The 43,219-nt window shown below is 56.0% G+C and carries 42 protein-coding genes and 4 tRNA genes; 22 read left to right on the forward strand and 24 right to left on the reverse strand.

The window, feature by feature from the left end:
• Positions 1-43 precede the first annotated feature (43 nt).
• From hflX to nnr, 7 genes are all read right to left on the reverse strand, one after another.
• Positions 44-1,324, reverse strand: a complete 1,281-nt coding sequence (hflX, locus tag IM271_RS11435) for a ribosome rescue GTPase HflX (RefSeq protein WP_023331851.1) — start codon at positions 1,322-1,324, stop codon at positions 44-46.
• 73 nt (positions 1,325-1,397) lie between these two features.
• On the reverse strand, positions 1,398-1,709 hold the full coding sequence (gene hfq, locus IM271_RS11440) for an RNA chaperone Hfq (RefSeq protein ID WP_013095287.1): 312 nt from the start codon (positions 1,707-1,709) through the stop codon (positions 1,398-1,400).
• An 85-nt stretch (positions 1,710-1,794) separates the two neighbouring features.
• Entirely contained in the window at positions 1,795-2,745 is a 951-nt protein-coding gene (gene miaA, locus IM271_RS11445; protein WP_028015253.1) for a tRNA (adenosine(37)-N6)-dimethylallyltransferase MiaA, read from the reverse strand.
• Entirely contained in the window at positions 2,738-4,582 is a 1,845-nt protein-coding gene (mutL, locus tag IM271_RS11450) for a DNA mismatch repair endonuclease MutL (protein WP_063437223.1), read from the reverse strand. Before mutL ends, miaA begins: the two co-directional genes overlap by 8 nt.
• A 9-nt stretch (positions 4,583-4,591) precedes the next feature.
• Positions 4,592-5,926 carry an N-acetylmuramoyl-L-alanine amidase AmiB gene (gene amiB / locus IM271_RS11455; protein WP_028015251.1) on the reverse strand — a complete coding sequence of 445 codons (1,335 nt, stop codon included), beginning with the start codon at positions 5,924-5,926 and terminating at the stop codon, positions 4,592-4,594.
• A gap of 16 nt (positions 5,927-5,942) precedes the next feature.
• Positions 5,943-6,404: a tRNA (adenosine(37)-N6)-threonylcarbamoyltransferase complex ATPase subunit type 1 TsaE gene (gene tsaE, locus IM271_RS11460; RefSeq protein ID WP_193052620.1), complete on the reverse strand. Its 462-nt coding sequence runs from the start codon at positions 6,402-6,404 to the stop codon at positions 5,943-5,945.
• Positions 6,397-7,920 (reverse strand): bifunctional ADP-dependent NAD(P)H-hydrate dehydratase/NAD(P)H-hydrate epimerase, encoded by a 1,524-nt coding sequence (nnr, locus tag IM271_RS11465; RefSeq protein ID WP_048961000.1) that lies wholly within the window; start codon positions 7,918-7,920, stop codon positions 6,397-6,399. Before nnr ends, tsaE begins: the two co-directional genes overlap by 8 nt.
• Here nnr and queG point away from each other — a divergent pair.
• Positions 7,919-9,058, forward strand: coding sequence for a tRNA epoxyqueuosine(34) reductase QueG (gene queG / locus IM271_RS11470; protein ID WP_193052621.1), 1,140 nt, complete (start codon positions 7,919-7,921; stop codon positions 9,056-9,058). The two genes, nnr and queG, sit on opposite strands and share 2 nt — an antisense overlap.
• A gap of 270 nt (positions 9,059-9,328) precedes the next feature.
• Here the strand turns inward: queG and IM271_RS11475 are convergent.
• From IM271_RS11475 to orn, 4 genes are all read right to left on the reverse strand, one after another.
• Positions 9,329-9,404 (reverse strand) — tRNA-Gly (locus IM271_RS11475).
• Between the two features lie 36 nt (positions 9,405-9,440).
• A tRNA-Gly gene (locus IM271_RS11480) sits at positions 9,441-9,516 on the reverse strand.
• A 36-nt stretch (positions 9,517-9,552) separates the two neighbouring features.
• A tRNA-Gly gene (locus IM271_RS11485) sits at positions 9,553-9,628 on the reverse strand.
• A gap of 196 nt (positions 9,629-9,824) precedes the next feature.
• The gene (gene orn / locus IM271_RS11490) at positions 9,825-10,370 is read right to left on the reverse strand and encodes an oligoribonuclease (protein ID WP_193052622.1); all 546 of its coding nucleotides are present in this window, start codon (positions 10,368-10,370) and stop codon (positions 9,825-9,827) included.
• A 107-nt stretch (positions 10,371-10,477) separates the two neighbouring features.
• On the opposite strand from orn, the gene rsgA reads away from it, so the two are divergent.
• From rsgA to mscM, 3 genes are all read left to right on the forward strand, one after another.
• The gene (gene rsgA / locus IM271_RS11495; RefSeq protein WP_032644955.1) at positions 10,478-11,530 is read left to right on the forward strand and encodes a small ribosomal subunit biogenesis GTPase RsgA; all 1,053 of its coding nucleotides are present in this window, start codon (positions 10,478-10,480) and stop codon (positions 11,528-11,530) included.
• Positions 11,531-11,627: 97 nt separating this feature from the next.
• Positions 11,628-12,596 carry an archaetidylserine decarboxylase gene (gene asd, locus IM271_RS11500; protein WP_193052623.1) on the forward strand — a complete coding sequence of 323 codons (969 nt, stop codon included), beginning with the start codon at positions 11,628-11,630 and terminating at the stop codon, positions 12,594-12,596.
• A 19-nt stretch (positions 12,597-12,615) separates the two neighbouring features.
• Positions 12,616-15,939, forward strand: coding sequence for a miniconductance mechanosensitive channel MscM (gene mscM, locus IM271_RS11505; RefSeq protein WP_193052624.1), 3,324 nt, complete (start codon positions 12,616-12,618; stop codon positions 15,937-15,939).
• Between the two features lie 37 nt (positions 15,940-15,976).
• Here mscM and yjeM read toward each other — a convergent pair whose 3' ends face one another.
• On the reverse strand, positions 15,977-17,476 hold the full coding sequence (gene yjeM / locus IM271_RS11510) for a glutamate/gamma-aminobutyrate family transporter YjeM (RefSeq protein WP_045261278.1): 1,500 nt from the start codon (positions 17,474-17,476) through the stop codon (positions 15,977-15,979).
• Positions 17,477-17,674: 198 nt separating this feature from the next.
• Entirely contained in the window at positions 17,675-18,652 is a 978-nt protein-coding gene (gene epmA, locus IM271_RS11515) for an elongation factor P--(R)-beta-lysine ligase (RefSeq protein ID WP_100170962.1), read from the reverse strand.
• 310 nt (positions 18,653-18,962) lie between these two features.
• Here epmA and frdA point away from each other — a divergent pair, with 310 nt between their 5' ends.
• Genes frdA through frdD form a run of 4 tightly spaced genes read left to right on the forward strand, consistent with a single transcriptional unit; the run spans position 18,963 to position 22,256 of the window.
• On the forward strand, positions 18,963-20,753 hold the full coding sequence (gene frdA, locus IM271_RS11520) for a fumarate reductase (quinol) flavoprotein subunit (protein ID WP_028015241.1): 1,791 nt from the start codon (positions 18,963-18,965) through the stop codon (positions 20,751-20,753).
• On the forward strand, positions 20,746-21,480 hold the full coding sequence (locus IM271_RS11525) for a succinate dehydrogenase/fumarate reductase iron-sulfur subunit (protein ID WP_045261280.1): 735 nt from the start codon (positions 20,746-20,748) through the stop codon (positions 21,478-21,480). Before frdA ends, IM271_RS11525 begins: the two co-directional genes overlap by 8 nt.
• 10 nt (positions 21,481-21,490) lie before the next feature.
• On the forward strand, positions 21,491-21,886 hold the full coding sequence (gene frdC / locus IM271_RS11530) for a fumarate reductase subunit FrdC (RefSeq protein ID WP_028015239.1): 396 nt from the start codon (positions 21,491-21,493) through the stop codon (positions 21,884-21,886).
• Positions 21,887-21,896: 10 nt separating this feature from the next.
• Positions 21,897-22,256 (forward strand): fumarate reductase subunit FrdD, encoded by a 360-nt coding sequence (gene frdD / locus IM271_RS11535; protein ID WP_000609653.1) that lies wholly within the window; start codon positions 21,897-21,899, stop codon positions 22,254-22,256.
• Positions 22,257-22,285: 29 nt separating this feature from the next.
• On the opposite strand, the gene ampR is transcribed toward frdD, so the two are convergent.
• The gene (gene ampR, locus IM271_RS11540; RefSeq protein WP_047366965.1) at positions 22,286-23,161 is read right to left on the reverse strand and encodes a LysR family transcriptional regulator AmpR; all 876 of its coding nucleotides are present in this window, start codon (positions 23,159-23,161) and stop codon (positions 22,286-22,288) included.
• Between the two features lie 132 nt (positions 23,162-23,293).
• On the opposite strand from ampR, the gene blaACT reads away from it, so the two are divergent.
• Both blaACT and IM271_RS11550 read left to right on the forward strand, forming a co-directional pair.
• A complete protein-coding gene (blaACT, locus tag IM271_RS11545; protein WP_193052625.1) occupies positions 23,294-24,439 on the forward strand; it encodes an ACT family cephalosporin-hydrolyzing class C beta-lactamase in 1,146 nt (381 codons plus the stop codon).
• Positions 24,440-24,545: 106 nt separating this feature from the next.
• Positions 24,546-25,076 (forward strand): lipocalin family protein, encoded by a 531-nt coding sequence (locus tag IM271_RS11550; RefSeq protein WP_028015236.1) that lies wholly within the window; start codon positions 24,546-24,548, stop codon positions 25,074-25,076.
• Here the strand turns inward: IM271_RS11550 and sugE are convergent.
• Complete coding sequence (gene sugE / locus IM271_RS11555) at positions 25,073-25,390, reverse strand: quaternary ammonium compound efflux SMR transporter SugE (protein WP_006178944.1); 318 nt, start codon at positions 25,388-25,390, stop codon at positions 25,073-25,075. The two genes, IM271_RS11550 and sugE, sit on opposite strands and share 4 nt — an antisense overlap.
• A gap of 259 nt (positions 25,391-25,649) precedes the next feature.
• Between sugE and IM271_RS11560 the strand changes: the two genes are divergently transcribed.
• Positions 25,650-26,249: a LuxR C-terminal-related transcriptional regulator gene (locus IM271_RS11560; RefSeq protein WP_041911497.1), complete on the forward strand. Its 600-nt coding sequence runs from the start codon at positions 25,650-25,652 to the stop codon at positions 26,247-26,249.
• A 40-nt stretch (positions 26,250-26,289) separates the two neighbouring features.
• Here the strand turns inward: IM271_RS11560 and ecnB are convergent, their stop codons facing one another.
• From ecnB to efp, 3 genes are all read right to left on the reverse strand, one after another.
• On the reverse strand, positions 26,290-26,436 hold the full coding sequence (gene ecnB, locus IM271_RS11565; protein ID WP_003855942.1) for a lipoprotein toxin entericidin B: 147 nt from the start codon (positions 26,434-26,436) through the stop codon (positions 26,290-26,292).
• A gap of 108 nt (positions 26,437-26,544) precedes the next feature.
• Entirely contained in the window at positions 26,545-26,676 is a 132-nt protein-coding gene (locus IM271_RS11570) for an entericidin A/B family lipoprotein (protein WP_028015234.1), read from the reverse strand.
• Between the two features lie 58 nt (positions 26,677-26,734).
• Entirely contained in the window at positions 26,735-27,301 is a 567-nt protein-coding gene (gene efp / locus IM271_RS11575) for an elongation factor P (RefSeq protein WP_003855940.1), read from the reverse strand.
• Positions 27,302-27,341: 40 nt separating this feature from the next.
• Here efp and epmB point away from each other — a divergent pair, with 40 nt between their 5' ends.
• Entirely contained in the window at positions 27,342-28,370 is a 1,029-nt protein-coding gene (gene epmB / locus IM271_RS11580; RefSeq protein WP_126326199.1) for an EF-P beta-lysylation protein EpmB, read from the forward strand.
• 64 nt (positions 28,371-28,434) lie between these two features.
• Here epmB and IM271_RS11585 read toward each other — a convergent pair whose 3' ends face one another.
• A complete protein-coding gene (locus IM271_RS11585) occupies positions 28,435-28,788 on the reverse strand; it encodes a DUF4156 domain-containing protein (RefSeq protein WP_182033477.1) in 354 nt (117 codons plus the stop codon).
• A 234-nt stretch (positions 28,789-29,022) separates the two neighbouring features.
• On the opposite strand from IM271_RS11585, the gene IM271_RS11590 reads away from it, so the two are divergent.
• The 3 genes from IM271_RS11590 to iadA are packed head-to-tail and all read left to right on the forward strand — an operon-like array spanning position 29,023 to position 31,304.
• Positions 29,023-29,688, forward strand: coding sequence for a nucleoside recognition domain-containing protein (locus tag IM271_RS11590; protein WP_045261285.1), 666 nt, complete (start codon positions 29,023-29,025; stop codon positions 29,686-29,688).
• Positions 29,669-30,130: a YjiG family protein gene (locus IM271_RS11595; RefSeq protein ID WP_028015231.1), complete on the forward strand. Its 462-nt coding sequence runs from the start codon at positions 29,669-29,671 to the stop codon at positions 30,128-30,130. The genes IM271_RS11590 and IM271_RS11595 overlap by 20 nt, the downstream gene beginning before the upstream one ends.
• Before the next feature lie 10 nt (positions 30,131-30,140).
• Positions 30,141-31,304 (forward strand): beta-aspartyl-peptidase, encoded by a 1,164-nt coding sequence (iadA, locus tag IM271_RS11600; RefSeq protein WP_193052626.1) that lies wholly within the window; start codon positions 30,141-30,143, stop codon positions 31,302-31,304.
• Between the two features lie 64 nt (positions 31,305-31,368).
• On the opposite strand, the gene groL is transcribed toward iadA, so the two are convergent.
• Together groL and IM271_RS11610 are read right to left on the reverse strand one after the other, a co-directional pair.
• Entirely contained in the window at positions 31,369-33,012 is a 1,644-nt protein-coding gene (gene groL / locus IM271_RS11605) for a chaperonin GroEL (RefSeq protein ID WP_023310114.1), read from the reverse strand.
• A gap of 31 nt (positions 33,013-33,043) precedes the next feature.
• A complete protein-coding gene (locus IM271_RS11610) occupies positions 33,044-33,337 on the reverse strand; it encodes a co-chaperone GroES (RefSeq protein WP_003855929.1) in 294 nt (97 codons plus the stop codon).
• Between the two features lie 178 nt (positions 33,338-33,515).
• Here IM271_RS11610 and yjeH point away from each other — a divergent pair, with 178 nt between their 5' ends.
• Positions 33,516-34,754, forward strand: coding sequence for an L-methionine/branched-chain amino acid transporter (yjeH, locus tag IM271_RS11615; protein ID WP_193052627.1), 1,239 nt, complete (start codon positions 33,516-33,518; stop codon positions 34,752-34,754).
• Between the two features lie 31 nt (positions 34,755-34,785).
• Here the strand turns inward: yjeH and IM271_RS11620 are convergent, their stop codons facing one another.
• Positions 34,786-35,250 (reverse strand): FxsA family protein, encoded by a 465-nt coding sequence (locus IM271_RS11620; RefSeq protein WP_028015228.1) that lies wholly within the window; start codon positions 35,248-35,250, stop codon positions 34,786-34,788.
• Positions 35,251-35,585: 335 nt separating this feature from the next.
• On the opposite strand from IM271_RS11620, the gene aspA reads away from it, so the two are divergent.
• From aspA to IM271_RS11645, 5 genes are all read left to right on the forward strand, one after another.
• Positions 35,586-37,022 (forward strand): aspartate ammonia-lyase, encoded by a 1,437-nt coding sequence (gene aspA, locus IM271_RS11625; protein WP_003855923.1) that lies wholly within the window; start codon positions 35,586-35,588, stop codon positions 37,020-37,022.
• Between the two features lie 116 nt (positions 37,023-37,138).
• Positions 37,139-38,440 (forward strand): anaerobic C4-dicarboxylate transporter, encoded by a 1,302-nt coding sequence (locus tag IM271_RS11630; protein WP_008502949.1) that lies wholly within the window; start codon positions 37,139-37,141, stop codon positions 38,438-38,440.
• A gap of 113 nt (positions 38,441-38,553) precedes the next feature.
• Positions 38,554-38,877 carry a divalent cation tolerance protein CutA gene (gene cutA, locus IM271_RS11635; RefSeq protein WP_028015227.1) on the forward strand — a complete coding sequence of 108 codons (324 nt, stop codon included), beginning with the start codon at positions 38,554-38,556 and terminating at the stop codon, positions 38,875-38,877.
• Positions 38,853-40,562 carry a protein-disulfide reductase DsbD gene (locus IM271_RS11640; protein ID WP_193052628.1) on the forward strand — a complete coding sequence of 570 codons (1,710 nt, stop codon included), beginning with the start codon at positions 38,853-38,855 and terminating at the stop codon, positions 40,560-40,562. Before cutA ends, IM271_RS11640 begins: the two co-directional genes overlap by 25 nt.
• Positions 40,563-40,611: 49 nt before the next feature.
• The gene (locus IM271_RS11645; protein ID WP_028015225.1) at positions 40,612-41,187 is read left to right on the forward strand and encodes a transcriptional regulator; all 576 of its coding nucleotides are present in this window, start codon (positions 40,612-40,614) and stop codon (positions 41,185-41,187) included.
• On the opposite strand, the gene IM271_RS11650 is transcribed toward IM271_RS11645, so the two are convergent.
• Together IM271_RS11650 and IM271_RS11655 are read right to left on the reverse strand one after the other, a co-directional pair.
• Positions 41,184-41,774, reverse strand: coding sequence for a LysE family translocator (locus IM271_RS11650; RefSeq protein ID WP_048999812.1), 591 nt, complete (start codon positions 41,772-41,774; stop codon positions 41,184-41,186). The genes IM271_RS11645 and IM271_RS11650 overlap by 4 nt on opposite strands.
• Positions 41,775-41,811: 37 nt before the next feature.
• Complete coding sequence (locus tag IM271_RS11655; RefSeq protein WP_028015223.1) at positions 41,812-42,657, reverse strand: AraC family transcriptional regulator; 846 nt, start codon at positions 42,655-42,657, stop codon at positions 41,812-41,814.
• A 168-nt stretch (positions 42,658-42,825) separates the two neighbouring features.
• On the opposite strand from IM271_RS11655, the gene IM271_RS11660 reads away from it, so the two are divergent.
• Positions 42,826-42,901: transfer RNA gene (locus IM271_RS11660), tRNA-Phe, on the forward strand.
• The last annotated feature ends 318 nt before the right edge of the window (positions 42,902-43,219 follow it).

Genomic DNA, 43,219 nt, shown 5'->3' on the forward strand with positions numbered 1-43,219 from the left:
ATTTGTTATGCAAGGGCGAATTTTTCAGGCTTCCCCTTTCTGATCAGACGATATAGTCCGCCAGCGCAGGTTCTTGTTTACAGAGGCGACGCCAGTCAACGATCGGCATACGCACCTGCATCCCCACGCTGCCGTCATCCTCCATCCACTCTTTTTCTATCGCCTGAAGCTGATAAAACCGGCTGCGCAGCCTGCCTTCCTGTGGCGGCAGTCGCAGCGTGTGCTGAGCTACCTCACCGGAAAGACGTTCTGTCAAAGCCTGGAAAAGCAGTGGCACACCGATTCCGGCCTGAGCAGAAAGCCAGACCCGAATCGGTTTGTTCTCTTCATCACGGTCGATACGCGGTTCGAAATCCTCCAGCATATCGATCTTATTCATCACCAACAGGGTGGGAATTTCGTGGGCGTCAATTTCTTCCAGCACCACGTTCACCGCGTCGATGTTCTCCTGCACGCGTACGTCAGCCGCATCAATCACGTGCAGCAGCAGGGTCGCCTGACGCGTCTCCTGCAACGTCGCCTTAAACGCCGCCACCAGATCGTGCGGCAGATGGCGGATAAACCCTACGGTATCCGCCAGCACTGTTTCACCCACGTCTGCAACGTCAATGCGGCGCAGCGTCGGGTCCAGGGTCGCAAACAGCTGGTCTGCGGCATACACCTGGGCCTCGGTTATCTGGTTAAACAGGGTGGATTTACCGGCGTTGGTATAGCCCACCAGCGACACCGTGGGGATGTCGGCTTTGGTTCGCGCCCGACGCCCCTGTTCACGCTGTTTCTCGACACGTTCCAGACGTGAGAGGATCTGGGTAATACGGCCACGCAGCAAACGGCGGTCGGTTTCGAGCTGGGTTTCACCCGGACCGCGCAAACCAATCCCGCCTTTTTGTCTTTCAAGGTGGGTCCAGCCACGCACCAGACGCGTCGCCAGATGGCGCAACTGCGCCAGCTCAACCTGCAGTTTCCCCTCGTGGGTACGGGCACGCTGAGCAAAAATGTCTAAAATCAATCCCGTGCGATCGATAACACGGCATTCGCAGAGAGCTTCCAGGTTGCGCTCCTGGGCTGGAGACAGCGCATGATCAAACAACACGACTGACGCGCCGGTTGCTTTTACGGCATCCGCAATTTCTACTGCTTTACCTTCACCAACAAAATACTTTGGGTGCGGCGCTTTACGGCTACCGGTAATCACCTGCATTGCTTCGACACCGGCGGAAGAGACCAGAGATTCAAACTCCTGGAGGTCTTCCATATCTTTGTCTTGCGAAAAATAGATGTGTACCAGCACCGCCTGCTCACCGGCATCATAACGGTCAAACAAGCGTAAACCTCTCTAAAAAGATCAGCGGGGAACGCAGGATCCCTGGCTCCCCGTGTGGATAACAGCTAAAACCTTATTCGGTCTCGTCGCTGTCCTGCGCAGGAGCAGAAGAACCCTGCGCGTTGCTGCCATGATGGTAGTTACTGCCTGTGCCGCCGCCAGCGTTATTGCTGTGATGAGAGACCGGACGGGACGGAACAACAGTAGAGATAGCATGCTTGTAGACCATCTGGCTGACCGTGTTTTTCAACAGGATCACGAACTGATCGAAAGACTCAATCTGACCTTGCAGCTTAATACCATTCACCAAATAAATAGAAACTGGAACACGTTCCCGACGCAATGCGTTCAGGAACGGATCTTGTAAAGATTGCCCCTTAGCCATTCTATCTTTTCCTTATATGCTTGTTTTGTACTTAGAACCTTGCGATTCTGAAAAATTGCGCACGATACGTCTCAATTGTACACATTCAGTGGGCGATATCACCAACAACCTCAATCACATCGTTTAACGCCTGTTGCGGTTTTTCACTGTCTAACCAGTGAACCCCCTCCCAACCGCGCAACCAGGTGATCTGGCGCTTCGCTAACTGTCTCGTGGCGCAAACACCTCGATAAACCATTTCATCGTATGAAATCTCACCTTCAAGATACGACCACATCTGGCGGTATCCCACACAACGAACGGAAGGCATATCCGTATGCAAATCTCCACGGGCAAATAGCGCCCGCACTTCTGCTTCAAAATCTGAAGCCAACATCTGATGAAAACGCTGCTCAATTCGTTGATGGAGCAGTTCACGGCTCGCCGGGGCGATGGCGAACTGATGCACCTGATAGGGCAGAGCGTCTCCTGACGTTTGCGTCAGTTCCGTTAAAGTTTTACCCGAAATGAAAAAAACTTCCAGTGCCCGGGAAAGCCTTTGCGGATCGTTTGGATGGATTCGCGCCGCCGCAACCGGGTCAATCTCTGCCAGTTGCTTATGCAATGCGTCCCACCCCTGCTCTGCCGCCTGCTGCTCAATCTTTGCTCTGATTTCAGGATCTGCAGAAGGTAAGGGTGACAAACCTTCGAGCAGCGCCTTGAAGTAGAGCATGGTTCCGCCAACCAACAGCGGTATACGCCCCGCCGCCGTTATCTCGGCCATCTCAGCCAGGGCGTCCCGGCGGAAATCCGCTGCGGAGTAAGCCTCTGCCGGGTCGAGAATATCCAGCAAACGGTGCGGTGCCGCACGCAGTTCGTCTGCGCCGGGCTTCGCCGTGCCGATGTCCATCCCTCGATAGATGAGGGCGGAATCAACGCTAATCAACTCTACAGGCAAAACTTTACGTAACTCAATGGCTAACGCTGTTTTGCCAGAGGCCGTTGGGCCCATTAAAAAAATTGCCTTTGGCAGGCTCGCCTTGCTTACGTCAGTCATGTTTCAGGGCGGTCATCGCCGTTTTTAAATCAACAGGTTGTAATAACCCACCCGGCGGCGCTTTCACCAGCTGTGGGCAGAGGCGTTCCACCTCCGCCAGCACGGTAATCGCCTGCGCCATACTCCACGGTGAATGTTCGCTGGCCAGATGGCGGGCGATCCACTGCGCGGTGTTGGCAGCCTCCAAAGATGTTTGCTGCGCCAGGTAGCCTATCAGTTCAGGAATCAAGTTTTGTAAATTTTGTTGGCGTAAGGGTAAAGGCACTGCGCGAATTGTCACATGTTGTGGTTCGAGCACAATTTCAATGCCCATTTGCGCCAACTGGGCCTCTGCACGCTGCAATACCCTTGTTTCTTCAGCGGATATTTTCAGGCGAACCGGGATCAATAACGGCTGCGCACAGGCCGCATTTTCCCCCGGCGTCAGTTGCGCCTGCTTGAGCCAGCGTTCGGCAACCGGCAGCGCCAGAAGCAGCAATTTGCCGTCGCGCTCAAGCAGGGCCATATCCGGTGCGATAATCGTCAACACCCGGCCAAAACTCTGGCTATGGCCTTCAAGTGAAGGTGTCGCCACCGAAACGTGCTCTTTGCGCTCGACTGCGGGCGTTTCCAGCAGTTTACGGTACAGCGCCCCCTGCTGCTTCTGATAGCCGGGCTGAGCGTTCGGGTAGTTCACGCCCGTCGGACGCGGCGCGGCTCCTGCAGAGGAGAAACGCGGGGCGTCTGGTTCACGCGCGACGGCAGGCTCCGCAAAATGGTTGCGGCCTGCCGCGACACGGTTTTCCGGAATGGGGCGCGGTGCGGAGTCTTCTTTTTCCAGCGGCAGCGTGGGTTCAAGCTGCTGTTGCAGCACGCTCAGCACGCCCTGGTAGATAAAATCATGCACCAGACGCGACTGATGGAAACGCACTTCATGCTTGGCAGGATGGACGTTGACATCCACCTGATGCGGGTCGATCTCCAGATAAAGCACAAAGGCCGGTTGCTGATCGGCCCCGAGCTTGTCTTCGCAGGCCTGGCGAATGGCGTGGTTAATGAGGCGGTCGCGCATCATGCGGCCGTTCACGTAGCAATACTGAATTTCAGAATACGCCGCGCTACTGGCGTTCGGATCGGCCACCCAGCCGCGTAAAGCCAGATCGCCGTGCTGCCACTCGATAGCCAACGCCTGCTCCAGGAACGGCGTCCCGCAGATAGCGCCTAACCGTCGCTCTTTCTGACCACCTTCAGCCACCGCGCGGTACTGGCGCATCACCTTGCCGTTATGGCTGAGGTTGATGGTGACGTCGAAACGGGCGAGCGCAATTCGGCGGATGATCTCGTCGATATGACCGAACTCGGTTTTTTCGGTACGCATAAACTTGCGGCGGGCGGGAGTATTGTAGAACAGGTCCAGAACTTCCAGCGTAGTACCGACAGGGTGCGCCGCGGGTTTGACCGTGACGTCCATATCCCGCCCTTCAGCGTAGGCCTGCCAGGCTTCCTGCTGTTCAGCGGTGCGGGAGGTCAGCGTTAAACGAGAAACCGAGCTGATACTGGCCAGCGCTTCGCCGCGAAAACCGAGGCTGATAATCGCTTCCAGGTCATCCAGAGAGGCAATTTTACTGGTGGCATGACGCGCCAGCGCCAGCGCCAGCTCCTCTTTTTTGATGCCGCAGCCGTTGTCGCGAATGCGGATAAGCTTTGCGCCGCCGCGTTCGATATCAATATCAATGCGGGTGGCGCCCGCATCGAGGCTATTTTCAACCAGCTCCTTCACCACCGACGCAGGGCGTTCCACCACCTCACCGGCGGCGATTTGGTTCGCGAGCTGCGGCGGCAGAACCTGAATCGGCATGAATTCTCCTTAATTTGTGGCGGTCAACCCACCCGGCTGCGCGGCGCTGGCCGTCTGGGCTGCTCCGCCCTGTGGCGCGGACTGCAGAGGATGCGCCTCAAAATATTTACGTAAACCGTTATAAATCGCTTCGGCAATTTGCTGCTGATAGCTGTCGCTGCCCAGCAGGCGCTCTTCACTGTTATTGCTGATAAAGCCCGTCTCTACCAGAATTGACGGAATATCCGGCGAGCGCAGAACGCCCAGGCTCGCATGTTCAGGGCGGCGCTTATGCAATGCCCCGATGCCCTGCAACTGGTTCAATACGTTAGTGGCGACATCATACCCGACGCGCTGAGAATGACCGAACTGTAAATCCAGCACCGCCTGGCTGAGGTATGGGTCAGACTGGCTGTTTGCCAGCACATCACCCGCGCCGCCTAACAGTTCAGACTGTTTCTCATGCTCTTCCAGCCAGTTGGCCATTTCGCTGTTTGCCCGGCGGTTCGACAGGACCCATACCGAGGCACCCGTCGCGTTTCGGTTCGGCGCGGCATCCGCGTGAATGGAGACCAGGAAATTGGCGTTTTGCTTACGCGCCACGTCTGAGCGGCCCATCACAGAGATAAAATAGTCGCCGTCGCGGGTTAGTACGCCTTTAAACATCGGATCATCGTTTAACAGCGTCCGCAGCTTGCGGGCCACCGCAATAGTGACATTTTTCTCTCGCGTGCCGCCCGGGCCAATCGCTCCAGGATCCTGTCCACCGTGCCCGGCATCAATGGCGATAATCACTTTGTCACCGCTGACCGTACGCCGTGCGCTGACCGCCGGACGCGTTACCGTGTTACTGCTGGTTGCCGCGGTGATGCGATCGTTCTGCGATTTAAACGGATTACGCGCAGGTTCCGATGGGCGAGGCGTATACACCGGCTCTTCCACGCGTTTCGCGACAACCGGTGGCGGCGGAGGCGGCGGAACATCGGCATTGATGGTGAAGACCACCGTATAGTTCGCCCCGTTTTGCTGCTTCACCGCCTTCGTTTTGCCCTTTTCGGTCAGGTCGACCACCAGGCGCAGCGACTGGCTGTCCTGAGGGGTACCCGAGCGGATACTTTTCACCAGGTTGTTACCGCTGAACCGCAGCGGTAGCCCCTGGATCACGCCTGTCTGTTTGATATCCAGCGCCACGCTGTGGCTGTCTGGCTGTGAAAACGCGTATTCAGGGTCGCCCATAAAGCTGAACGTAATCCGGGCCTGGCTTTCGCCGTTTGACACCTGAATATCCGAAAGGCTTGCCGCCCCGGCCTGCGCGCACAGCAGCACCGTCGCAGCCAACACCCAACCTTTAACGCGACTAATCATCCCGTCATCCCTACTCTTAACCGGCGAGACGCGCCAGTAAGGAACACCCTGATGAGGAAACCGCACTGATGCGAGCCTCACGCCCTTGAGCCTGGTAATCTAAGTGAATTTCGACATCCGGGTCAGGCAGCACACCCGCACCTTGTTGCGGCCACTCCACCAGGCAGATGGCGTCGTTGGCAAAATAATCACGGATCCCCATAAATTCCAGCTCCTCAGGATCCGCAAGGCGGTATAAATCAAAGTGGTACACCATAAGATTGTCGAGGGTGTACGGCTCGACCAGCGTGTAGGTAGGGCTTTTCACGTTCCCGTTATGCCCTAACGCCTGCAAAAAACCCCGGCTGAAGGTGGTTTTACCCGCACCTAAATCGCCATACAGATAAATGACGGTTGCCCCCTGACAGGCCTGCGCCATGCGCTTGCCGAGATCTAAAGTGGCTTGTTCATCAGGTAAAGGAATCGCTCGATTAGTCATTTTCTACGTCAATCACATCCGGGTTAACAACACGCCGCAGCGTGCAAAAGAGATCGGTGGCCAGCATACCGCGTGTCCCCTCCCGCGCAGCAAGCCTGTCAGCTGCCGCGCCGTGGGCCACGCAGCCCGCACAGGCTGCATCATAAAGGGGAAGTTTCTGTCCAAGCAATGCGCCGATGATGCCTGAAAGCACATCGCCCATACCGCCGCTAGCCATGCCCGCATTTCCGGCATCAATAATGCCCTGCGTCTCGTCACTGGCGACAACGGTGCCTGCCCCTTTCAAAACGGCAACACCTCCGTAACGTTTTACCAGACGCTGAGCAGAAAGTAAGCGATCGCTTTCAATTTCTGCCACGCTGCAGTTAAGCAGGCGCGCGGCTTCGCCGGGGTGTGGCGTCAGAATGCGATTGTGACGCTTATCCGGATTTATTGCCAGAAGGTTAAGCGCGTCGGCATCCCACAGCATCGGTTTACGAAAATTCTCGACCTTTTGCAGGGCCTGTTTACCCCATGTCTGTTGTCCAAGCCCGGGACCAATAACCACTACATCCGCCCATTCGAGGCTTTCTTCCAGCGTCTGGGGCGTAAGCTCATGGACCATCAGTTCCGGTCGGGCTGTGATGATTGGCGCAATATTTTCAATGCGAGTGAGTACTCGCACTAACCCGGCACCGCTGCGAAGTGCCGCCTCACCGGTCATGCGAACCGCTCCTGCCGTACCGCGATCGCCACCAATAATCACCAGCCTGCCGTTGTCGCCCTTGTGAGACGTTGGGCGGCGCGGCGGAAGCCACTCTTTTAGCTGCGAGGAATCAAAGCGCGACAGGAGCGTTTCCTGTCCAACGAGCCAGCTCTCCAGCCCCAGCGCGTTATGGTGCAATACGCCGACCACATCCCGCGCTTTTCCGGTTAACAGGCCCGGCTTTAGGGCGATAAAGGTCACGGTGTGCGCAGCCTGAATAACGGCGCCAGGCGTCGCGCCGGTCTGCGCGATCAGGCCCGACGGAATATCCAACGCTACTACCGGCGCAGAGTACCCGTTAGCGTGTTCAATAAGCGCGGCAATGTTTTCGCGAGGCGCGCTGCGTAGCCCGGTCCCCAGCAGACCATCAACAATCAGATCAACATCTTCCGGCCAGACAATATCAGGAGCATGAATCACGCCGCCTGCGTTCAGCCATGCCTCCCGCGCCGCGCAGGCCTCTTCCGGCAGGGGCTTATCACTCTCCAGCGCCAGCAGGGTAACGCGGAGACCGGCTGCAACGGCAAGACGCGCAACGACGTAACCGTCGCCGCCGTTATTGCCGTGCCCGCACAAAATCAGCCAGTGAGTGGACTGCGGGTACGCGCTGCGGGCAACGTTAAACGCCGCCTCTCCCGCGCGCTGCATCAGTTCATAAAGGGTAATGCCGAGACTGTCTGCGGCCTCTTTTTCGGCGCGCCGGAGGTCATCCGCATGCCAGATGGAATGTGGTATACTTGCGGGGTTTTTCTTCACCGTATGGTCCGTCATGTCACAGCCCCTCGATCTCAATGAATTAGCGCAAAAAATAAAACAGTGGGGTGCTGAGCTTGGCTTCCAGAAGGTAGGCATTGCCGATACCGACCTCTCTGCCAGCGAGCCAAAACTGCAGGCCTGGCTGGACAAACAATACCACGGCGAAATGGAGTGGATGGCGCGTCACGGCATGATGCGCGCCCGTCCACATGAACTTTTACCGGGTACACTACGCGTCATCAGCGTGCGCATGAACTACCTGCCTGCCAACGCGGCCTTTGCGCGCACGCTAAAAAATCCCTCCCTGGGTTACGTCAGCCGGTACGCTCTGGGGCGTGATTACCATAAGCTTCTGCGTAACCGCTTAAAAAAACTCGGGGAAACCATTCAGCAGCACTGTGATTCGCTGAATTTTAGACCCTTTGTCGATTCCGCGCCTGTTCTTGAGCGCCCGATCGCCGAAAAAGCCGGGCTTGGCTGGACAGGTAAGCACTCACTTATCCTGAGCCGCGACGCCGGCTCGTTCTTCTTCCTCGGTGAGCTGCTGATTGATTTACCCCTGCCGGTAGATGGCCCGGTGGAGGAAGGCTGTGGCCGCTGCGTGGCCTGCATGACCATCTGCCCGACGGGCGCCATCGTTGAGCCTTACACCGTTGATGCCCGCCGCTGCATCTCCTATCTCACGATAGAGCTTGAAGGGGCGATCCCGGAAGAATTCCGACCGCTTATCGGCAACCGGATCTACGGCTGCGACGACTGCCAGCTGATTTGCCCGTGGAACCGCTATTCACAGCTGACGGACGAAGAGGACTTCAGCCCGCGTAAAGCGCTGCATGCGCCACAGCTTATTGAGCTGTTCACCTGGACCGAAGCCTGGTTCCTGAAGGTGACGGAAGGTTCCGCTATTCGCCGTATCGGCCACCTGCGCTGGCTGCGAAACGTGGCCGTCGCGCTGGGCAATGCCCCGTGGGATGAAGCGAATATTCAGGCGCTCGAAAGCCGTAGAGGTGAGCACCCACTTCTTGATGAACACATAGAATGGGCGATTGCGCAGCAAATCGAGAAGCGAAATGCCTGCGTGGTCGAGGTGCAGCTTCTTAAGAAACAGCGGCTGGTTAGGGTGATTGAAAAAGGGCTTACGCGGGATGCGTGATATATTCACAGCCTGTGAATAAAAATAAAAACTCAAGCGCCATCTGGACTTGAGAAGAGGTCAAGTGATCTCAATAACATTTTGAAATGAAATTTTATCCAATTAATACAGCGGCTTGGGAAGATATTATTCACCCTGCTAACTTTCTGTACGGTTTGGGTAAAGCGCGAATTCTGTGGATAACTCTGTTTACAAGAGTATTTCAGATGCAATAGAAAACGTCCCCAGCGCGTCTTTTCGCTGTGGATATTTTAGAGATGAAGAAGAATTTGGAGCGGGAAACGAGACTCGAACTCGCGACCCCGACCTTGGCAAGGTCGTGCTCTACCAACTGAGCTATTCCCGCTTGGGTGGTCCGTGCTTTAGAAGCACTTTCAAATTTTGGAGCGGGAAACGAGACTCGAACTCGCGACCCCGACCTTGGCAAGGTCGTGCTCTACCAACTGAGCTATTCCCGCTTGGGCAGTCTGTGCTGTGGAAGCACCTTCAAATTTTGGAGCGGGAAACGAGACTCGAACTCGCGACCCCGACCTTGGCAAGGTCGTGCTCTACCAACTGAGCTATTCCCGCAAATCTGTACTGCTTTTGTTGCTGTCGTAACGTGTAATTCTCTGTCGTTACGGGAGGCGCATTATACGAGAAATCCTTTTAGCTGCAACCCCCCTTAAAGTGATTTTTTCGAAATTCAGTTCAAGTGCTTATTTAATCGGCAAGCTGAACAATTTAACGACAAAAACCCGGCCACGCAAGGTGCCGGATCTCAAAATCACAGCTTAATAAAGTTTTCGCGGTAGTACGCGAGTTCCGCCACAGACTCGCGGATATCGTCCATCGCCTGGTGCGTACCCTGTTTTTTAAAGCCGTCCAGAATTTCAGGTTTCCAGCGGCGCGCCAGCTCTTTCAGGGTGCTCACGTCCAGATAGCGGTAATGGAAGTAAGACTCCAGCTCCGGCATGTACCTGAAGAGGAAACGGCGATCCTGACCGATGCTGTTCCCGCAGATCGGCGATTTACCCGCTGGTACCCACTGCTTCAGAAATTCGAGCGTCGCCAGTTCCGCCTCGCGATCGCCCAGCGTGCTCGCCTTCACGCGCTCGACAAGACCGCTGCCGGTGTGGGTACGCACGTTCCACTCATCCATCAGCGCAAGCTGGTCGTCGGACTGATGCACCGCAATCGTTGGCCCTTCGGCAAGGATATTCAGGTTGGCATCGGTCACCAGAGTTGCAATCTCAATAATGCGATCGCGCTCGGGATCCAGCCCGGTCATTTCGAGATCGATCCAAATCAGGTTGTTTTCATCCGCGCTCATGTTATTTTCCACCCTTCTCGCATAACCGGCAGTAGCAGGTTAACTAGTATTAATTAGAGTGTATCATAGAGGTTTTGCCCCTTACGGGCGACCAGGAGCCAGTGCGATTGAGTAAAAATAAACTCTCCAAAGGGCAGCAGCGCCGCGTGAATGCCAATCATCAGCGCCGTCTTAAAACCACTTCGGAGAAGGTCGATTACGACGACAACCTGTTTGGCGAACCAACGGAAGGCGTAGTTATCAGCCGTTTCGGTATGCACGCCGACGTGGAATCCGCCGATGGCGAAATCCACCGCTGTAACATTCGCCGGACCATTCGTTCTCTGGTGACCGGCGACCGCGTCGTCTGGCGACCGGGCAAAGAGGCGGCAGAGGGCGTTACGGTAAAAGGTATCGTTGAAGCGGTCCATGAGCGCACGTCCGTGTTAACCCGTCCCGATTTTTACGACGGGGTGAAGCCGATTGCCGCCAACATTAACCAGATTGTCATCGTATCGGCGATTTTGCCCGAACTTTCGCTCAATATTATCGACCGATACCTTGTCGCCTGTGAAACGCTGCAGGTTGAACCGATTATCGTGCTGAACAAAATCGATCTGCTGGATGACGAAGGCATGGCTTTCGTTAATGAGCAGATGGATATCTACCGCAAGATTGGCTACCGCGTTCTGATGGTGTCCAGCTACACCAAAGACGGACTGAAACCGCTGGAAGAGGCGCTTACAGATCGCATCAGCATCTTTGCGGGTCAGTCCGGCGTGGGGAAATCGAGCCTGCTAAACAACCTTCTCGGCCTCCAGCAGGAGATCCTCACTAACGATGTGTCTGACGTCTCGGGCCTCGGCCAGCACACCACCACCGCCTCACGTCTCTATCATTTCCCTCACGGCGGCGATGTGATCGACTCACCGGGCGTGCGTGAATTCGGTTTATGGCATCTTGAGCCGGAACAAATCTTTAATGGATTTGTCGAATTCCATGATTATTTAGGCGCTTGCAAATACCGCGACTGCAAACACGATAACGATCCAGGCTGCGCTATCCGCGAAGCGGTTGAGAAAGGTGAAATCGCGGAGACCCGCTTCGAGAATTACCACCGCATTCTTGAGAGCATGGATCAGGTAAAAACGCGTAAAAACTTTTCTGATTCTGATAACTGACAACTAAGCTAAGCATCGCTAAAATCGTCCCCTTTTTTCAGGTTCCGGCGGCTTACTGCCGGATCAGGAACGACAAAACAATGGCCTGGAGGCTACCTTGTTAAACGCATTTAAACTTTCGCTTCAATACATTCTGCCAAAACTGTGGCTCACTCGCCTGGCGGGCTGGGGCGCAAGCAAACGCGCGGGCTGGCTGACCAAACTGGTCATCGACCTTTTCGTTAAGTATTACAAGGTCGACATGAAAGAAGCGCAGAAGCCGGACACCGCCAGCTACCGCACGTTCAACGAGTTTTTCGTGCGCCCGCTGCGCGACGAAGTGCGCCCGCTAAACACCGACCCTAACGTCCTGGTGATGCCAGCAGACGGCGTGATCAGCCAGTTGGGTAACATCGAAGACGACAAAATTCTGCAGGCGAAGGGCCACAACTACAGCCTGGAAGCGCTGCTGGCGGGCAATTACCTGATGGCGGACCTGTTCCGCAACGGCACCTTTGCCACCACCTATCTGTCACCGCGCGACTACCACCGCGTACACATGCCGTGTAACGGTATCCTGCGTGAGATGATCTACGTGCCGGGCGATCTATTCTCCGTGAACCACCTGACCGCGCAAAACGTACCGAACCTGTTTGCCCGTAACGAACGCGTCATCTGCCTGTTCGATACTGAATTCGGCCCTATGGCGCAGATTCTGGTTGGCGCGACCATTGTCGGCAGCATCGAAACCGTCTGGGCTGGCACCATTACCCCGCCGCGTGAAGGCGTGATCAAGCGCTGGACGTGGCCTGCCGGTGAAGAAGAAGGTTCTGTCGCCCTGCTGAAAGGCCAGGAGATGGGTCGCTTCAAGCTGGGCTCTACCGTCATCAACCTGTTTGCGCCGGGCAAAGTGAAGCTGGCTGAGCAGCTCCAAAGCCTGTCGGTCACCAAACTGGGTCAGCCGCTGGCGGTCTCTACCGAAACCTTCGTGACGCCGGATGCAGAACCTGCTCCGCTGCCGCAAGAAGAGATCGACGCCGAGCACGACGCCAGCCCGCTGGTTGACGACAAAAAAGACGAAGGCTAACAACAGAAGGATCGCTGACGTGCGCCCGATTATCGTTCTACTGATGGCCTGGTGCCTCAGCATGGGGGCGTACGCAGCGACAGCCCCCGACGCCAAACAGATAACCCAGGAGCTGGAGCAGGCGAAAGCGGCTAAACCCGCTCAGCCAGAGACCGTTGAGTCGCTCCAGTCCGCACTGAACGCGCTTGAAGAGCGGAAAGGCTCGCTTGAGCGCGCTCAGCAGTATCAGCAGGTTATCGACAACTTCCCTAAACTCTCGCAAACGCTGCGCGCGCAGCTCGCTAATCTGCGCGATGAGCCGCGCGAAGTGCCGGAAGGCATGACCACCGACGCCCTGAACCAGGAAATCCTGCAGGTCAGCAGCCAGCTCCTGGAAAAGAGCCGCCAGGCTCAGCAGGAGCAGGAGCGAGCGCGTGAAATTGCCGACTCCCTCAGCCAGCTTCCGCAGCAGCAAACCGACGCCCGCCGCCAGCTTAACGACGTTGAGCGCCGCGTGGGTACGCAAAGCGGCAACACGCCGCAGGCTCAGGCGCAAAATCTGGGTCTGCAGGCTGAATCTGCCCGTCTGAAGGCCCTTGTGGATGAGCTGGAGCTGGCGCAGCTTTCCGCCAACAACCGCCAGGAGCTGGCGCGGATGCGCTCTGAACTCGCTCAGAAGCAGAGCGAGCAGCTGGATGCGTACCTTCAGGCCCTGCGTAATTTGCTCAACAGCCAGCGCCAGCGCGAAGCCGAGCGAGCGCTTGAAAGCACCGAGCTGCTGGCGGAAAACAGCGCCAATCTGCCGGAAGGTATCGTCGATCAGTTTAAGGTCAACCGCGAGCTTTCTGCCGCCCTGAATCAGCAGGCGCAGCGTATGGATCTGGTTGCCTCCCAGCAGCGTCAGGCGACGAATCAAACCCTGCAGGTGCGCCAGGCGCTCAACACCCTGCGCGAGCAGTCCCAGTGGCTCGGGTCATCAAACCTGCTGGGCGAAGCGTTACGCGCCCAGGTCGCGCGCCTGCCGGAAATGCCGAAACCGCAGCAGCTGGATACCGAGATGGCCCAGCTGCGCGTGCAGCGACTGCACTTTGAAGATCTTCTCAATAAGCAGCCGCAAATACGCCAGATCCGTCAGGCTGACGGACAACCTCTGACCAGCGAGCAAAACCGTATTCTGGAAGCCCAGCTGCGCACCCAGCGCGAACTGCTGAACTCCCTGCTGCAGGGCGGGGATACGCTGATTCTGGAACTGACTAAGCTCAAGGTCTCTAACAGCCAGCTGGAAGACGCGCTGAAAGAGGTGAACGAGGCTACGCACCGTTATCTCTTCTGGACATCCGACGTACGTCCAATGACCTTCTCGTGGCCAATTGAGATCGTTCAGGATCTGCGCCGCCTGATTTCCCTCGACACCTTTAGCCAGCTCGGACAGGCCAGCGTGATGATGCTGACCAGTAAAGAGACGATTTTCCCGCTGCTGGGCGCGTTGGTTCTGGTGGGCTTCAGCATTTATTCGCGCAGACATTTCACCCGCTTCCTGGAGCGTTCCAGCGCGCGGGTGGGGAAAGTCACTCAGGATCACTTCTGGCTAACGCTGCGCACCGTGTTCTGGTCGATTCTCGTCGCGTCTCCGCTACCGGTGCTGTGGATGACGCTTGGCTATGGCCTGCGGGAAGCCTGGCCCTATCCGCTCGCGGTCGCCATTGGCGATGGTGTCACCGCCACGGTACCGTTGCTGTGGGTGGTGATGATTTGCGCGACGTTCGCGCGGCCTAACGGCCTGTTCATCGCCCACTTTGGCTGGCCTCGTAACCGCGTGGCGCGCGCCATGCGCTATTACCTGATGAGCATCGGGCTGATTGTGCCGCTGATTATGGCGCTGATCATGTTTGATAATCTCAACGACCGGGAATTCTCAGGCTCGCTGGGGCGCCTCTGCTTTATGCTGATCTGCGGCGCGCTGGCCATCGTCACGCTCAGCCTGAAACGCGCGGGGATACCGCTCTATCTGGATAAATCCGGCAGCGGCGACAACATGTTCAACCGGCTGCTCTGGAACCTGCTGCTGAGCGCTCCTCTGATTGCGATGCTGGCAGCGGCGGTAGGTTACCTGGCAACCTCGCAGGCGCTGCTGGCGCGACTGGAAACGTCGGTGGCGATCTGGTTCCTGCTGCTGGTGGTGTATCACGTGATCCGGCGCGGGATGCTGATCCAGCGCCGCCGTCTGGCCTTTGACCGCGCCAAGCATCGCCGGGCAGAGATCCTCGCTCAGCGTGCCCGTGGCGAGGAAGAGCCAACCCATGTCAACAGCACGGAAGGCACGATGGATGCGGACGAGGTCGAACTGGATCTGGATGCCATCAGTACCCAGTCTCTGCGCCTGGTGCGCTCCCTCCTGATGCTGATTGCCCTTCTGTCGGTGATCTTCCTGTGGTCGGAAATTCACTCCGCGTTTGGCTTCCTGGAGAACATCTCTCTGTGGGACGTGACGTCCACGGTGCAGGGCGTTGAAAGCCTGGAGCCGATCACCTTAGGCGCGGTGCTGATTGCCATTCTGGTGCTGATCATCACTACCCAACTGGTGCGTAACTTCCCGGCGTTGCTGGAGCTGGCGCTGCTGCAGCATCTGGATTTAACCCCCGGCACGGGATACGCCATTACGACCATTACGAAATACCTGATACTGCTGTTTGGCGGAATGGTCGGGTTCTCAATGATTGGTATTGAGTGGTCTAAACTGCAGTGGCTGGTGGCCGCGCTGACGTTTGGCCTTGGCTTTGGCATGCAGGAGATTTTCGCTAACTTTGTATCCGGCCTGATCATCCTGTTTGAAAAGCCGATTCGCATTGGCGATACGGTGACGATCCGCGATCTGACCGGGAGCGTAACGAAGATCAACACCCGCGCCACCACGATCAGCGACTGGGACCGTAAAGAGATCATCGTGCCGAACAAGGCATTTATTACCGAGCAGTTTATCAACTGGTCCCTGTCGGACTCCGTTACGCGCGTGGTGCTGACGGTACCGGCGCCGTCGGATGCCAACAGTGAAGAGGTCACGCAGATCCTCTACACCGCCGCTGAACGCTGTACGCTGGTGCTTGATAACCCTGCGCCGGAAGTATTCCTGGTTGATTTACAGCAAGGGATCCAGATTTTCGAACTGCGTATCTACGCCGCCGAAATGGGACACCGCATGCCGCTGCGCCATGAGATCCACCAGTTGATTCTGGCGGGCTTCCGCGAGCATGGTATTGATATGCCGTTCCCACCGTTCCAGATGCGTCTGGAAAGCATGGACGGACGCAAGATGGGTAAAACGCTCACGTCGGCGGGAAGATCGCGCCCGGCGGGAAGTCTGTAATCGTTCTCCCCTCCCTTTCGGGAGGGGCATTTTACCGCTACGCCACTTCCGTGACGTACGCCATTGAGCGCCGGCGGTAATTCTCATAAATTCCCATCGCCAGTAGCGAGAAGAAGACTGGCCCACCGACCATCCACAGCGCGCTGTTCCAGTCGTTCGCCTCAACCACGGGCTGAATAACGGTAAAGATGTTGGCAAACGCCACGACCAGCACCACCACCGTGGTCGCCAGCAGCGTTGCCGCGCGGGTTTTGAAGATCACAAACGGACGCTCAAGATCCCGCTTCGCCTTAAAGAACGGGAACGCCAGCGTCAGGAACAGGTACGGCAGCGTCATCGACACGTTCGCCATCAGGGTCAGCTTGTTATAGAACGCAGACGCGGTATCACCGCCAAATGACACCAGCAGAATGAACACGCACACCAGCAGACACTGCATCCACATGGCGTTGGCAGGCATGCCTGCGGTATTGAGCTGCGTCATGCGTGCCGGCCACAGCGCTTTTGGCGTACCCTGGATGATTGCTTTCAGCGGCGAATAGATTAGCGTGAAGAACGCGCCGGTATAGGCAAGGAACATCGACAGGCCGGTAATGCGCGCAAACCAGATCCCCAGGGTGGCCGATGCTTCCGGCGTCAGGTGCATGGCGTTACCCAGTGTCATTCCCAGGCTTTTCATCAGCACGTAGGTGATGTTCCCGAGGTTAGTGGTATTGTTACTCAACACTTGCTGCCAGTTAGTGCTAACGCCCCAGAGGAAAATCGCCAGCGAATAGCCGATGGAGATGACGATGGCGGCAAAAATAATCCCTTTGGCAAAGTTTTTTTCCGGGTTCTCGGTCTTATCGACCAGCCCACCTACCGCTTCAATACCGCCGTAGGCAAAAATGGCAAATACCACGAAGGAGAGCATGGCCAGCCCGGACTGATAGCCCGGATTAGGCGATGAAACGAAGTTCACCTCCTGCGCGAAGTGTCCGCCGTTCAGGCACAGAATGGCGATACTCACCAGCAGCAGCACCAGGTTCAGGCACATCACGGAAATACCGCCAACGGCAGTGATACGGGCAATTTTGTTGATGCCTTTTGACGCCACCAGCGTCACCACCACCATCCAGCACACCGCCAGAATCCCGACCACCTGCGTGGAGCTCAGCCCGGCTAAAGACCAGACCTGCGTTTTATCCGCGCCGAAAAGAAACGTGGAGAACGGCACCCAGACTTTGGCCGCCGTGCTGACCATCCAGACGACGTAGGAGGAGAACCACATAAACGTGCCGATAAACGCATAGCGCGGGCCGATGCTGTTGTTCATCCATGAATAGATACCGCCCTCTTCTTTCCGGTAAGCCGAGCCCATCTCCGCCATCATCAGCGCAAACGGGATAAAGAAGAACAGAGCAGAAACGATATAAAACGGCGTCGCGCTGTAGCCCATCAGATAGAAAGCCGACGGGCTGTTGGCAAAGCCAAAAACTGACGTAAAAATCATCAGGATGAGCCCGGTGAGGGTCATCTTTTTGAGTGACTGGGACATATAACCATCCGAAGAGGAATTAAACTGCGCGGATGGTAGCAGATGACCAGACTAATATTGTGGCTATACGAGGCAATTTAAGAAAAAGACCCGTGTACAGAGAAAATGGCAGTTTTTAATGTTGCGGAGAAGAAATGGAAAGGAAAATTGCCACAGATACTATACGCCGGGTAAGCGACAGCGCCACCCGGCCATGCTTTAGGCGCGATCGACCGTAAAGGCAATCACATCGCCCAGCTGCTCGGCGCCCAGCGCCAGCATCACCAGACGATCCACGCCCAGCGCCACGCCGGAGCAATCCGGCAGGCCTGCTTTTAACGCTTCCAGCAAGTTAACATCAATCGGCTGCTGCGGCAGACCGCGTGCGGCGCGCTTACGGTTATCCTGCTCGAAACGCTGCTGCTGTTCGCGCGCGTCGGTCAGCTCGTGGAAGCCGTTCGCCAGCTCGATGCCTTTGTAGTAAACCTCAAAACGCTCTGCTACGCGGTGATCTTCGGTGCTGATCTGCGCCAGAGACGCCTGGCTTGCCGGGAAGTGATAGACAAACGTCGGGCGATCTTTGCCAATCTGCGGTTCCACGCCGAAGGTGAACAGCAGCTGCAGCAGCGTGTCGCGATCCTCTTCGGTATCCGCCACGTTGCTCAGATCCAGTTTTGCCGCCACTTCACGCAGCTGGGCTTTGTCCGCCGACAGCGGATCGATTTCCAGATGGCGCTGGAAGGCCTGCTGATAGGAGAGCGTTTCGGCTTCTGAGCAGTCCAGTACCTGCTGCAGCAGATCGTCCACCTCATTCATCAGGCGGTACATATCATAGTGCGGGCGGTACCACTCCAGCATGGTGAATTCCGGGTTGTGGTGACGCCCCATCTCTTCATTACGGAAGCTGCGGCACAGCTGATACACCGGACCACACCCCGCCGCCAGCAGGCGCTTCATGTGGTATTCCGGGCTGGTCATCAGATACAGATTCATGCCCTGGGAGTGGCCTGGGCCAACAAAACGGGTTTCAAACGGGATCAGATGAATATCCGTTACCGTTGCCTGACTCATGCACGGGGTTTCCACCTCCAGGACGCCGCGGTCGGCAAAGAAACGGCGGATCTCCGTCATAATTGCGGCGCGTTTTAACAGATTTGGGATGGATGCGCTCGGCTGCCAGGTGGCCGTTTCGCTCATGAGTTTTTCTCCGATTTCAGACAAGGGCACGAAGTCTACTCGTTAGCAGTGGCAGAGACAAATTTTGCGCAGTAAAAACGCGTATTTCATTTATGTGGATTATTTTGTGATGCAATTCATCAATCACGATGATAAATCACCGCACAGAACAGCAAAAAAATCGAACACGTCAAATTTCCCTCACAACTACGCGGTTATACTGTTATACCCATAAAGGAGCAGTGGAATCGCTTCCGCAATCGCCCGTTCGGGCAGGTGAACTTCCTTTAGTTCATCGCATTGCGGGAAAACAAAAATCTGGAGGAATGTCGTGCAAACTTTTCAAGCCGATCTTGCCGTAATAGGCGCTGGCGGGGCTGGATTACGCGCTGCAATTGCTGCGGCACAAGCCAACCCGAACGCTAAAATCGCATTGATTTCAAAAGTCTATCCGATGCGTAGCCACACGGTGGCAGCAGAAGGAGGATCCGCCGCCGTCGCGCAGGATCATGACAGCTTCGAATACCATTTCCACGACACGGTTGCAGGGGGCGACTGGCTTTGCGAACAGGATGTCGTTGACTACTTCGTGCACCATTGCCCAACGGAGATGACCCAGCTCGAGCAGTGGGGATGTCCGTGGAGCCGCCGCCCGGACGGCAGCGTTAACGTCCGCCGCTTCGGTGGCATGAAGATCGAACGCACCTGGTTTGCCGCCGATAAGACCGGCTTCCACATGCTGCACACCCTCTTCCAGACCTCCCTTCAGTTCCCACAAATTCAGCGCTTCGATGAACATTTTGTCCTCGACATTCTGGTCGACGACGGTCATGCACGTGGCCTGGTGGCGATGAATATGATGGAAGGCACGCTCGTCCAGATCCGCGCCAATGCGGTGGTGATGGCAACGGGCGGTGCGGGACGCGTCTATCGCTACAACACCAACGGCGGCATCGTCACCGGCGACGGGATGGGCATGGCGCTGAGCCACGGCGTGCCGCTGCGCGATATGGAGTTTGTGCAGTATCACCCAACCGGCCTGCCGGGCTCCGGCATTTTGATGACGGAAGGCTGCCGCGGTGAAGGCGGTATTCTGGTCAACAAAAACGGCTACCGTTATCTGCAGGATTACGGCATGGGCCCGGAAACCCCGCTCGGCGAGCCGAAGAACAAATACATGGAGCTCGGCCCGCGCGACAAAGTTTCTCAGGCCTTCTGGCACGAGTGGCGCAAGGGCAACACCATCTCAACGCCGCGCGGCGACGTGGTCTATCTCGACCTGCGTCACCTGGGCGAGAAGAAACTGCTGGAGCGTCTGCCGTTTATCTGCGAACTGGCAAAAGCCTACGTGGGCGTCGACCCGGTGAAAGAGCCGATACCGGTACGCCCAACCGCGCACTACACCATGGGCGGGATTGAAACCGACCAGCAGTGTGAAACCCGCATTAAAGGGCTGTTCGCCGTGGGCGAGTGTTCCTCCGTCGGCCTGCACGGCGCAAACCGTCTGGGCTCTAACTCGCTGGCAGAGCTGGTCGTCTTTGGCCGCATGGCGGGCGAGCGCGCCATGGAGCGTGCGGCGACCGCAGGCGAAGCAAACGGTGCGGCGCTGGATGCGCAGGTCACAGACGTTGAAAAACGCCTGAAGGATCTGGTGAACCAGGAAGGCAACGAGAACTGGTCGAAGATCCGCGACGAGATGGGCCTGTCGATGGAAGAAGGCTGCGGTATCTACCGTACGCCGGAACTGATGCAGAAGACCGTCGACAAGCTGGCGGAGCTTCAGGAGCGCTTCAAGCGCGTGCGCATCACCGATACCTCCAGCGTCTTCAACACCGACCTGCTCTATACCATCGAGCTTGGCCACGGCCTGAACGTCGCGGAATGTATGGCGCACTCTGCGCTGGCGCGTAAAGAGTCTCGCGGCGCCCACCAGCGTCTGGACGAAGGCTGCACCGAACGTGACGACGTCAATTTCCTGAAACACACTCTCGCCTGGCGCGATGCGGATGGCACCACGCGTCTGGACTACAGCGACGTGAAAATCACCACGCTGCCACCAGCGAAACGCGTGTATGGCGCAGAAGCAGAAGCCGCCGAGAAGAAGGAGAAGGCGAATGGCTGAGATGCAAAAATTGAAAGTTGAAGTGGTGCGCTACAACCCGGAAGTGGATACCGCCCCCCACAGCGCTTTCTACGAAGTGCCTTATGACGAGCAAACCTCCCTCCTGGATGCGCTCGGCTATATCAAAGACAACCTGGCGCCGGACCTGAGCTACCGCTGGTCCTGCCGCATGGCGATCTGCGGCTCCTGCGGCATGATGGTCAACAAGGTACCGAAGCTGGCGTGTAAAACCTTCCTGCGTGATTACACCAGGGGCATTAAGGTTGAAGCGCTGGGCAACTTCCCGATTGAGCGCGATCTGGTGGTCGATATGACCCACTTTATCGAAAGCCTGGAAGCGATTAAGCCGTACATCATCGGCAACCCGCGCACGCCGGACCAGGGTCCGAACACCCAGACGCCGGCGCAGATGGCGAAATACCATCAATTCTCCGGCTGCATCAACTGCGGCCTGTGCTACGCCGCCTGTCCTCAGTTTGGCCTGAATCCGGAGTTCATCGGCCCGGCCGCCATTACCCTGGCGCACCGCTATAACGAAGACAGCCGCGACCACGGCAAAAAAGAACGTATGGCGCAGCTAAACGGCCAGAACGGCGTCTGGACCTGTACGTTTGTGGGCTACTGCTCCGAAGTCTGTCCGAAGCACGTCGACCCGGCCGCCGCAATTCAGCAGGGTAAAGTGGAAAGCTCGAAAGACTTTCTTATCGCTACCCTGAAACCACGCTAAGGAGTGCATGATGACGACTAAACGCAAAGCCTACGTGCGGCCTGTGCCGTCCACCTGGTGGAAAAACCTGCCGTTTTATCGCTTCTATATGCTGCGTGAAGGCACGGCGGTACCGGCGGTCTGGTTCAGCCTTGAGTTAATGTATGGCGTTTTTGCCCTTAAACACGGGCCGGAAACCTGGGCGAACTTTGTCGGTTTCCTGCAAAACCCAATCATCGTGGTTCTGAACCTGATCGCGCTCGCGGCGGCGCTACTTCATACCAAAACCTGGTTTGAACTGGCGCCAAAAGCGGCAAACATCATCATTAAAGACGAAAAAATGGGGCCGGAGCCAGTCATTAAAGGGCTATGGGCAGTGACGATCCTGGTCACGGTTGTCATTCTGTTTGTCGCACTGTTCTGGTAAGGAGACTACTGTGATCAATCCAAATCCAAAACGTTCAGACGAGCCGGTCTTCTGGGGCCTGTTTGGCGCAGGCGGCATGTGGAGTGCCATCATCGCCCCGGTGATCATCCTGCTGGTCGGCATTATGCTGCCGCTGGGGCTGTTTCCGGGCGATGCGCTGAGCTACGAGCGCGTGCTGGCGTTTGCGAGCAGCTTTATTGGCCGCGTGTTCATCTTCCTGATGATCGTCCTGCCACTGTGGTGCGGCCTGCACCGCATTCACCATGCGATGCATGACCTGAAAATCCATGTGCCGAGCGGTAAATGGGTGTTCTACGGGCTGGCAACCATCCTGACCGTGGTGACGCTGATTGCCGTTGTCACTATCTGACGCTTCTGGCCCGCCATCCGGCGGGCCTTTTATTTCTGCATCTTTGCCACCAGCCACTGGGCAAATTCACGCATTGCGGACGTTTCAGCCCGCGACTGCAGTCTCGTTAACCAATAACTGCCCAGATCAATTTGCGTTGTAAACGGCTGCACGATGCGCTCGCTGTTCAGCAAATGGGTAAACATATCGACAGGCGCAATGGCAATGCCCATACCTGCCTGTGCGGCTTCCAGCATGGTGACAGACGAATCAAACACCATTACCCGGTGCGTTGGCGACGGAGGATGCTCGCCTGCCGCCTGCATCCACGCCGACCATTCGTCGCGTCGGTAAGAACGCAGCAGGGTAAACTTCAGGATGTCGGCCGGAGACTGGAGCACGGCGGCGATTTCGGGCGAGCAAAGCGGCGCCAGCGGCGCAGGGCACAGGAATTGCGCCTCGGTGCCGTGCCACGCCCCTCCGCCGTAGCGGATCGTATAATCAAGCCCTTCAGCAGCCGGATCGACGCGGTTGTTATGGGTGGAAAGGTGAAGATCGATATGCGGATAACAGCGGCGAAAGTCCGCGAGATGAGAGAACAGGATACCCGTGGCGAAAGTCCCTACTACGCCAATTTTTAGCTTCTCCTGAGCGCGCTGGCTGGCAAAGCGATCCAGCATTCCGGCGATACGATCGAATGAATCATTCAGCACCGGCAGCAGATTTTCACCCTCCGTGGTCAGCATCAGGCCGCGCGAGACGCGGACAAACAGCTGGCAATTCAGATGCTGCTCCAGCGCCTTAACGTGCTGGCTGATGGCGGAATGGGTGACGTTCAGCTCTATCGCTGCATGCGTAAAACTGAGGTGCCGGGCGGCCGCTTCGAAGGCGCGAAGCGAATTAAGCGGAAGATAGCTGCGGGTCATTGTTCCATCCGTTAGAAAAATTAACAGCTCATGCTAAATTTAACCGTTTGTCAGCCATAGTCAAATCTAACAGACTACAGCGGTCTGCCGGGCCCGGACACTCCCTTGACCTGCTATTATGGAAGATAATTGATGATGAAAAAATTCCTTTGCTGCGCCCTGCTGCTCAGCACATCCTGCTCTGTACTCGCCGCGCCGATGTCGGAAAAACAGCTGGCTGACGTGGTAGAACGCAACGTTACGCCCCTGATGAAAGCGCAGGGTATTCCAGGCATGGCGGTGGCCGTGATTTATCAGGGCCAGCCACACTACTTTACCTTTGGAAAGGCCGATATCGCGGCGAACAAACCCGTCACCCCGCAAACCCTGTTCGAGCTGGGCTCTATAAGTAAAACCTTCACCGGCGTGCTGGGGGGCGATGCTATTGCCCGCGGCGAAATTTCGCTGGGCGATCCGGTAACCAAATATTGGCCTGATCTGACCGGCAAGCAGTGGCAAGGGATTCGCATGCTGGATCTGGCAACCTACACCGCCGGTGGCCTGCCTTTACAGGTGCCCGATGAGGTCACAGATAACGCTTCCCTGCTGCGCTTCTATCAAAACTGGCAGCCTCAGTGGAAGCCGGGCACAACGCGTCTTTACGCCAACTCCAGCATCGGTCTTTTTGGCGCGCTGGCGGTCAAACCTTCCGGCATGAGCTATGAGCAGGCCATGACGACGCGGGTCCTTAAGCCGCTCAAGCTGGATCATACCTGGATTAACGTTCCGAAAGCGGAGGAGACGCATTACGCCTGGGGATATCGTGACGGTAAAGCGGTCCACGTTTCACCGGGCATGCTGGACGCAGAGGCATATGGCGTGAAAACCAACGTGCAGGATATGGCGAGCTGGGTGATGGCCAATATGGCCCCTGACGCACTGCAGGATACGTCCCTGAAGCAAGGCATTACGCTGGCGCAGTCTCGCTACTGGCGCGTGGGTGCCATGTATCAGGGGTTAGGTTGGGAGATGCTTAACTGGCCGGTCGATGCCAAAACCGTCGTCGGAGGCAGTGATAACAAGGTGGCGCTGGCACCGTTGCCTGCGAGAGAAGTGAGTCCACCCGTTCCCCCGGTTAAGGCCTCATGGGTGCACAAAACGGGCTCAACCGGCGGGTTTGGCAGCTACGTGGCCTTTATTCCTGAAAAGCAGCTCGGCATTGTGATGCTGGCGAATAAAAGCTATCCGAATCCGGCGCGAGTTGAGGCGGCATACCGTATCCTCGACGCGCTGCAGTAAAACATTGCCGGGTAGCGCTGCGCTTACCCGGCGAAACACACCGCACAAAAACCACATTTTCCTTGCCGTCATCTACACTTAACAAAAAAACAGTAAGGAAACTCCTATGCGCATTTTGCCTGTTATCGCCGCGGTGACAGCCGCGTTTTTAGTGGTGGCCTGCAGTTCCCCTACCCCACCTCCTGGCGTTACCGTCGTCACGCCTTTTGATGCACAACGCTTCCTTGGAACATGGTATGAAATCGCGCGCCTCGACCATCGGTTTGAGCAGGGCTTAGAGAAGGTTACTGCTAATTACAGCCCAATGGATGATGGCGGTATTCAGGTGATCAACCGGGGCTATAATCCCGATCGTGAGATGTGGCAGCAGTCGGTCGGGAAAGCCTATTTCACTGGCGACCCGCGACGGGCCGCGCTCAAAGTCTCTTTCTTCGGCCCGTTTTATGGCGGCTATAACGTGATAGCGCTCGACAGAGAGTACCGTCATGCGCTGGTCTGCGGGCCGGATCGCGACTATCTGTGGATACTTTCCCGCACGCCAACTATTTCGTCAGAAATGAAACAGCAGATGCTGGACGTCGCGACCCGACAGGGGTTTGATGTGTCGAAACTTATTTGGGTAAAACAGCCCCGTTAATGGGTACTAAGCTTCAGCCCAATGATACCGGCAACAATCAGAGCGAGGCTGGCAATGCGCGCCAGGCTCGCTGACTCTCCCAGCAGCAGAATGCCGGTAATCGCCGCGCCTACGGCACCGATCCCCGTCCAGACGGCATAGGCCGTTCCCACGGGCAGAGAACGCATTGCCCACGATAGCAGAACAATGCTCACGATCATCGCCGTAACGGTAATAACGCTGGGCGTCAGGCGGGTAAATCCGTGGGTGTACTTGAGACCAATCGCCCATACCACTTCGAGCAGACCAGCAATAAAGAGAATAATCCAGGACATCTCGGGCTCCTTAACTTAAAAACAGTTGGGGCCGTCCCCGATGAAGGAAGCGCTTACGGGTCGTCCCGCAAGGCAGATAACACCCCATATTTTGGTTAGCGTGTGATTTTTTTTCAATCATTTTCTGATGAACGCGTTAAGCCCAGAAATAGCCGCAGTATGGCACGGAGTTCAGGCATTTATAGCTCATCGGACTTCTCTATGATGATGTGCTTTCTGATGGCAGGAAGCCAAACCACTAGCCGACTGCGAATAAAATATGTTCAAGATTCTTTTGATTGACCGTTGTCACTTCACCCGCACCGGGTTTGAAGCATGGCTCAATCATTCCGGTTTGTTCCCGGGGCACTACGTTGTGACCGGGCTGAACAATCTATTCCTCGCCAGGGAGCACATTCTGCAATGGAAACCTGAGCTGGTCATCGCTGACCTGCATGGTTTCAGGCAGGATATTCACCATTTCCAGCAACTCTCTTCTTTGCTGAATGCTAGCGAAAAATTACCTTTTATTATGCTGCAATCGGGAGAGGACAAGGACCTGGCGACCTGGCTCGGGAACTTCCCGGTCTGGTCTTCGCTAATGAAAAATGCCCCTCTTGAGGAAATCGCGACGGTTATCAATGACGCGTTAATTTCGCGCGCAAGCACGTACCGCCCGACGGTGGCCGCCCCCTTGCTGACACGACAGGAGGAGAAAGTGTTGACGTTATGGATGGACGGCGCGAGCAACCAAAAGATAGCCGCTCACCTGAGCATTAACGGAAAAACGGTTTATACCTATAAACGCAATATCCGCATGAAGCTGCATATGGATACACGCTTTTCACCGTTTTTATCCCTGCAGGAAGCAGAGAATTGACGGTACGGTGAAACTCACGTGCCGTACCGTCCATGCTTCATTAGTTCTGAGCTTTAGTTGCTGCACCAGAAATCGCGTTACCACCGTCGGAGATATCTTCCCCTACGCCGCGGGTGGTATTACATGCAGTCAACACGGAGGAAAGCACGAGGACAGAAAAGATCGCTGCAATTGTTTTCTTAACCATAATATCTTCCTTTTATAGCCAAAGTTGTTTTGTGTATAGCAACTTAAGAATAGACAAGATCCCGCCGATTGACGGAAAAGGAAGCAATTTTAGGAAAATTAGACGGACTTAGCTGGCTGCGTGAGAAATGATATGACCGAGGTCCTGGATATCTTCCCCCATGCCACGGGCGGTGTTACAGCCGGAAAGCAGTACGCTGGAGAGCGCTAACAGAAGCAGAATTTTAACGGTACGTTTCATCATCCCTGCCTGCAAAAATCAGGCGCAGCGGGCGCTGCGCCTTGAATCATGACGTAAATTACTTCACGCGGGATACGTATTCGCCGGAGCGAGTATCCACTTTGATCACTTCACCGATCTGTACGAACAGCGGTACTTTCACCACTGCGCCAGTGGAGAGCGTTGCTGGCTTGCCGCCAGTACCCGCGGTGTCACCTTTCAGACCTGGATCGGTTTCAACGATTTCCAGCTCAACAAAGTTTGGTGGGGTAACGGCGATAGGCTGGCCGTTCCACAGGGTCACGATGCACTCAGCCTGATCCAGCAGCCACTTCGCGTTATCGCCAATCGCTTTCGCATCAGCAGACAGCTGCTCGAAGGTTTCGTTGTTCATGAAGTGCCAGAACTCACCGTCGTTGTACAGGTAAGTCAGGTTCATATCGACAACATCAGCGCCTTCAGCGGAGTCAGTAGATTTGAAGGTTTTCTCAACACGGGTGCCGGTCAGCAGGCGGCGCAGCTTAACGCGTGCGAATGCCTGACCTTTACCTGGTTTAACGAATTCGCTGGCTTCAACCGCGTACGGTTCGCCGTCCATCATGATTTTAAGACCAGCACGAAAATCGTTGCTATAGTACGTTGCCATAAGGCCCTCTAAATTTGTTAACTGGTAGCTAAGCCACAAAATGGCGCATATTGTAACCCTAAACACCCCATCCAGAGAAGATTGGTTATCGCAACTTGCCGATGTAATCACCAGTCCTGATGAATTGCTGCGTCTTTTAGACCTCGATCAGCATCCGGAGTTGCTTGCTGGCCGTGAGGCAAAGCGACTTTTCGCCCTGCGTGTTCCCCGCGCGTTTGTTGCGCGCATGGAAAAAGGCAACCCTGACGATCCTTTATTAAAACAAACCCTTACGTCGCAGGATGAGTTTATTACAGCGCCGGGCTACAGCACCGATCCGCTGGAAGAGCAAAACAGCGTGGTGCCGGGTTTACTGCACAAATATCTCAATCGCGCCCTGCTGCTGGTAAAGGGCGGCTGTGCGGTAAATTGTCGTTACTGCTTCCGTCGGCACTTCCCGTATGCCGAAAACCAGGGAAATAAGCGCAACTGGCAGGTTGCGCTGGACTATATCGCCGCCCATCCAGAGCTGGATGAGATTATTTTTTCCGGCGGTGACCCGCTGATGGCAAAAGATCATGAACTGGACTGGCTTTTGACGCAGCTTGAAGCCATCCCGCACATTAAGCGTCTGCGCATTCACAGCCGTTTACCGATCGTCATTCCGGCACGTATCACTGACGGCCTGGTTGCACGCCTGGAGCAGTCACGTCTACAGGTGCTGCTGGTAAACCATATCAACCACGCGAACGAGATCGACGATGAATTTCGCGCGGCGATGGCGCGTCTGCGTAAGGCGGGCGTGACGCTGCTCAACCAGAGCGTATTGTTGCGCGGCGTGAACGACAGCGCCCGGGTGCTGGCCGATCTCAGCAATGCCTTGTTTGACGCAGGCGTGATGCCCTATTACCTGCACGTGCTGGATCGCGTGCAGGGCGCGGCGCATTTCATGGTGACGGATGAGGAAGCCCGACAGATTATGCGCGAGCTGTTAACGCTGGTTTCAGGTTATATGGTGCCGAAGCTGGCACGCGAGATTGGCGGAGAGCCGAGTAAGACGCCGCTGGATTTGCAACTGCGGCAGCGCTAAAAGGCAGGTGGCGCTACGCTTACCTGCCCTACGAGGTGGGGCGCAGCGCCATCAGCAAGTAAACTCAGTTCGGGCACTTATAGACCTGGCCGCTCATCTGGCTGGCCGTTGGCACGAAGCTGGAGAGCATTCCTTGCGTCGGGCTGCTCACGCCGTAAATCACGTTCCCCCCCATTGCAGCAGCCTGGTTACGCAGGGCATTCGCCGCGCCGCGCATAGAGCCACCTTCTTCACCGTGCTGACCCGACATCCAGTTACTTTGTTCACCGGTGGCCGTGCCTAACAGCTGGCATTCGCTGCCTGGCTTATCTTCCACAAAGCGAACGCCCTGGCCCGCTGCCGACAGTTCATTGCTGGAGCTACAACCCACCAGCAGCAACGCTGCTCCTACGATCCCTGCACAGACTTTTACGCGCATGTTATTCCTCGTTTTCAATAAGCTGGACAGTAATTGTCCGTGTGTAAATCTTATACCTAAAAGATGACTAAAAGAAAAATCCCCGCGCATTTCTGCGAGCCGGATTCCGTACATCACTCCTCCGACATCTTAAATGAATTCTGATAATGCCCTTTGGGATATCGTGTTTTAGCCCTCGATCGTTTTTAGTGTTGCGACGTACAACTTTTGTACGCGATTAAAACAGGGGGTTTCATGAGTGCATCATCCTCAGGAGAGGAAAAGGTAACATGGGTGGGCTATCTGGCGTTTGTGCTCACCATCGTATTTTTCTCAGGCTTTTTCGCCAAAAGTACCGAATGGTGGCGCGTGCTGGATTTTACCGTCCTAAACGGCAGCTTCGGTCCGGTGAACGGCGCGCTAACGTTTCGCGGTGAGGGCGGCACGGGGGCGAAAGACGGTTTCTTGTTTGCCCTTGAACTGGCGCCTTCGGTCATTTTATCGCTCGGGATCATTGCCGTCACCGAGGGGCTGGGCGGGCTGCGTGCCGCGCAACAGCTGATGACGCCCATTTTGCGCCCGCTGCTTGGCGTACCGGGCGTCTGCTCTCTGGCCCTCATCGCCAACCTGCAAAATACCGATGCCGCAGCAGGGATGACCAAAGAGTTGACCGACGAAGGGGCTATTACCGATCGCGAGCGCGCCATTTTCGCCACCTTCCAGACCAGCGGTAGCGCCATCATTACCAACTATTTTTCTTCCGGCGCCGCACTCTTCACGTTTATTACCGTCCCGGTAATCACGCCGCTGGCCGTCATACTGATGTTTAAATTTGTTGGCGCGAACCTCCTGCGTCTGTGGATCGCTCACATGGAAGATCGTCGTATTCAGGAGGAAAAAAATGATCGCCCAGCCGCGTAAAAATATCATGGACATGTTTATCGATGGCGCCCGCCGAGGCTTTACCATCGCCACCACCAGCCTGCTGCCGAACGTGGTTATGGCGTTTGTCATCATTCAGGCGCTCAAGGTGACCGGCCTGCTGGATATTGTTGGTAATATTTGCGAGCCAATTATGGCCCTGTGGGGGCTTCCGGGCGCGGCGGCAACGGTCCTGCTGGCCTCGGTGATGAGTATGGGGGGCGGCGTGGGGGTTTGCGCCAGCCTGGTGGCTGCCGGCACGCTCAACGGCCACGATGCCACCGTTCTGCTGCCCGCCATCTATCTGATGGGCAATCCGGTGCAAAACACCGGCCGCTGCCTGGGCACCGCAGGCGTTAACCCGAAGTATTATCCACACATCATTACCGTCTGCGTCATTAACGCCCTGCTCTCAATGTGGGTAATGCAGCTACTCTTCTGAGGAGATAAAAATGGATTTTTCAGTGCTGGAACCCCATCTTTTCCGCAATGTGCACCTTTACGCGCCGGAGGATCGGGGACGTTGCGATCTGCTCATCGCCGGGGGAAAAATCGTCGCGATTGAAAAAACGGATCGCGCAGCAATGCGGCTTAACTGTCCTGAAACCGATCTCGCCGGGGCGGTGGTTTGCCCGGGCTTTATCGATCAGCACGTACACCTGATCGGCGGCGGCGGTGAAGCCGGTCCGCACACCCGGACGCCGGAGGTACGGTTGTCCGCGCTGGTGGCGGCGGGCATCACCTCCGTTGTTGGGCTGCTGGGTACCGACGGCGTGACCCGCCATCCCGAATCTCTGCTGGCAAAAACGCGGGCGCTTGAGCATGAAGGGATCAGCGCGTGGATGCTGACAGGCGCATACGGGCTGCCTTCTCCGACGATTACCGGCAGCATCGAAAAGGATGTGGCGCTGATTGATAAAATCATCGGCGTGAAATGCGCGATTTCCGACCATCGCTCTTCCGCACCAGCGGATGACCAGCTCGCGAATATGGCCGCCCAGTCGCGCGTCGGCGGGCTGCTGGGCGCTAAAGCGGGCATATCCGTGTTTCACCTCGGCAACAGCCCGAAGCTGCTGGAGCCGCTGCTTAACATCCTGAAAAACGCCGACGTGCCCCGCAAGAAGCTGCTGCCAACCCACGTTAACCGCGACCAGGCGCTGTTCCTCGCCGCGCTGGATTATGCCCGTGATGGGGGCTATATCGACATCACCACCAGCATCAGTGAGCCCATTGATGCCGCCACCGCCATCGCGACGGCCCGTGAAGCGCAGGTACCGTTTAACCGGCTTACGCTCAGTTCGGACGGTAACGGCAGCCAACCGAATTTTGACGCGAACGGTAATCTGGTGGGCATTGGCGTAGCCGGGTTCGAATCTCTGCCTCAGACGCTGCAGCAACTGGTCAGCCGGTATCACCTGCCGCTGGAGGAGGCGCTTCTGCCGTTTACGCGTAACGTAGCGGAGTTTCTCGGGCTGGAGCATAAGGGGCGGCTCGCGCCCGGATGCGATGCCGATTTCCTGGTGCTGACGGATGACCTGAAGATCCGCGAGGTCTGGGCGAAAGGCCGCCAGATGGTGTGCGAAGGCGTAGCATGCGTGAAGGGAACATTTGAGTAGCGGCAATAAAAAACCCCGGACATTTCTGCCCGGGGTTCGTTCTGAGAGGTTCAGAACAACATGATTACATCATGCCGCCCATTCCACCCATGCCGCCCATACCAGCAGCACCTAAGTCAGGCGCGTCGCCTTTTGGCAGGTCGGTTACCATGCACTCGGTCGTGATCATCAGGCCAGCTACAGATGCCGCGTACTGCAGAGCTGAACGGGTCACTTTAGTTGGGTCCAGGATACCGAAGTCGATCATGTTGCCGTATTCTTCAGTTGCCGCGTTGTAACCGTAGTTACCTTCACCCGCTTTCACGTTGTTCGCAACCACAGACGGCTCTTCACCGGCGTTGGAAACGATCTGACGCAGAGGAGCTTCCATTGCGCGCAGCGCAACTTTGATACCCACGTTCTGGTCTTCGTTCTGAGCGGTCAGGCCAGCCAGCTTAGCGGCTACACGTACCAGCGCGACACCACCACCAGCAACTACGCCTTCTTCTACCGCAGCACGGGTCGCGTGCAGGGCATCGTCAACGCGTGCTTTCTTCTCTTTCATTTCAACTTCGGTTGCAGCACCAACTTTGATTACCGCAACGCCGCCAGCCAGTTTCGCTACGCGCTCCTGCAGTTTTTCACGGTCGTAATCGGAAGTGGCTTCTTCGATCTGCTTACGGATCTGACCAACACGGCCCTGAATAGCGGCTTCTTCACCCACACCGTCGATGATGGTGGTGGTGTCTTTGTTGATCACAACGCGTTTCGCCTGGCCCAGGTCTTCCAGGGTCGCTTTTTCCAGCTCCATACCGATCTCTTCGGAGATCACGGTACCACCGGTCAGGGTAGCGATATCCTGCAGCATTGCTTTACGGCGATCGCCGAAGCCAGGTGCTTTAACCGCAGCCACTTTCACGATGCCGCGCATGGTGTTAACCACCAGGGTCGCCAGCGCTTCGCCTTCAACATCTTCAGCGATGATAACCAGCGGCTTGCCTGCTTTCGCAACGGCTTCCAGCACTGGCAGCATTTCGCGGATGTTGGAGATTTTCTTGTCAGCCAGCAGGATGAACGGGCTTTCCAGCTCAACAGCGCCAGTTTCTGGCTTGTTGATGAAGTATGGGGACAGGTAACCGCGGTCGAACTGCATACCTTCAACCACGTCCAGTTCGTCTTCCAGACCGGTACCGTCTTCAACGGTGATCACGCCTTCTTTACCGACTTTATCCATCGCTTCAGCGATCAGTTTACCTACGGTTTCGTCGGAGTTAGCGGAGATAGTACCAACCTGAGCAATGGCTTTAGAGTCAGAGCACGGTACGGACAGCGCTTTCAGTTCTTCAACAGCGGATGCGACAGCTTTGTCGATACCACGTTTCAGATCCATTGGGTTCATGCCCGCAGCAACGGCTTTCAGGCCTTCAGTGATGATAGCCTGCGCCAGTACGGTCGCGGTGGTGGTACCGTCGCCTGCAGCGTCGTTCGCTTTAGAGGCAACTTCTTTCACCATCTGCGCGCCCATGTTTTCGAACTTGTCTTCCAGCTCGATTTCACGTGCAACGGAAACACCATCTTTGGTGATGGTTGGCGCGCCGAAGGATTTATCCAGCACTACGTTACGGCCTTTCGGGCCCAGGGTCACTTTAACTGCATCTGCCAGTACGTTTACGCCGCGGAGCATTTTTACACGAGCGTCGTTACCGAATTTTACGTCTTTAGCTGCCATGTTCTTATTTCCTCAAATTCTCGTGCGTAAATTACGCTTCAACAATTGCCAGAATGTCGCTCTCGGACATGATCAACACTTCTTCATTGTCGATCTTCTCGGATTTCACGCCGTAGCCATCGTTGAAAATTACGATGTCACCAACTTTAACGTCCAGCGGCTGCACAGTTCCGTTTTCCAGGATGCGGCCCTTACCGACAGCGATGATTTCGCCACGCGTTGATTTGGCTGCTGCAGAACCGGTCAGAACGATGCCGCCAGCAGACTTGGTTTCAACTTCTTTACGTTTGACGATCACACGATCATGTAACGGACGAATACTCATTGATAGCTCTCCTTTGAGAAAGTCATTATCAGTTATGGATGACGCCGGCCCGCATGCGGTTTTCCGACTAGTGCCCTGAGAGATGGGGATAGCTTTTTACCCCTTCAAGGGGGAATCGAAAAAAAATTTGCGAAAGTGTTACCATCCACTCTCTTTTGATGGTGGCAGGGCAAGGTAAATGAGTGGACTCAGGCAGGAGCTGGGGCTGGCGCAGGGCGTTGGCCTGCTTTCAACCTCCTTGTTAGGTACCGGCGTGTTTGCCGTACCGGCACTGGCGGCGCTGGTCGCCGGAAATAACAGTCTTTGGGCATGGCCGGTGCTGATCCTGCTGGTGTTCCCGGTGGCGATTGTGTTTGCCATACTCGGGCGGCACTTCCCCAGCGCGGGCGGCGTAGCGCATTTTGTCGGCATGGCGTTTGGTCCGCGCATGGAGCGCGTAACCGGCTGGCTGTTTTTGTCGGTAATACCCGTTGGCCTTCCGGCAGCCCTGCATATCGCCACCGGCTTTGGACAGGCGCTGTTTGGCTGGCACGACGAACAACTGCTGCTGGCTGAGCTGGGTACGCTGGCGATTGTCTGGTGGGTGGGCTCGCGCGGGGCCAGTTCAAGCGCGAATCTGCAAACGCTGGTTGCAGCGTTGATCGTCGTGCTGATCGTCGCCATCTGGTTTGCGGGTAACATTACCGTAGCGGATATCCCCTTCCCTGCGATAAACGATATCGACCATTCACAGCTTTTCGCTGCGTTATCCGTCATGTTCTGGTGTTTTGTTGGCCTTGAAGCGTTCGCTCACCTGGCATCCGAGTTTAAACAGCCCGAGCGTGATTTTCCCCGCGCTCTGATGATTGGTTTACTGCTGGCGGGCACCGTATATTGGGCCTGTACCGTACTGGTGCTGCACTTCAACGCGTTCGGCGAAGATAAAGCCGCCGCCGCATCGCTACCGGGTATCGTGGTTAAACTTTTCGGCGTGAAGGCGCTATGGGTGGCCTGCGTGATTGGCTATCTCGCCTGCTTTGCCAGCCTCAACATTTATATCCAGAGCTTCGCCCGTCTGGTGTGGTCACAGGCGCGCTACAAACCTGAGAGCCGCCTCGCGCGGTTGTCTAAACGTCAACTCCCTATGAATGCACTGAATGCCGTGCTGGGCTGCTGCGTCCTGAGCTCGCTGGGTATTTATCTTCTCGACATCAACCTCGATGCTCTAATTATCTACGCCAACGGTATTTTCATCATGATCTACCTGCTGTGCATGCTGTCAGGCTGTCGTCTGCTGAAAGGTCGCTATAAAGCACTGGCAGTCGTCGGGGGCGTGCTGTGCCTGCTGTTGCTGGCGATGGTGGGATGGAAGAGTGCGTACGCCATCGTCATGCTGGCGGGGCTGTGGGCATTTTTACCGAAGCGGAAAAATCCGTAGGCCCGGTAAGCGAAGCCACCGGGCAAAAAAATTATCGATCGTCTTTATGGTCTAAACGGTCGCGCTGTTCATCCTTGCGCTGATACTCCCCTTCGAAGGTATCGCCTGGCCCTGTGCTGAACCCGCCGCCCGGCATGCGGCTGAAGCGCAGGTGCGGCAGCAGCTTCATGGTCAGGTGCTTCTGCACCGGCGGCAACAGCAACAGCAGGCCGAGGAAGTCGGTGAAGAACCCCGGCAGGATCAGCAGCAGGCCAGCAATAATCAGCGACACGCTTTTGATCATCTCTTCTGCCGGGCTTTCACCTGCAGCCATCTTCTGCTGCATTATCAGGAAATTTTTGAAACCCTGATTACGCACCAGCGACATGCCGATGACGGAGGTGAAGATCACCAGAATCAGCGTCAGCAGGACGCCCAGCACGTGAGCTACCTGAATGAAAATAGAAATCTCAATGTAAACATAGAGAAAGAAAGCAATAAACGGTATCCAGCGCACTGGCATCTCCTGTGTGGCAGGTGCCATCTGGCCCCTGTCTGAATGTGTTCGCGTCACGCGTCTGTAAGAGATGGAGACGGTTAGCCAAAATTCAATCGGTTTGCACGGATATTTTTTTCGGAAATATTAAAGCGGTGACACATTTCACAGATTAATAATTATCATGGAATCGGGTCGATAATAAGTGATCCAGCTTACGGCAATTCGCTATCATCAGCATATGATCTCGAACATCTGGCCGATTGAGGGAATAATCGTCGGTCAGAAAATATTCAAAACCACATATATGTTGTGTGTTTAGTACAATCCATCGGCAGCTTGAAAAGAAGGTTCACATGTTAAACAACATTCGTATCGAAGAAGACTTGTTGGGTACCAGGGAAGTTCCAGCGGATGCCTACTATGGTGTTCACACTCTGAGAGCGATTGAAAACTTCTACATCAGCAACAGCAAAATCAGCGATATCCCTGAGTTTGTCCGTGGCATGGTGATGGTGAAGAAAGCCGCAGCGCTGGCGAACAAAGAGCTGCAAACCATTCCTAAAAGCGCGGCAAATGCGATTATCGCTGCCTGCGATGAAGTGCTGAACAACGGCAAATGCATGGACCAGTTCCCGGTTGACGTCTATCAGGGCGGCGCGGGTACCTCCGTCAACATGAATACCAACGAAGTACTGGCAAACATCGGCCTTGAGCTGATGGGCCACCAGAAAGGTGAATACCAGTACCTCAACCCGAACGACCACGTTAACAAATGCCAGTCCACCAACGACGCCTACCCAACCGGCTTCCGTATCGCGGTGTATGCCTCCGTGGTCAAACTGGTCGACGCGATCAACCAGCTGGGCGATGGCTTCCAGCGTAAGGCCGTTGAGTTCCAGGACATTCTGAAAATGGGCCGTACCCAGCTGCAGGACGCGGTGCCAATGACCCTCGGTCAGGAATTCCACGCGTTTAACGTGCTGCTTAACGAAGAGACCAAAAACCTGCTGCGCACCTCCGAGCTGCTGCTGGAAGTGAACCTGGGCGCCACCGCCATCGGTACGCGTCTGAACACCCCGGATGGCTATCAGCAACTGGCGGTTCAGAAGCTGGCGGAAGTGTCTAACCTTCCTGTGGTGCCTGCGGAAGACCTGATTGAAGCCACATCCGACTGCGGCGCGTACGTAATGGTACACAGCGCCCTGAAACGTCTGGCGGTGAAACTGTCCAAAATCTGTAATGACCTGCGCCTGCTCTCCTCCGGCCCGCGCGCTGGCCTGAACGAAATCAACCTGCCAGAGTTGCAGGCGGGTTCTTCCATTATGCCAGCCAAAGTTAACCCGGTAGTGCCAGAAGTGGTGAACCAGGTTTGCTTCAAGGTGATTGGTAACGACACCACCGTGACCATGGCCTCCGAAGCCGGTCAGCTGCAGCTGAACGTGATGGAGCCGGTGATTGGCCAGGCGATGTTTGAATCCATTCACATCCTGACTAACGCCTGCTACAACCTGCTGGAAAAATGCATTAACGGCATCACCGCGAATAAAGAAGTCTGTGAAGGCTATGTTTATAACTCCATCGGGATCGTTACTTACCTCAACCCGTTCATCGGCCACCACAACGGTGACATCGTTGGTAAGATTTGCGCCGAAACCGGTAAGAGCGTGCGTGAAGTCGTGCTGGAGCGTGGACTGTTGACCGAAGCCGAGCTGGACGATATCTTCTCGGCCCAGAACCTGATGCATCCGGCATATAAAGCGAAACGATATACCGATGAAAGCGAACAGTAACAGTTCAGGCTAGGCTTCCGAAAGGCACGTCACTTGTGACGTGCCTTTTTTCTTTTTAGGTGTTACCTAAATACAACAATTCAATATCAACTTGTTAATAAGCAAGGCAGGTCTTTATGTTTGGAGCAGAACTCGTCATCGTCCTGTTGGCGATTTATTTGGGCGCGCGGCTCGGGGGTATCGGCATTGGTTTTGCCGGCGGTCTCGGGGTGCTCGTACTTACCCTTATCTTTCAGATTAAACCCGGCGCAATCCCTTTTGACGTTATCGAAATCATCATGGCGGTTATTGCCGCTATTGCGGCCATGCAGGTGGCGGGCGGTATGGACTACCTGGTGAGCCTGGCGGAGCGCATGTTGCGCCGCCATCCGAAATACATCACCTTCCTTGCCCCGCTGGTGACCTGGTTTATGACCATTCTCGCGGGAACCGGCCACACGGCGTTCTCCACGCTGCCGGTGATCACCGAGGTGGCAAAAGAACAGGGGATTCGCCCGTCTCGTCCGCTTTCTATTGCCGTGGTGGCGTCGCAGATTGCGATCACCGCGTCGCCAATCTCAGCCGCCGTAGTCTTCTTCGCAGGTATCCTTGAGCCGATGGGCGTGAGCTACCTGACGCTGCTGGCGATCTGTATTCCAGTCACGCTGATTGCGGTGATGATTACCGCCGTGCTGTGTAACTTCCTCGGTGCCGAGCTGAAAGACGATCCGGTTTACCAGGAGCGTCTGGCAAAAGGTGAAGTGAGCCTGCGCGGTAGCCAGGTATTCGAGCTGAAGCCGCACGCGAAACGCTCCGTGCTGCTGTTCCTGATCGGTATCGTCGCCGTGATGTTCTACGCGACCGCCATCAGCGACACCGTGGGGCTGATCCAGAACCCGGTGCTGCCGCGTAACGAAGCGATTGTGGTATTCATGCTGACCATCGCCACGCTGATTAGCATCACCTGTAAAATCGACACCAGCGAAGTGCTGAACGCCAGTACCTTCAAATCCGGTATGAGCGCCTGCGTGTGCGTACTGGGCGTGGCGTGGCTCGGTGACACCTTCGTGAAAGCGCACATCAGCGACATCCAGACCGTTGCCGGCGACCTGCTGCACAACTACCCGTGGCTGCTGGCGGTGGTACTGTTCTTTGCCGCGACGCTGCTTTACTCTCAGGCTGCCACCACCAAAGCGCTGATGCCTGCGGCACTGATGCTGGGCGTGACGCCGCTGACGGCGATTGCCTCTTTTGCGGCCGTTTCCGCCCTGTTCGTGCTACCAACCTACCCAACCCTGCTGGCCGCGGTTGAGATGGACGATACCGGCTCAACCCGCATCGGTAAGTACGTGTTTAACCACGCGTTCCTGATCCCGGGCGTGGTGGCGATTACGCTTTGCGTCGTCCTCGGCTTTATCATTGGCGGCATTGTGCTGTAAACGGTTAGCCGTTGTAAAAATAGTTAAAATCGGGCCGCTCTGCGGCCCGTTTCATTAATGACCAATCGCATGGCGTGATATAGTGAAGACTTTCGTGATGAGGAGGTCGACTTGTGAACACGCCTGATGCTGTTGTCGTACTGTGTACCGCCCCTGATGAAGCCTCTGCCCAGGATCTCGCCGCCAAAGCGCTGGCCGAAAAACTGGCAGCCTGCGTCACGCTGCTCCCCGGCGCGACCTCCCTTTATTACTGGGAAGGCAAGCTGGAGCAGGAGTATGAAGTCCAGATGTTGCTCAAAACCAATCTGGCGAATCAGCAGGCGCTCCTTGACTGCCTCAAGTCTCATCATCCTTATCAAACCCCGGAGCTGCTGGTGCTGCCAGTGGTCCACGGCGATAACGACTATCTCTCATGGCTCAACGCTTCTTTACGCTGATCCTGCTGCTGTGCAGCACGTCAGTATTTGCCGGGTTGTTTGACGCGCCCGGCCGTTCGAACTTTATTCCCGCCGACCAAGCGTTCATTTTCGACTTTCAGCAAAACCAGCACGATCTCAATCTGACCTGGCAGGTGAAAGAGGGTTACTACCTCTACCGCAAGCAGGTCAGCATCACGCCGGCAAAGGCCAACGTTGGCGCATTGCAGATGCCCGCTGGCGAATGGCATGAGGACGAGTTCTACGGTAAAAGTGAAATTTATCGCCAGCGCTTAAGCGTGCCCGTTACGGTGAATCAGGCGGATAAAGATGCCACGCTGACGGTTACGTATCAGGGCTGTGCCGACGCGGGCTTCTGCTACCCCCCTGAAACGAAGGTCGTTCCGCTTACTGAAGTTAAAGCGGCTGCCTCCCCTCTCCCCTCAGACGAGAGGGGCAAGGTGAGGGATAAAGGCGAAGCCGAAGCTGCTTCTGCTCTGCCGTTCTCAGCACTTTGGGCCTTACTGATTGGTATCGGCATTGCCTTTACCCCTTGTGTCCTGCCGATGTACCCGCTTATCTCCGGGATTGTACTGGGCGGCAAACAGCGTCTTTCTACCGCCCGGGCGCTGCTCCTGGCCTTTATTTATGTGCAGGGCATGGCGCTTACCTATACCGCGCTCGGCCTCGTGGTCGCCGCGGCCGGACTACAGTTCCAGGCAGCGCTTCAGCACCCTTACGTGCTAATCGGCCTGTCAGCCGTATTTATTCTGCTTGCGCTGTCGATGTTTGGCCTGTTCACGCTTCAGCTGCCCTCTTCGCTGCAAACCCGCTTAACGCTGATGAGCAGTCGCCAGCAGGGTGGCTCTGCGGGCGGCGTGTTCGCAATGGGCGCCATCGCCGGGTTGATTTGTTCCCCCTGCACTACAGCACCGCTGAGCGCTATCCTGCTGTACATCGCCCAGAGCGGTAATATGTGGCTCGGCGGGGGTACGCTGTATCTTTACGCGCTGGGGATGGGCCTGCCGCTGATTCTGGTGACGGTGTTTGGCAACCGCCTGCTGCCGAAGAGCGGCCCGTGGATGGAGACGGTGAAAACCGCGTTCGGCTTTGTCATCCTGGCGCTCCCGGTGTTTCTGCTGGAGCGCATCATGGGTGACGCGTGGGGTTTGCGCCTGTGGGCCATGCTCGGCGTGGCGTTCTTTTCCTGGGCGTTTATCGTCAGCCTGGGGGCAAAAAAAGCGTGGATGCGTCTGGTGCAAATTCTCCTGCTCGCCGCCGCGTTGGTGAGCGTGCGCCCGCTTCAGGATTGGGCGTTCGGCTCGCCTGTGGGCCAGACGCAGGCACATTTAAACTTTATACACGTTAAGAACGTCGATGAGCTCAACAGCGCGCTGGCGCAGGCAAAAGGCAAACCGGTGATGCTCGACCTCTATGCCGACTGGTGTGTTGCCTGCAAAGAGTTTGAAAAATACACCTTTAGCGATCCTCAGGTGCAAAATGCCCTGAAAGAGACGGTACTCCTTCAGGCAAACGTCACAGCCAACAATGCGCAGGATAAGGCCCTGCTTAAACACCTTACCGTACTCGGGCTGCCAACCATTCTGTTCTTCAATGAGCAGGGGGAAGAGCTGCCAGAACAGCGTGTAACCGGGTTTATGGACGCAACGGCATTCAGCGCGCATTTGCGCAATCGCCAACCGTAAACAACACTTTAGACGGGACATACCGTTGGGAATAGCGGAGGAGATAACCGTGCAACGCGAAGACGTACTGGGACAAGCCCTGCAACTACTTGAGATTCAAGGGATCGCCAGCACCACGCTTGAGATGGTAGCCGACCGTATCGATTACCCTCTGGATGAGCTTAAGCGCTTCTGGCCGGATAAAGAGGCGCTGCTTTATGATGCCCTACGCTATCTTAGCCAGCAGGTGGATATCTGGCGCAGGCAGCTAATGTTGAATGAAGAGCTGACCGCTGAGCAAAAACTGTTAGCGCGCTACACCGCCCTGACAGAGTGCGTCAGCAACAATCGTTATCCAGGCTGCCTGTTTATTGCTGCTTGTACGTTTTATCCCGATCCTGGCCATCCAATACACCAGCTGGCGGATCAGCAAAAACGTGCGGCGCATGACTTCACCCACGAACTGCTGACAACGCTTGAAGTGGATGACCCGGCAATGGTCGCTAAGCAGATGGAGCTCGTACTGGAGGGTTGCCTGAGCCGCATGCTGGTGAACCGTAGCCAGGCCGATGTGGATACGGCGCACCGCCTGGCGGAAGACATTCTGCGCTTTGCCCAGTGTCGTATGGGCGGGGCGTTAACCTAAACCAACATGCCCGCCCAGGCGGAGACGAGCAGACATAGCGCCATCAGGCGCTGAAACCGCACCATCGCCACGGTGGTGCGAAACACCCGGTTTACCGCCTTCCCCAGCCACGCCCAGCACATCAGGCACATCACAGAAATCAGTAAGAACCATAGCGCCATCAGCGCAATATCTCTTAACGGATGAATGCTCGCGGGAGCAAAAAGACTCACTACTGCCAGCGCCATCATCCACGTTTTCGGATTCACCATCTGCAGCAGCGCTGCGGCTTGCGCGGTGAAGCGATGAGGCGTCTTCTCAGAAAGATTCGCCGCAGGCGCCCGATACAGTTGCCAGCTCATCCAGGTTAGCCACAGCACGCCCGCCCAACTCATTGCCTGGCGTATCAGAGGAAACTGACGCAGCACCTCCCCGGCGCCGGCACCCGATATCAGCACAATCAGACTCGCCGTAATACATCCCCCCATAATGGCGGGAATGGTGTTTTTCACGCCAAAGTGCTGGCTGTTAGTGAGAACGAGGATATTCGTCGGGCCGGGCGTTATCGACGCGACAAAGGCAAACAGCAGATAAGGCATCAGACTCACAGATGGCTCCTTTTTTGTTAGAGCCATTACTGTGCCGCTATTTTCTGGAAACGTCTGGAAGGTTTGTGCACAACCGGCGGTAGTAGGCAGGGGAAATGCGGTATGCACGCTGGAACCAGCGTCCCAGATGGCTTTGGTCGGCAAAACCGAGCGCTGTAGCCACATTAACAGGCTGTTCGCCGTGCGCCAGCAGCTGTCGCGCCTTTGCCAGACGCAGTTGAATAAGCCAGGCGTGCGGTGCCAGGTTGAACTCGCGCTTAAAACAGCGCGTCAGCGTAAAGCGATCCGTGCCCGTCTCGCGCGCAAGGTCTGACAACCCCACGTTCTCGCCGATATGCGCATAAAGATAGTCGCGTGCGCGATGCGCCACGGCAGCGCTCTGTAGCTGCGACGGGAGTTTCTTACGCCAGTGGCAATGGGAGGTGATCTGAGAGAGCAGCTTATCCATTGTGCTCTGCTGAACAATTTTCATCTCATCGCTATGCAACGCGTTAAACGTCTCGCCGATAGAACGGACCAGCTGAGGTTCGCGCGTTAGCGTTTGAGCAAAGTGAAGCGAGTAGCGATCCGGCGTGGCTTCATATAATCCACGGAGGGTACGCGTCAGCCACTGCTCGTCAAGATAGAAGGTGAGATAGGTAAAGCCTCCTTCCACAGGCGCGTCGCCGTCGTGAATTTCACCCGGCTCCAGTAAGAACGCATCACCAGGATGGCTGCGGTGGCGTTCGCGACGACAGTGGAACTGCTGGGTGCCTGAAAGGGTAATCCCGACCAGATAACTATCGTGCCAGTGGGGATCGAAGGCATGGCCTTCGAAGTGCGCTTTAATCGTTTCAATGCCGGTATCCGCATGCTGACGGAGCTCAAGCCAGTCGTTTGCCATACTGCCCTCCTGTTGTCATCAGCATTGCCGCACGGCCCGGTATTGTCTGGAAGATTTGTGCATTTTCACGGTGAAAACGTACAGATTGCCGCAAACTTAAGCAGTTGAACAGCTTTTCCTGAAATAATGTTGACGATAAGGCGCGATTGCGGTTTAATGCGCTCCGTTGCCCGGATAGCTCAGTCGGTAGAGCAGGGGATTGAAAATCCCCGTGTCCTTGGTTCGATTCCGAGTCCGGGCACCACTATTTAAAGAACCCAGCCTATGGCTGGGTTTTTGCTTTTCTGCGTTTATCAAAACCTTACCTTATTTATACCCCTGTATCTCTTCCCGGTAAGATCGTGCGGTTAGCATTTCCCGGTGGCGCTGCGCTTACCGGGCCTGCAAAACCTATAGCCGGATAAGGCGAAGCCGCCACCCGGTATTTTCCGGTGCACAAAGCAAAAAACCCCGCACCTTACGGTGCGGGGTTCTTCTTGATTGATGCCTGGCAGTTCCCTACTCTCACATGGGGAGACCCCACACTACCATCGGCGCTACGGCGTTTCACTTCTGAGTTCGG

This window comes from Enterobacter cloacae complex sp. I3, from assembly GCF_014896175.1.
In the GTDB taxonomy this organism is placed as follows: domain Bacteria; phylum Pseudomonadota; class Gammaproteobacteria; order Enterobacterales; family Enterobacteriaceae; genus Enterobacter; species Enterobacter bugandensis.

Coding starts and splice junctions, on each gene's coding strand:
- hfq (WP_013095287.1), bottom strand. CDS start 1,709: ATGGCTAAGGGGCAATCTTTACAAGATCCGTTCCTGAACGCATTGCGT.
- miaA (WP_028015253.1), bottom strand. CDS start 2,745: ATGACTGACGTAAGCAAGGCGAGCCTGCCAAAGGCAATTTTTTTAATG.
- mutL (WP_063437223.1), bottom strand. CDS start 4,582: ATGCCGATTCAGGTTCTGCCGCCGCAGCTCGCGAACCAAATCGCCGCC.
- amiB (WP_028015251.1), bottom strand. CDS start 5,926: ATGATTAGTCGCGTTAAAGGTTGGGTGTTGGCTGCGACGGTGCTGCTG.
- tsaE (WP_193052620.1), bottom strand. CDS start 6,404: ATGACTAATCGAGCGATTCCTTTACCTGATGAACAAGCCACTTTAGAT.
- queG (WP_193052621.1), top strand. CDS start 7,919: ATGTCACAGCCCCTCGATCTCAATGAATTAGCGCAAAAAATAAAACAG.
- nnr (WP_048961000.1), bottom strand. CDS start 7,920: ATGACGGACCATACGGTGAAGAAAAACCCCGCAAGTATACCACATTCC.
- orn (WP_193052622.1), bottom strand. CDS start 10,370: ATGAGCGCGGATGAAAACAACCTGATTTGGATCGATCTCGAAATGACC.
- yjeM (WP_045261278.1), bottom strand. CDS start 17,476: ATGTCCCAGTCACTCAAAAAGATGACCCTCACCGGGCTCATCCTGATG.
- epmA (WP_100170962.1), bottom strand. CDS start 18,652: ATGAGCGAAACGGCCACCTGGCAGCCGAGCGCATCCATCCCAAATCTG.
- IM271_RS11525 (WP_045261280.1), top strand. CDS start 20,746: ATGGCTGAGATGCAAAAATTGAAAGTTGAAGTGGTGCGCTACAACCCG.
- frdC (WP_028015239.1), top strand. CDS start 21,491: ATGACGACTAAACGCAAAGCCTACGTGCGGCCTGTGCCGTCCACCTGG.
- ampR (WP_047366965.1), bottom strand. CDS start 23,161: ATGACCCGCAGCTATCTTCCGCTTAATTCGCTTCGCGCCTTCGAAGCG.
- blaACT (WP_193052625.1), top strand. CDS start 23,294: ATGATGAAAAAATTCCTTTGCTGCGCCCTGCTGCTCAGCACATCCTGC.
- IM271_RS11550 (WP_028015236.1), top strand. CDS start 24,546: ATGCGCATTTTGCCTGTTATCGCCGCGGTGACAGCCGCGTTTTTAGTG.
- sugE (WP_006178944.1), bottom strand. CDS start 25,390: ATGTCCTGGATTATTCTCTTTATTGCTGGTCTGCTCGAAGTGGTATGG.
- IM271_RS11560 (WP_041911497.1), top strand. CDS start 25,650: ATGTTCAAGATTCTTTTGATTGACCGTTGTCACTTCACCCGCACCGGG.
- ecnB (WP_003855942.1), bottom strand. CDS start 26,436: ATGGTTAAGAAAACAATTGCAGCGATCTTTTCTGTCCTCGTGCTTTCC.
- IM271_RS11570 (WP_028015234.1), bottom strand. CDS start 26,676: ATGAAACGTACCGTTAAAATTCTGCTTCTGTTAGCGCTCTCCAGCGTA.
- efp (WP_003855940.1), bottom strand. CDS start 27,301: ATGGCAACGTACTATAGCAACGATTTTCGTGCTGGTCTTAAAATCATG.
- epmB (WP_126326199.1), top strand. CDS start 27,342: ATGGCGCATATTGTAACCCTAAACACCCCATCCAGAGAAGATTGGTTA.
- IM271_RS11585 (WP_182033477.1), bottom strand. CDS start 28,788: ATGCGCGTAAAAGTCTGTGCAGGGATCGTAGGAGCAGCGTTGCTGCTG.
- IM271_RS11590 (WP_045261285.1), top strand. CDS start 29,023: ATGAGTGCATCATCCTCAGGAGAGGAAAAGGTAACATGGGTGGGCTAT.
- IM271_RS11595 (WP_028015231.1), top strand. CDS start 29,669: ATGATCGCCCAGCCGCGTAAAAATATCATGGACATGTTTATCGATGGC.
- iadA (WP_193052626.1), top strand. CDS start 30,141: ATGGATTTTTCAGTGCTGGAACCCCATCTTTTCCGCAATGTGCACCTT.
- groL (WP_023310114.1), bottom strand. CDS start 33,012: ATGGCAGCTAAAGACGTAAAATTCGGTAACGACGCTCGTGTAAAAATG.
- IM271_RS11610 (WP_003855929.1), bottom strand. CDS start 33,337: ATGAGTATTCGTCCGTTACATGATCGTGTGATCGTCAAACGTAAAGAA.
- yjeH (WP_193052627.1), top strand. CDS start 33,516: ATGAGTGGACTCAGGCAGGAGCTGGGGCTGGCGCAGGGCGTTGGCCTG.
- aspA (WP_003855923.1), top strand. CDS start 35,586: ATGTTAAACAACATTCGTATCGAAGAAGACTTGTTGGGTACCAGGGAA.
- IM271_RS11630 (WP_008502949.1), top strand. CDS start 37,139: ATGTTTGGAGCAGAACTCGTCATCGTCCTGTTGGCGATTTATTTGGGC.
- IM271_RS11640 (WP_193052628.1), top strand. CDS start 38,853: ATGGCTCAACGCTTCTTTACGCTGATCCTGCTGCTGTGCAGCACGTCA.
- IM271_RS11655 (WP_028015223.1), bottom strand. CDS start 42,657: ATGGCAAACGACTGGCTTGAGCTCCGTCAGCATGCGGATACCGGCATT.